Source organism: Serratia sp. 22264, from assembly GCF_052045345.1.
GTDB classification, from domain to species: Bacteria; Pseudomonadota; Gammaproteobacteria; order Enterobacterales; family Enterobacteriaceae; genus Serratia; species Serratia plymuthica.
On the sequence record NZ_JBQEOY010000005.1, the window covers coordinates 227133 to 283954 of the forward strand.

Sequence of the window (56822 nt, forward strand, 5' to 3'; positions counted from 1 at the left end):
TCGGCTCCGGCGGCGCAAAAAAGTCACCTTGCCCGCCAAGGATCCCGCGTTCTTTCAACGTCTGCCATTCGTTGCTCGTCCGCACGCTGGCGGCAAACACCTTGGCACGGGTGCCTTCGCAGGCGCCGGTCAGGCTCTGAACGAACAGCTGATTTTCATCACGCTTATCAATCCCCCGTACTAAACCCGGGTGGAGTTTGACGATCTCCACCGGCAAGGACTTGATATAAGAGGCACTGACCACGGTTAACCCCGCCTGAGAAACGGCAAGACGACACCCCAATCCTGAAAGCAATCTCAGCACCGGTCGCAAACGGTCGATATGTTGACACACGTCTGCCTCTGCAAGTTCAATCAGAATTCGTCGACGGTGGTTTTTTTCACACTGTAGCAGGGTATCGCGCAGCCAGCGCTGGAAACTGCGCTGCAATAATGAATCGACGCACAGCGTAAATGCCAGCGTTTCTTCCGGCCACAACGCCAGCAAGGGAAGAATGCGGCTGATATGCTGACGATCGTAACTTTCGGCCAGCCCCAACTGCTGCACCAGCGGCATATATTCCGAGGGTAGCAACTCTTGGGTTCCATCATAAATCCGGCTCATGATCTCGCGGTGATGAACGTCCCCTTCCACCGTTACCGCCGGTTTCTGATACAGGCGTGGGCCGCCCCGTACCAATACCTGTTCCAACAGGGTGCGCCATTTAACGCTGCCGCGCCCTTTTTCGGGCACCTGGCTGTCGTAAACGTACCAGCCGTTTTCCCCCTGTAACGTGGCGTGACGCGTTGCCTGCTCCGCGTAATCAATCACCTGTTCCGGGGTTTGCCCACTGCGATACGCCACTATGCCGATATGCAAGAACGCTTCGCGATCGATAAGCGCCGTTGAAGGCAATGAGTCAATGGCATTCACCAACTGCGCGGCGATGCCGTCCGCCTCTTTCAACGTGCGGTGCGGCAACAGCACGGTGAAATCACTGTGGAAATAGCGCGCCAACAGCGCCGCCGGATAGCGCATCACGAAGGTCGACAGCAAATTGACCAGCGAGTACATCAGTTCCTGCACCGCCGTGTTGCCGTGGGTTTCCCGCAGCGTATCGAAATCGGGTAACCGCACCATCATGACAATGCCGTGCGAGCCTTGCTCCTCCAATTGAGTGGCCAGTTGGTTATCAAAAAACAATCGGTTGTTCAGCCCGGTTTTTGCGTCCTGTGCGGCAAAGGCGCGGATCAGCGTATCGACCCGGCTGCGTTCTTCACGCGCTTCCGCCAAATCCGCCAGCAGGCGATCAAGCGCACCGCTGACGTTGGCCGGCCATTCGCGCACATCGCCCTGCATCACGTTTTCTCGTTCACCGTTAAGGATGCGGCGCGCACGGCGCTCCAGCAGATCCTCTCCCTCGGCCTGCTCACGCAGCCAGCGCAGGCTGAACAACAAAATCACCACCATCGCGACAATCGACAAGGTCACAGCCCCGGTGGATTGCAGCGAGCGCACATCGCTGACGAACGGATCGATATAGGTAATGTGGAGCGAACTGCCTGGGTGTTGCAGCAGCGGCCGGGAAACCTGCCGGTAGCCGTTCAGCGAATCCCAGGGCAACTTCAAAGCCGGCAGTTTATAAGTGAAGAGATTGGTACGGTCGCTATCGACGCTGACGGCCACGATACCAAGCGGGCGCATCACCAGCGGCAACCATTGTTGCTGTTCATCGGGAGAACCATGCAGCATTGACTGATCGAGCGACGTCACCAGCGAATCGAAGCGGCGCTCCAGACGATCCTGAGTCACGTAGAAGAAACTGTATGAGCACCCCATCAGCATCAAAAACATCGCCAGAGCAACAAGCAGGGTGATCAGCGCTGACAGTTTGGTGGTAAATCGCATCCCTGTGCCTTGTCCGTTATGGTTACGTGAATTTTCACCTTTGGAGATATAAAGGCCCCGAATCCGCTCAAATGAATGCAACTTAATACCCTGATTTCTTAATTAATCACTGACTATGCACTTCATTCGTTCCGCCAACGTCGGGCAGTAAATCGTGCCGCTCAACCTATCAAGCCAAGCCTGAGAAGGAAACCTTAAAACGTCATTTTTGCCCTTTATCAAGACATAAGCGTCTTAGTAAGCATATAGTCAAATAAGTCTGATTCAGCCATATATGGCAAAAAATGATAACGAGAGGAAGAGTGACATGCGTGCACTGTTATTGGAACAACAAGACGGGCAAACTTTGGCGCACATCAAAGACATCAACAGCGATCAACTGCCCGATGGCGATGTGACGATCGACGTCAACTGGTCCAGCCTTAACTATAAAGATGCGCTGGCGATCACCGGCAAAGGCAAGATCATCCGCCAATTTCCTATGGTGCCGGGCATCGACTTCGCCGGCACGGTGCGTGACAGCCGAGACCCGCGCTTTAAAGAGGGCCAGAGCGTGGTGCTCACCGGCTGGGGCGTCGGCGAGAATCACTGGGGCGGCCTGGCAGAACAGGCGCGGGTATCCGGCGAATGGCTGGTGCCGCTGCCGCACGGGTTGGATGAGCGTAAAGCGATGATCCTCGGCACCGCCGGCTTTACCGCCATGCTATGCGTGATGGCGCTGGAGGAAGGCGGCGTACGGCCGGATGACGGCAACATTCTGGTGACCGGCGCCAGCGGCGGCGTTGGCAGCGCGGCAATCGCCATTCTGACGGCCCTGGGCTATCACGTCACCGCGATCAGCGGCCGCGAAAGCAACGTCGACTACCTGAAAGCGCTGGGCGCCAAAGAGGTTCTGTCGCGTAGCGGCTACCTGGAAGCGCCGCGTCCGCTGGAGAAACAGTTGTGGGCCGGTGCGATAGATACCGTCGGCGACACCCTGTTGGCACGGGTGCTGGCGCAGATGAACTACAACGGCGTCGTCGCCGCTTGCGGGCTGGCCGGCGGTTATCACCTGCCCACCACGGTGATGCCGTTTATTCTGCGCAACGTACGCCTGCAGGGTGTGGACTCGGTACACGCCCCGCTGCACCGCCGCCAAACCGCCTGGGAACGCCTGGCCGGTATCCTGCCGGACAGCTTCTACCAGCAGGCCACGCAGGAAATTACGCTGGAACAGGCGCCGGCCACCGCCGCAGCGTTGCTGGATAACCAAGTCACCGGCCGCACGCTGGTGAAAATCCGCTAAATCTTCTCGCCCCCCGGCGACGGGGGGAAACCGCTCTGCGAAATTTCATATTTTCCTGCCACCTCTCGCATAAGCCCTGCTTTCACGCCATGCTTACCTTTATATACCCCAGCGTATTGCAGGAGCGCGGCTACTGCGCCCGCGTTCATCGGGGCGAATATACGCGGTCCCTACAGTCAGTCTGACCGGCGCAGCTTTGAACGCCCCATTTTGCAAGGCGACGGGTAAAAATGCGGAGAAAAACACCATGAGCAAATCCCCAAAATTGACCGAGGCCGACGTCACGCCCGAGAGCGTGTTTTATCAGCGGCGCAAAGTGCTGCAGGCGTTAGGTATCACCGCCGCGTCCTTGGCGCTGCCGCTTAATGCGCAGGCCGATGTGTTGTCATGGTTCAAAGGTAACGATCGGCCCAAAGCCCCGGCGGGCAAGCCGCTGGCGTTCAGCAAGCCGCCCGCCTGGCAGGCGCAACTGGCCATGACGCCCGAAGACAAGGTTTCCGGTTACAACAATTTCTACGAATTCGGTCTCGATAAGGCCGATCCCGCCGCCAATGCCGGCGGATTGAAAACCGAAGGCTGGAAGGTGCGAATCGACGGTGAAGTCGGTAAACCCATCACGCTGGATATCGATGATTTAATCAAACGCTTCCCACTGGAACAGCGCATCTACCGCGTGCGCTGCGTGGAGGCCTGGTCGATGGTCGTCCCCTGGATTGGCTTTGAGCTGGGTAAACTCATCAAACTGGCGGAACCGAACAGCAATGCGCGCTATGTCGCCTTCCAGACGCTGTACGATCCGGAACAGATGCCGGGCCAGAAGGATCGTTTTATCGGCGGCGGCCTGAAGTACCCGTATGTCGAAGGGCTGCGTCTGGATGAGGCCATGAACCCGCTGGCGCTGCTGACCGTTGGCGTGTACGGCAAAACGCTGCCGCCGCAAAATGGCGCGCCGCTGCGGCTGATCACCCCATGGAAATACGGTTTTAAAGGCATTAAATCGATTGTTCATATTCGCCTGGTGCGCGATCAACCGCCGACGACCTGGAATGAGTCCGCACCCAATGAATACGGTTTCTACGCCAACGTGAACCCGCACGTCGATCATCCGCGCTGGTCGCAAGCGACCGAACGTTTTATCGGCTCCGGCGGCATTCTGGATGTCAAACGTCAGCCGACGCTGCTGTTCAACGGCTATGCCGATCAGGTGGCGTCGCTGTATCGCGGAATGGACCTGCGGGAGAATTTCTAAGTGCGTTTAACTCCGACTCACATCAAAGGGATCAAGGTCGCTATTTATCTGGCGGCATTCCTGCCTTTTCTCTGGCTGGTGCTGGCGGTGGATCAGGGCTGGTTCAGCGCCGATCCGGCCAAGGATATTCAGCATTTTACCGGCCGGATGACGCTGAAACTGCTGCTGGCGACCCTGATGATAGCCCCGCTGGCGCGCTATGCCCGCCAACCGCTGCTGATCCGCTGCCGCCGCCTGGTGGGGTTGTGGTGTTTTGCCTGGGGCACGCTGCATCTGATAAGCTATTCAACGCTTGAGTTGGGGCTGAGCAATATCGGTCTTCTGGGACGCGAACTGGTGACTCGTCCTTATCTGACACTCGGCATTATCAGTTGGCTGATTCTGCTGGCGCTGGCTGCCACCTCTACGCTGTGGGCCATGCGCAAACTGGGCGCCAAATGGCAGACATTGCATAACTTCGTCTATCTGGCGGCGATACTGGCACCGATTCACTACCTGTGGTCGGTAAAAACTTTTTCGCCGCAGCCTTTCATTTACGCCCTGTTGGCTATACTGCTGCTGGCGCTGCGATACAAGAAATTCCGCAATTGGTGGCGTTAAAGGGCGGAACTTTTCTGTGTTCTATCCCTCATAATGCGATAGCGCCATCGTCAGTTTGCTGATTTAGGGTTGAATATCTTCGCTGATAAGACCAGTATTTAGCTGCGAATTGCTACGATATCGTTATAATGCCCGGCCTTGCTCCTGTTCACAGGGTGAATTTCCCCCTTAACAGGTGACAAATCGGTGACATCGGGTTATTTTCTACGATGATGGTTTTATTGCCGGAGATACCAGCACAATGGCAGACAAGTCTCACATTTTGCTTCTGAACGGCCCCAATCTGAATCTGCTGGGGACGCGTGAGCCGGAGAAGTACGGCAGCACGACGCTGACAGAGATCGTTAACGGATTGGAAAACCAGGCATCCGCGCTGGATATCACCCTGAGCCATCTGCAATCCAACGCCGAGTATCAGCTGATCGATCGCATACATCAGGCACGCGGCAACACGGATTTTATTCTGATTAACCCTGCCGCGTTCACGCATACCAGCGTGGCGCTGCGCGATGCATTGCTGGCGGTGCAGATCCCGTTTATCGAGATCCACCTCTCCAATGTGCACGCCCGCGAGCCTTTCCGCCATCATTCCTACCTCTCCGATGTTGCGGTAGGCGTGATTTGCGGCCTCGGCGCGGATGGCTACACATTTGCTTTACAGGCAGCGGTTAACCGTCTGTCAAAAACCCACTAATTGCTACGCAAAAAGAGTACGGAATCACACTCATGGATATTCGTAAAATCAAGAAACTGATCGAACTGGTTGAAGAATCAGGCATTTCTGAACTGGAAATCTCTGAAGGCGAAGAGTCGGTTCGCATCAGCCGTGCCGCTCCGGTGCAGACTTACCCAATGATGCCACAGGCCTATGCCATGCAGCCTCAGCAGCAGCCAGCTCTGGCTAGCGCCGTTGCCAGCGCGCCTGCCGCAGAAACCCCGGCAGCACCGGCGGCCATGAGTGGCCACATCGTTCGTTCCCCAATGGTCGGCACTTTCTACCGCACGCCAAGCCCGGATGCGAAAGCCTTCATCGAAGTCGGCCAGAAAGTGAACGCTGGCGACACTCTGTGCATCGTTGAAGCCATGAAAATGATGAACCAGATCGAAGCGGACAAATCCGGCGTTGTTAAAGCTATTCTGGTAGAAAACGGCCAACCGGTTGAATTTGACGAGCCACTGGTCGTCATCGAATAACGAGGCGAACATGCTTGATAAAATTGTTATCGCCAACCGCGGCGAGATCGCGCTTCGTATCCTGCGTGCTTGTAAAGAGCTGGGCATCAAAACCGTTGCCGTGCACTCCACAGCCGATCGCGATCTGAAACACGTACTGCTGGCTGACGAGACCGTCTGTATTGGTCCTGCGCCCTCGGTAAAAAGCTATTTGAACATCCCGGCTATCATCTCTGCAGCGGAAATCACCGGCGCAGTGGCGATCCACCCGGGCTACGGCTTCCTGTCCGAAAACGCCGATTTCGCCGAGCAGATCGAACGCTCCGGCTTTATCTTCATCGGCCCGAAAGCCGAAACCATCCGCCTGATGGGCGACAAGGTTTCTGCGATCAACGCCATGAAGAAAGCCGGCGTACCTTGCGTTCCTGGCTCCGATGGCCCGCTGACCGACGACATGGATAAAAACCGTGCCTTCGCCAAGCGCATCGGCTACCCGGTGATCATCAAGGCGTCCGGCGGCGGCGGCGGCCGTGGCATGCGCGTAGTGCGCAGCGACAAAGATCTCGAGCAATCCATTGCCATGACCAAAGCTGAAGCCAAAGCGGCGTTCAACAATGACATGGTTTACATGGAGAAATACCTGGAAAACCCACGTCATATCGAAATTCAGGTTTTGGCGGACGGCCAGGGCAACGCCATCTATCTGGCCGAGCGCGACTGCTCCATGCAGCGCCGCCACCAGAAAGTGGTTGAAGAGGCTCCAGCACCGGGCATCACCAGCGAAATGCGCCGTTACATCGGCGAGCGCTGCTCGAAGGCCTGTGTGGAAATCGGTTATCGCGGTGCAGGCACCTTCGAGTTCCTGTATGAAAACGGCGAGTTCTATTTCATCGAAATGAACACCCGTATTCAGGTTGAACATCCGGTGACCGAAATGATCACCGGCGTGGATCTGATCAAAGAGCAGCTGCGCATCGCTGCCGGTCAGCCGCTGTCGATCAAACAAGACGAAGTGAAGGTTCACGGCCACGCGGTGGAATGCCGTATCAATGCCGAAGACGCGAACACCTTCCTGCCAAGCCCGGGCAAGATCACCCGTTTCCATGCGCCAGGCGGTTTCGGCGTGCGTTGGGAATCTCATATTTACGCCGGTTATACCGTACCGCCGTACTATGACTCCATGATCGGCAAACTGATCACTTACGGTGAAAACCGTGACGTGGCCATTGCCCGCATGAAGAACGCCCTGGCTGAGCTGATCATCGATGGCATCAAAACCAACGTTGAACTGCAGCAAAAGATCATGAGCGACGAAAACTTCCAGCACGGTGGCACCAACATCCACTACCTGGAGAAAAAGCTGGGTCTGCAGGAAACCTAAGGCAGGCTACTCGCATTGCCTGACAGAAGGCCGGTTAATCACCGGCCTTTTTCTTTTTCGTTTCAGGCAAGTAACGGCTTGGCAAAACGCCGACATGCCGTAAAATTCCCTACCTTTGATACATCCCTCACCCTAAACCTGTGGGAGACACTGATGGACAAACGCTTTATTCAAGCACACCGCGAAGCGCGCTGGGCGCTGGTGCTGACGCTGCTCTATCTGCTGGCCTGGTCTCTGGCGGCCTATCTGCCGGGCAGCGAGGCCGGCATCACCGGCCTGCCGCACTGGTTCGAAATGGCGTGCCTGCTGGTGCCTCTGCTGTTTATCGGCCTGTGCTGGCTGATGGTACGCGGCGTGTTCCGCGATATTTCGCTGGAGGATAGCGATGCAAACTGAAGTGATCCTGCCGTTGATCGCTTATCTGCTGCTGGTGTTCGGCCTGTCGGTATATGCTTACAGCCGGCGTCAGAGCGGTAACTTCCTCAGCGAATATTTCCTCGGTAACCGGTCAATGGGCGGCTTTGTGCTGGCCATGACGCTGACCGCCACCTATATCAGCGCCAGCTCGTTTATCGGTGGCCCCGGTGCTGCCTACAAATACGGCCTGGGCTGGGTGCTGCTGGCAATGATCCAACTGCCCGCGGTGTGGTTGTCGCTCGGCGTGCTGGGCAAAAAGTTCGCCATTCTGGCACGCCGCTATAACGCCATCACCCTGAACGACATGCTGTACGGCCGCTATCAAAGCCGTCTGTTGGTATGGTTGGCCAGCCTCAGCCTGCTGGTGGCCTTCCTCGGTGCCATGACGGTGCAATTTATCGGTGGTGCGCGCCTGCTGGAAACCGCTGCCGGTATCCCTTACGACACCGGCTTGCTGATTTTCGGCATCAGCATCGCGCTGTATACCGCCTTTGGCGGCTTCCGCGCCAGCGTGCTCAATGACGCCATGCAAGGGCTGGTGATGCTGCTTGGCACCGTGCTGCTGCTGGTTGCGGTGATCCACGCTGCCGGCGGTCTGCACAGCGCGGTGGACAAACTGCAGCAGATCGACCCGGCGCTGGTATCGCCGCAGGGCGGCGAGCAGATCCTCAGCCTGCCCTTTATGGCATCGTTCTGGATCCTGGTGTGCTTTGGCGTGATTGGCCTGCCGCACACTGCGGTGCGCTGCATCTCATACAAAGACAGCAAAGCGGTGCATCGCGGCATTATCCTCGGCACCATGGTGGTGGCGGTGCTGATGTTCGGCATGCATCTGGCCGGCGCGCTGGGCCGCGCGGTGTTGCCGGATCTGAAGATCCCCGATCAGGTGATCCCGACGCTGATGATCACCGTGCTGCCGCCGTACGCCGCCGGCATTTTCCTGGCCGCACCGATGGCGGCAATCATGTCGACGATTAACGCCCAACTGCTGCAATCTTCCGCCACTATCGTCAAAGATCTCTATCTTGGCGTGCGCCCGCAGCAAATGCAGAACGAAAGGTTGATCAAGCGTTTCTCCAGCCTGACCACGTTGATCCTTGGTCTGCTGGTGCTACTGGCGGCCTGGCGGCCACCGGAAATGATCATCTGGCTGAACCTGCTGGCGTTTGGTGGCCTGGAAGCAGTCTTCCTGTGGCCGCTGGTGCTTGGCCTGTACTGGGAACGCGCCAACGCGCAGGGAGCGCTTAGCTCAATGGTGACGGGTGCGGTATGCTATACGCTATTGGCCAGCTTCAAACTGCAGTTGGCGGGGTTGCACCCTATCGTGCCTTCGTTGTTACTCAGCCTGCTGGCGTTTTATATCGGTAACGTCGTCGGCGAAAAACGCCGGGTGACGTCATCATTACCCTCTTAAAGAGAATTGCTATGCCTTGGATCCAACTAAAACTGAACACCACCGGCAGCCAGGCGGAAGACCTGAGCGACGCGCTGGTTGAAAGCGGCGCGGTATCGGTAACCTTCCAGGACACCCACGACAACCCGGTGTTCGAGCCGCTGCCGGGTGAAACCCTGCTGTGGGGCGATACCGACGTGATCGGGCTGTACGACGCGGAAACCGACATGGCCGAAGTGGTGGCGATACTGGAACAGCATCCGCTGCTGGGCGCCGGTTTCCGCCACAAGATTGAACAGCTGGAAGACAAGGACTGGGAACGCGAGTGGATGGATAACTTCCACCCGATGCGCTTTGGCGAGCGTCTGTGGATCTGCCCGAGCTGGCGCGACGTGCCCGATCCGGACGCGGTCAACGTGATGCTCGACCCGGGCCTGGCGTTCGGTACCGGCACCCATCCGACTACCGCGCTGTGCCTGCAGTGGCTGGACGGCCTCGATCTGACCGGAAAAACCATTATCGACTTCGGTTGCGGTTCCGGCATTCTGGCGATTGCCGCACTGAAGCTCGGTGCAGAGCGCGCTATCGGCATCGATATCGATCCCCAAGCCATTCAGGCCAGCCGCGACAATGCGCAGCGTAACGGCGTTTCAGAGCGTCTGGAGTTGTATCTGCCGAAAGACCAACCGGCCGACCTGCTGGCAGACGTCGTGGTCGCCAACATCCTGGCCGGCCCCTTGCGCGAGCTGGCGCCGCTGATCGGCTGCCTGCCGAAGTCCGGCGGCTATCTGGGCCTGTCCGGCGTGCTGGCCACCCAGGCGGCAAGCGTAGCGGAAGCCTACGAAGATAAATTCACGCTCGATCCGGTCGCAGAGCGCGAAGAATGGTGCCGCATCACCGGCCAGCGTAACTAATCACACCGCCCTTTCATGCAAAAATCCATCGGAAGTTACTCCCTTCCGGTGGATTTTTTATTTCCCTCAAGCCAGACCGATTTATACATACAGTTAGTAGGTGTATTCTCTCCCCCCTGGCGCCAACGCCCCCTGAGGTGACGGCGACAATTCAGGCAAATCTCACACTGTCGTTTTTAAAGGGAGTTAACATGAAAGGTCACTTATTGATTGCCGCGCTTTTAGCCGGCAGTTTTGCGGCCACTGCGGCTGAACAGGCGCATTGGGGCTATGACGGCCAGGAAGATCCGGCGCACTGGGGCAAACTTTCCCCAGACTTTTCGCTGTGCGAAACCGGTAAGAATCAGTCGCCGATCAATATCAAAGGCGCCCTGGAAACCCATCACGCCCAATTGCAGTTGGCATTCCAGCCAGGCAAGCAGCAGATCGTCAACAACGGTCACACCGTGCAGGTCAACGTCAGCGGCGGCAATACATTGGTGCTGGATAGCAGTACCTTCACGCTGCAGCAGTTCCACTTCCACGCCCCAAGCGAAAACGAAATTGACGGCAAACAGTTCCCGTTGGAAGCCCACTTTGTTTACAAAGGCAAAGACGGCGAACTGGCGGTGCTGGCGTTGATGTTCCAGCCAGGCAAGGCAAACGCGCAATTGGCGAAGGCCTGGCAACAGATACCGACTGCCGTCAATCAAACCGCGGTGCTGAGCGCTCCGCTGGATATCCAGGCCCTGCTGCCGAAGCAGTTCAACTTCTATCGCTTCAGCGGTTCGCTGACCACGCCACCCTGCTCCGAAGGCGTTAGCTGGATGGTACTGGATAAACCGGTCAGCGCGTCGGCCGAACAGATTGCTCAATTCAAGAACGTAGTCCGGCATGCGAACAACCGCCCGATACAGCCGCTGAATGGCCGGGTCATCATCGACTAAGGGCATCCGCAGGGCTTCACCGCCGGTTTTGACCACCGGCGGCGAATAAACACCTGTTCAGTCGGTTAAGCGTAATTCAGCCTATTCTCAACGGAATACCCTGATAAACACCCTATATTGATACCGTTCTCCAGTGGAATCCGCGCTGATTACAGATAAAATTCTGTTGTGTCGGGAATATTTTATTGTGCGAAAAACAATCAATCAAAGTCAACTCATTGTAAAATATATACAATATTTTTATGAAACCTGACACAGCCCCTTTTCTCTGCCCGATAACGGCAAATTGGTCAAAGTTTGGCCTTTCATCTCAACGCAAAAATGCGTAATATACGCGCCCTTGCGGACACAGTATGGTTACTCTTTGTCTATGCGCATTGGACACCACCAGCTTACAAATTGCTTGATTGCGGCCCCTATGGCCGGCATTACAGATCGCCCGTTTAGAACCCTATGTCATGCAATGGGTGCTGGGATGGCTGTATCCGAAATGCTCTCCTCCAATCCGGAGGTATGGCGGACGGATAAGTCGCGTCTGCGTATGGTACATAGCGATGAACCTGGGATCCGTTCCGTGCAGATTGCCGGATGCGATCCCGATGATATGGCTGCCGCGGCGCGGATTAACGTGGCCGGCGGCGCACAGATCATCGACATCAATATGGGATGCCCGGCCAAAAAAGTGAACCGGAAGCTTGCAGGGTCTGCGTTGCTGCAGTACCCGGATCTGGTTAAACAGATCCTCCACGCGGTGGTTAACGCAGTGGATGTGCCGGTAACGCTTAAGATTCGCACCGGCTGGGCGCCAGAACACCGTAACTGTGTAGAGATTGCCCAACTGGCCGAAGACTGTGGTATACAGGCCCTGACTATTCATGGCCGAACCCGTGCCTGCCTGTTCAACGGCAACGCGGAGTACGACAGCATTCGGGCAGTTAAGCAGAGTGTTTCCATTCCGATTATCGCGAATGGGGACATTACTGACCCGCATAAAGCCAGAGCAGTGCTCGACTACACCGGGGCCGATGCCCTGATGATAGGCCGCGCTGCTCAGGGGAGACCCTGGATCTTCCGGGAAATCCAGCATTATCTGGACACTGGGGAGTTGCTGCCGCCTTTGCCGCTTGGCGAGGTTAAGCGCTTGTTGATAGGGCATATTCGGGAATTGCACGGCTTTTATGGCCAAGGCAAGGGATTCCGGATTGCTCGTAAGCACGTGTCCTGGTATCTACAGGAACACGCCCCGAATGACCAGTTTCGGCGCACATTCAACGCCATAGAGGATGCCAGCGAACAGCTGGAGGCGTTGGAGGCATATTTCGAAAATCTTGCGTAACAAAAAAGAGCTGACAGAACTATGTTCGAACAACGCGTAAATTCTGACGTACTGACCGTTTCTACCGTGAACTCACAGGATCAAGTGACTCAAAAGCCTCTGCGTGACTCGGTTAAACAAGCACTGAAGAACTATTTTGCTCAACTGAATGGTCAGGACGTTAATGACTTGTATGAGCTGGTTTTGGCTGAAGTTGAACAGCCACTGTTGGACATGGTGATGCAATACACCCGTGGCAACCAAACCCGTGCTGCTCTGATGATGGGCATCAACCGTGGTACGCTGCGTAAGAAATTGAAAAAATACGGCATGAACTGATACTAGTCAGTCAGGTTGTTGAAAAAAGGCGCTTTATCTCATTTGATAAGCGCCTTTTTCTTTGTCTTTACACCGCATCAGCGCCGGCGTAATGCGAATGAGAATATTCGTCTACTCCTCTTCCTTCGTAACCCGTATTGTGTGATACAATAAACATTCCTAGAGCCGCCTTCGCTGGCCTACAGCCATCCTTCCGAAGCCTGATAGCAGCGCGAATCGCCCCTTCGAGTGTAAAGATTTAGTCAATTATGGAATCTGGCTAAACCATAATGATGTCTGGGTGTCTTAGTAGTCGTATCGCAATCGAGTGGATCCTTTATGCGTTACAGGTTGCTGCCCCCTACTGCATAAATGAGTTGATATGAAGCGTCCACAAGAATTCCGTTCGGCCCTGCTGCACCCGCGCTACTGGTTTACCTGGTTCGGCCTGGCCATTTTGTTCCTACTGGTTCAACTGCCTTACCCGCTGCTGCACAAGCTCGGCGTATGGATGGGCCGCACCTCGATGCGTTTCCTGAAACGCCGCGTCGCCATTACCCGCCGTAACCTGGAGCTGTGCTTCCCGGATATGGACGAGGCGCAACGCGAGCGCAAAGTGATCGGCAATTTCGAATCCCTCGGCATGGGCCTGCTGGAAACCGGTATGGCCTGGTTCTGGTCAGATAAACGCGTCAAACGCTGGTTCAACGTCTCCGGCATCAATCACCTGAAAATGGCGCAGCAGAATGAACGCGGCGTGCTGGTGATTGGCGTGCACTTTATGTCGTTGGAGCTGGGCGGCCGTGCTATGGGGCTGTGCCAACCCATGATGGCGATGTACCGCCCGCACAACAATAAAGCGATGGAATGGGCGCAGACCAAAGGTCGCATGCGTTCCAACAAGGCCATGCTCGATCGCAAAGACCTGCGCGGCATGGTGCATGCACTGAAGCGCGGTGAAGCCGTGTGGTTCGCTCCGGATCAAGACTACGGCCCACGAGGCAGCGTATTCGCGCCGTTATTCGCCGTCGATCAGGCCGCCACCACCAGCGGCACCTTTATGCTGGCGCGTATGGCCAAGCCGGCACTGGTTCCGGTGGTATTAATACGCCGCGAGAAAGGCCGCGGCTATGACCTGTTGATCCAGCCTGCCCTGGAAGATTATCCGATAGGCGATGAGCTCGCGGCGGCGGCCTATATGAACAAAGTGGTCGAGAAAGAGATCATGCGTGCGCCGGAGCAGTACATGTGGCTGCATCGCCGTTTCAAAACCCGCCCGATCGGCGCTCCCTCGCTGTACTGAGCCCAGATTCTGTTTCCCAGCCCGGCCAAAACGCCGGGCTTTTTTGTGCGTTGCGTTTAAAAAACCTGCTGTCGGCCCTTCGGCTTTACTGTAACCTCTTTTTTTACCCGCACAGGAAAAGGAAACGATGAAAACCCACGTCCGCATTGCTCTGGTCGGTGATTACAAACCCCAGGCCGTATCTCACCAGGCCATCCCCGTCGCTCTCCAACTCACCGCCGCACACCTTAACGTCGATATTCAATCCCACTGGCTGCCCACAGAAACCCTCACCGACACCTCGGTATTGCAGGATTATGATGCTATCTGGGTGGTACCCGGCAGCCCGTACAACCATGACGATGGCGTTTTTATGACCATTCGCCATGCTCGCGAACAGAATATCCCCTTCCTCGGCTCCTGCGGTGGCTTCCAGTATGCGATTGTGGAATACGCTCGCAACGTCATGGGGTGGCACGATGCCGGACATGCGGAAACCGATACCGGCGGCCGGCTGGTTATCGCTCCGTTGAGCTGTTCGCTGGTGGAAAAAAGCGGGGACATTATTTTCCAGCCAGACACGCTGGTCGCCCGCGCTTACGGCAAGCTGGAAACGCGTGAAGGCTACCACTGCAATTTCGGCGTTAACCCGGAGTTCGTTGCCGATCTGCAGCAACACCCGCTGATTATCAGTAGCCATGACCACGAAGGTGACGTACGTTCGATAGAGCTGCCGGGGCACCGTTTTTACGCCGCTACGCTGTTCCAGTCCGAACGTGCCGCGTTGCGCGATGAGCTGTCGCCTCTGGTGGTCGAACTGATTAAAACCGCGGCTAACAGCTGAAAAAAAGCCCTCGTACGAGGGCTTGTAGTATTGTTCAATATCTTTACCACATCAGTTGGCCAATCAGCGGGGCGGCGATCACCGTGATAACCCCCGCCAGCATCATCACCAGGCTGGAAACCACGCCTTCTTCCTGTCCCATTTCATAGGCTTTCGCCGTGCCGGCACCGTGCGACGACGCCCCCAACCCGGCGCCCTTGGCCAGGCTGCTGCGCACCGCCAGCCGCAGGAACAGAATGTCCCCCACCGCCATGCCGAATACTCCGGTAATCACCACGAACAACGCCACTAAATCCGGCTGACCGCCCATCTGTTTGGCGGCCTCCAGCGCAAACGGCGTGGTGATGGACCGCACCGCCAGGCTGCGCTGTACCTCTTCAGGCAGCGTTAGCAGCCGCGCCAGCCACACCGAGCTGTAGACCGCCACCAGCACCGCCGTCAACACCCCGGCGGTGAGCGACAGCCAGTGGCGGCGGATAATATGCAGGTTTTCATAGACCGGCACCGCAAACGCGATAGTCGCCGGCCCCAACAACCACAGCAGCCAGTGCGTTTCACCGATGTAATCCTGATACGAGATATGCGTCACCACCAGCAGCAGCACCAGGATCATGGGGGTCAGCACCAACGGCATCAGCAGCAGAGTACGATGGCGGCGATAGAGCTTCTTATTGGCGAAGTACAACGCCAGCGTCGCCAGAAAGCAGGCCAGACTAAGGATAAAATCATTCATCGCGCTGTTTCCGCCGCTGCAGCCAAACCTCTAGACGGTATACCCGATCGACCACCAGCCCGGTTACGCCGAGCGTCAACATGGTACTGATCGCTATCACCAGAAAAATCTTCCAGCCTTCCACCATCAGCAACTGGGCATAGTTGACCACCGCCACCACCGCCGGGACAAAAAACAGCAGCATCTCTGCCAGCAGCCAACGTGAACCGGCCCTGACCCAGCTCAACGGTAAAACCCTCAGCAAGATCAGCGCCAGCAGCATCAGCATGCCGACAATGTTGGCGGGCAACGGCAGATGAAATTGCTTTACCAACCGGTCGGCAATCAGAAACAGCACCGCATACAAAACAACCTGAACCGGCACCTGCAGGCGGGTCAACAAAGAGGGGGCTGCACGGCGTAACGCCAATGACATGGAAGATAACCTCAAAATAATTCAAGGTTTGCAGTATACGCGGCCAGGAAACCTTGCCTGAAATGAATTAAAATCATCAATATCATGCCATCAGGGAATAGTTTCCCGCCGGTATTGCCCTGAGGAGAGCCCAACGTGGATGTCCGCACCCTGCGTTACTTCGTGGAAGTCGTGCGCCAGCAAAGCTTCACCCGCGCGGCGGAGAAACTGTTCGTCACCCAGCCGACCATCAGCAAGATGTTGCGGCATCTGGAAGAAGAGTTGGAGTGTACGCTGCTGATCCGCGAAGGACGCAAGCTGCACCTGACCGACAGCGGCCAGGCAGTGTACCAGCGTGGGCTGGCGATCCTGGATGAGTTCCGCCAACTGGAGGCCGAACTGGAAGACATCAGTTCGGTGAAAAAAGGCGTGTTGCGGCTGGGTATCCCGCCAATGGTCGGCCGGCAGATCGCCGATTTGATCCGCCGGTTTCGCCAAACCTATCCTGGCATCGAGCTGAAAATTTCCGAGCTGGGCGGATTGTCGGTCGAGCAGGCGGTGATGTCCGGCGAACTGGACCTGGCGATGACGGTATTGCCCGTCGACCTGGATCAACCGCTGACTTTCTTGCCGCTGCTGAACCATCCGATGTGCGTGGTCGTGCCGCGTACGCCGCACTGGCTTAACCGCACCAGCATCGATATCGCCGAGTTGGCCAACTGGCCGATCCTGATTTATAACGAGGATTTCTCGCTGTACAAAATGCTGATGAAGGCGTTCCGCCTGGCCGGTTTTGAACCGCAGATTGCCGTGCGTAGCGGGCAGTGGGATTTTCTGGCATCGATGGTACAGGCCGGGGTCGGTATCGCTACCCTGCCGGAGCCGGTTTGCCAGTGGCTGGATAAAGAAAGCCTGATCTGGCTGCCGCTTGAGCCGCGGATGGAATGGCGAGTGGGGCTCATCTGGCGCCAGGGCAGCTACCTGTCGCACGGCGCCCAAGCCTGGATCGCCTGCTGCCGCGACTACTGGCCACCGGTCAAATAGCCGCAAGAACAAGGGCCGCATCTGCGGCCCTGTTGGCATTACCCTTCGCGCTCTATCAGCAGCGCTTCCAGCAGGTCGAGATCGTGCAACAGCTTTTGCAGCGTCTCGTTGCTGATTTTCTGCGTGGCGCGCAGGTGATACAGCTCCCCACGCTCGGCGCGCAGTGCGGTCAGGCGGAAGCGTCGCTCGAGGTTCTCCAGCATCAGCGCATTTTCGATATCGTCTTTGGTGGTGATGCGCCGCCGCAACGTGCCCACTACACGTGAACTGATCTCTTTCAGCACCTGCGGGTCGATGTTTTCCTCGACGTCGACGGCCAGGCGTTCTTCCATCTTGTTGATGCTTTCGATCGCCACTTCCGCCGCCATGGCAATCGCCATACGCTCCTCGCTCTTGCTGGCGCTCTTGTCCGCCACCACTACGCCGCGCAGCAGCAACGGCAATGCCAGCACGCCGACGATCAGTGAAAGCAGGATCACGCCGGCGGCGATAAATACCAACTGATAGCGCGCCGGGAAGGCGGTACCGTCACTTAACAGCAGCGGAATCGACAGCACACCGGCCAACGTGATCGCTCCACGCACCCCAGCGAACGACGCTATCCACAGCTCACGCGTACTGTAATCGCCAAACTGCAGCGGCCGTTTTTTCATAAAACGCCGGCTGGCGTTTTTCATCAGCCACAGCCAGGTAAAGCGCAGCAACAACAACGCTGCGTAGATAATCGCCACATCGGCGAACAGGTACCAGGTCTGAATGGTCGGATCCAGCTCCGCCTGCAGGATTGAGGTTTCCAGGATCCCCGGCAGTTGCAGGCCCAACATGATGAACACCATGCCGTTAAACACGAACTCCAGCATCGCCCAGACGCTGTTGGCGCGCAGGCGCATCGCCAGTGGCGCATTGCGGATCACGCCGGACTGGCTGATGGTCATCCCCGCGGCAACCGCGGCCAGAATGCCGGAGACGCCGATATGTTCGGCAATCAGATAAGAAGCGAACGGCAACAGCAGCAGGAACACGATCTGCGTGGCCGGATCATCGCCGCTCCAGCGGCTCATCATCCGCAGCGATTTGCTGTAGCACCAGGTAACCGCCACGCCGGCCAGTAGGCCGCCGATAGCGACCTTCAAGAACTCCAGAGTGGCGCCGCCCACGGTAAACACCATGGTGCCCATCGCCACCGCGATGGCGAACTTGAGCGAAACCAGGCCGGACGCGTCGTTCATCAGCGCCTCGCCTTCCAGCACGCCCATGATCGGTTTCGGAATACGCCCTTTACCGACGATGCCGCCCAGCGCCACGGCGTCCGTTGGCGACAGCACTGCCGCCAGCGCAAACGCCGCCACCAGCGGGATACCCGGCACCATGGCGTAAATCAGGTAACCGACACCGACCACGGTAAGCAACACCAGCACCAGCGCCAGCCCCAGGATTTCACGGCCGTGATGCAGAAATTCGCGCGTTGGGGTTTTCCAACCGTCGGCAAACAGCAGCGGCGGGATAAACAGCACCAGGAACAGTTCGGGGTCAAAGTCGACATGCAGCCCGAAATGCGGCCAGGCCAGCAGAGCCCCGATGGCAATTTGCATTAACGGCAGCGGTATCTGGAACGGCAACATACGTGTCACCACCCCGGACAGGGAAACCACCAGGATCAAAATGAGGATTGTAAAAAATATTTCCATGCTTTCCTTAGACTCTCGGGTTCAGATTACATCTCTGATGTATACCCCGATAGTAGATCACTTTTTTTACAGCGATTAAAGCTTGTTGTGCTTTTCAAAACGCAGCACAGAAAGAAGAAGACTTTTCTGAAGGGGAAGAAGGTCAGATTTTCCCCCACCCAACGGGTGGGGGAAACACAGCGGATTAAATCGCCCAACCGCCGGCATAGAACACCACCAGCGCCACCGCGATCAGCACGGTGCCGATATTCAGCTTGCGCCATTCACCGGAGCAAATGCGGCCAATCACCAGCGAGCTGAAGCCCAGCATGATACCGGTGACGATATTGCAGGTCAGCACGATAAACACCGCGCACAGCAGGCCGGACATGGCGTCGACAAAGTCGTTGAAGTCCAGCTTGGTGACGTTGCTCAACATCAGCAGGCCGACGTACATCAGCGCCGGCGCAGTAGCGTAAATCGGCACCAGATAAGACAGCGGCGACAAGAACAGGATCAGCAGGAACAACAGGCCGACTACGGTTGCGGTCAGGCCGGTTTTACCGCCCGCCGCGGTGCCCGCTGCGGATTCGATATAGACCGCCGCCGGGGCCGCGCCCACCAGGCCGGAGAAAATGCTGCTCAGGGAATCCGAGGTCAGCGCCTTGCCGCCGTTGATGATCTGCCCGTCCTTATCCAGCAGGTTGGCCTGCCCGGCCACCGCGCGAATGGTGCCGGTAGCGTCAAACACTGCGGTCATCACCAGTGCCAGCACGCTCGGCAACACCACCGGTTGCAACGCACCCATGATATCCAGGCTGAAGATCAACGAATTGCCATTGGCGTCCGCCAGGCTTGGCATGGCGAACAGCCCCTGATATTTCACCGCGGGGTCAAACAGCAGGCCAATCACCGAAATGGCGATGATCACCAGCAGAATACCGCCGGGTACACGCAGTTTTTCCAACCCGAAAATCACCGCCAGACCGAGCAACGTCATCACCACCGGGAAAGAGGTGAATGCGCCCAGCGCCACCGGCAGGCCATCCAGCGGATTCTTCACTACCAGACCCACGCCGTTGGCGGCGATCAGCAGCAGGAAAAGACCGATGCCGATACCAGTACCGTGCGCCACGCCCATCGGCAAATTGCGCAAGATCCAGGAACGGATGCCGGTTATCGAGATAATGGTGAACAGCACGCCCATCAGGAAGACCGCGCCCAGCGCCACCGGAATGCTGATGTGCTGGCCCAGCACCAGGCTGAAAGCGGTAAAGGCGGTCAGGGAAATCGCACAACCGATGGCCATCGGCAGGTTAGCCCATAGCCCCATCAGCAATGAGCCGAGGCCGGCGACCAGGCAGGTGGCAACAAATACCGCCGTTGGCGGGAAGCCCGCTTTGCCCAACATGCTCGGCACCACGATCACCGAGTAAACCATCGCCAGGAAAGTGGTTAATCCCGCCACCACTTCCTGACGCACGGAGCTGCCGCGTGCGGAAATATTAAAATAGCCATCAAGCCCGCCTTTTGGTTTTACGGCGTTGTTCGCTTGAGAATTCGACATGTTGCTGTCCCCTGTATTTCATTGCCAGCCCGTTTCACAAGGCTTGTTGCTTGTTATTCCGCCCACGCATGTTCATTACGGAATCGTTTCCATCACGTCAGCTTCCCTGCCCTTCGGCCGCACCGCCCATCGGCGTGGCGTTAAAAGGCAAACGTTTAACTCTCATCGCGTGATACGGGTGATTTATGGTGGTTTATTCAAGGCAAACGATTATCCGGCCTTCCATACCCTCTGATCAACCAAGATCGCGGCAATTCATGCAGAAAAGCGCCGGGATCAATCATTATCGAAAAGGCGAGATTTGTCACATAGGTAAATCCGATGGGGCGCCCCCGGCTCAGGGGGCAAAAACCGGCTACTGAGCCTGTGCGGCTTTTTCATCCATGTACATCAGTTCCCAGATATGGCCGTCCAAATCCTGGAAACCGTGGCCGTACATAGAACCGTAATCCTGCGGCTGATTATAGGTATTGCCGCCGGCGGCAATCGCCTTGCGCACCAGGCTGTCCACCGCCGCCCGGCTGGGCTGCGACAGGCAAAGCAGCACTTCGGTCGCCCTCCTGGCATCGCCAATCGGGTTCGGGGTGAACATTTTGAATTTATCGTGAGTCAGCAACATTACATAAATGCTCTCGCTGACCACCATGCAGGCGGCGGTATCATCGGTAAACTGCTGATTAAAGCTGAAACCCAACTGGGTGAAAAACTCGATGGATGCGGGCAAATTGTCCACCGGCAGGTTAACAAAAATTTGCGTAGGCATAGGCTATCTCCGAACAGAGGTTAACCCGTCAAGTATAGTTCATGCCCTCAGCTCAGCAGTTCGTAAGGGCCGCCCTGCTCCAACGCCCGCTGGTAAGCCGGCCGGGTATGGATACGCTGCAGATAGCCGCGCAGCTTCGGGCAATTGTCCAGCGAACCGCGCGCCGCCATCGCTTCCAGCGGAAAGCTCATCTGGATATCCGCCGCGCTGAATTCGTTGCCGACAAACCAGGTGCTTTTGCTCAGGTGCTGCTCAAGATAATCGCGATGCGTGGCGATCTGTTTGTCCAGATATTCCCGCTGAACCCCTTTGCCAATCGCCCCCGCTAGCGGCCGCAACAACCAGGGGACCGGCGATTGACCCAGGCGGCTGAACACCAGCTTCATGACCTGCAGCGGCATCAGCGATCCTTCCGCATAATGCAGCCAGTAACGGTATTGTTGGCGAGCATGATGGTCGGTCGGGATAAACAGCCCCTGGGCATCGTAGGCTTCTTGCAAATATTCGATAATGGCGCCGGACTCCGCCAGGGTCAGATCGCCGTCGACAATCACCGGGGATTTGCCCAACGGGTGGATCTTTTTCAGCTCCGGCGGCGCCAGCAGGGTTTGCGGATCGCGTTGGTAACGCTGTACCTGATAAGGCACACCCAATTCTTCCAGAAACCACAGGATACGCTGCGAGCGTGAATTATTCAGATGGTGCACGATAACCATGAAGTTTCTCCAATCCGTTGCCAACCCAGTTCGCCAGTCTGCACGCCGTTACCGATTTGCAGCGGCACGGTGCGCAACGTCAGTCGATCGTCAGTGAAGCGGTAAAAGCGGATCTGATGCCATTGCGCTCCCCTTTAAGAATCACCTTTAAAGGGTAGTGGCGATTATTCCAGCACGCCAGCGCTCAAAATTAAGTCAATTTATTTGAATAAAATACTCAAAACTCTCCGATTTTCTCTGTGGGCATGTCGGTCTATTATCCAACACATCGAGAGGAAACAACCTCTCACCTGACAAATACTCTGAGGATTGAATCATGAAAAACATCAAAATTTTTGCTGCCGCTCTACTGCTGACTACCGCTTCTTTCGCTTCCGTTGCCGCTGACCAGCCTTCCAGCCAACCTGCCGCCGACGCTCAGAAAATCGGTGTCGTCTCCGTTGCCGGCGCTTCTAACCTCAGCGCACTGGAAACCGAACTGGCTAACAAGGCCGCAGCATCAGGCGCCAGCTCTTACCGCATCATCTCTGCCGGTGGCCAGAACAAACTGCACGGCACCGCTGAAATCTTCAACTGATCGTCAGACAGCCCACTGACGGAAGAAAAAAAGCCCCGCGAGGGGCTTTTCTCGTTTCTAGCGCGCATCAAAACGCGTCGCCAGCTTCTGCAGGCGAAATTGCTCGGTGATGTAATCGACAAACACCCGGGTTTTGCTGGGCAGAAATTTGGTAGTGGGAAAGTAAAGATAGACGCTACCGCGATCGACATACCAGGCTGGCAACACCCGCAATAAGCGACCGCTTTCCAGATAAGGCAAGGCGCTTGGCATGGCGATCAACGCAATGCCCAGCCCCATTTCCGCCGCTCGCGCCGCCGCCTCCGGCTCATTCACCGTCATGTTAACGGTCATCAAGGGCGCCCGCTGTTCGTTATCCGCATTGCGCAGCGGCAGGTTGCGAATCCGCCCGGTTTGCGGCGAGCGGATAAAAATCCCCGCGTGGTTCGCCAACTGTTCCGGTTGGCTCAAAAGCGGATGACGCCGCAGATAATCCGCCGAAGCCACCAATACCCCGTGGGCCGGCGCCAATTCACGCGCAATCATTCCCTGCGCCAATTCAATACCTCCGCCAATTGCGGCGTCGAAGTGTTCGCCAATCATATCCACTTTGCGATTGTCAAAATGCCAGTCCGGCACTATCGACGGGTAACGAGACAAAAACGCCGGCAACAGAGGCATCACGAAATGCAGACCGAAGGCGGTGCCCATGCTGACCTTTAGCGTACCTGCCGCGACAGAGCCACTGCTGTTCACCCTTTTCAGCGCGCACTGGATCGACTGCAAACCGCCGCTCACTTCCTGAAGAAAACGTTCCCCCTCTTCGGTCAGGATCAGCTTGCGCGTGTTGCGCTGGAATAACCGTACGCCCACCAGCGTCTCCAGCTTGGTGACATTTTTCCCCACCGCCGCAGAGCTGATACCCAGCTTGCGGCCGGCTGCGGAAAAACTGCCGTTTTCCGCGCTGCTGACAAAACATTCCAGATGGCCGAGCATGGCTTTCCTCCGTTGATTTCAAACCAATGGTTTAAGCTGATTATAGCGCTTTGTGGCTAGTGGCCGCGTTGCGTTTCTCCGATACTGGTCCGGTAGATTTTTTAACCTTACCCACTCTGGAGAAACATCATGTCAGCAACCCTCTCTCTGCAAGGCAAAGTCGCATTCGTTCAGGGCGGCTCACGCGGTATCGGCGCCGCCATCGTCAAACGGCTGGCGCGCGATGGTGCCGCGGTGGCATTCACCTACGCAGCTTCCGCCGACCGGGCCGATGCCGTGGTGAGTGAAATCACCGCCGCCGGCGGCAAGGCTATCGCCATCAAAGCCGACAGCGTCGACGCCGCCGCAGTACAGCAGGCGGTACGCCAGGCGGTGAACAGCTTCGGCAATCTGGACATTCTGGTGAACAACGCCGGGGTGTTTACGTTGGGCAGCACCGAAGAACTGGCGCTGGAAGATCTGGACCGTATGCTCGCGGTGAACGTACGCAGCGTCTTTGTTGCCAGCCAGGAAGCTGCGCGCCATATGAACGACGGTGGCCGCATCATTCACATCGGCAGCACCAACGCCGAGCGCGTGCCCTTTGGCGGCGCCGCAGTTTACGCGATGAGCAAATCCGCGCTGGTCGGCCTGACCAAGGGTATGGCGCGCGATCTCGGCCCGCGCGGCATCACCGTCAACAACGTGCAGCCCGGCCCGGTGGATACCGAGATGAACCCGGACGACGGTGATTTCGCCGAGCAGTTGAAACAGCTGATGGCCATCGGCCGCTACGGTAAAGACGAAGAGATCGCCAGCTTTGTCGCCTACCTGGCCGGCCCGCAAGCGGGCTACATCACCGGCGCCAGTCTGAGCATCGACGGCGGCTTCTCGGCTTAACGGTTCTGAAATGCAAAAAGCCCCGAAAAGGGGCTTTTTTATTGGCTTCAGACAGCCCGATATCAGAAAGGAATATCGTCGTCGAAGTCCATTGGCGGTTCGTTGCTGCTGGCTGCCGGCGCGTTGTTCTGCGCTGGGCGTGCCTGCTGGCCGCCGCTGAACTGGTTGCCGCCCTGCGGTTGCTGAGGCTGGCCCCAACCGCCCTGGCCGCCTGCTGCCTGACCACCGCCTGCAGGTGCGCCGCCGCCTTGACGGCCACCCAGCATCTGCATGGTGCCGCCAACGTTCACCACAACTTCGGTGGTGTATTTTTCTACGCCAGCCTGATCGGTCCATTTACGGGTCTGCAGGGCACCTTCGATATACACCTGGGAACCTTTACGCAGATACTCGCCCGCAACTTCAGCCAGCTTGCCGAACAACACAACGCGGTGCCATTCGGTTTTTTCTTTCTGCTCGCCAGTCGCTTTGTCACGCCAGCTTTCGGAGGTCGCCAGGGTAATGTTGGCCACTGCGCCGCCATTCGGCATGTAACGGACTTCCGGGTCTTGGCCCAGATTCCCGACCAGAATTACTTTGTTTACGCCTCTGCTGGCCATGAGAACTCTCCTGATGATTGATTTTTACACAGTATAAACGAGTAAGTTTAACACGCTCAGCCTGAAACGACACCCGTGTTGATAACTGCGTATTGTATTCCAGAATTGTCCTTTCGAACGACCTTGTTGCATTCGTATACTGGATATTCATTCAGGTTTTTTTGTGTCATAATTATGCGTTTCGTACTGGCTGTGCCGGTTTTTTGCGCGGTTGATCACAAAATCACCCGCACTAAACCCAGACAGGCGCGGTGTATCATCAAGACGGGAAGTGTAAATGGACAATATCGAAGTTCGTGGTGCTCGAACCCATAATCTCAAAAACATCAACCTGATTATCCCGCGTGACAAGCTGATCGTCGTCACCGGTTTGTCCGGTTCAGGCAAGTCCTCGCTGGCTTTTGATACGCTGTATGCCGAAGGGCAGCGCCGCTACGTCGAGTCGCTCTCCGCCTATGCACGCCAGTTTCTTTCGCTGATGGAAAAACCGGACGTCGACCATATTGAAGGTCTGTCGCCGGCGATTTCCATCGAGCAGAAATCCACCTCGCATAACCCGCGATCCACGGTCGGCACCATCACCGAGATCCACGATTACCTGCGCCTGCTGTTCGCCCGCGTCGGCGAACCGCGCTGCCCGGATCACCATGTGGAACTGGCGGCGCAAACCGTCAGCCAGATGGTGGACAACGTACTCAGCCAGCCGGAAGGCAAACGCCTGATGCTGCTGGCGCCGGTGGTGAAAGACCGCAAGGGCGAGCACACCAAAACGCTGGAAAACCTGGCGACCCAGGGCTATATCCGCGCACGCATCGACGGTGAAGTCTGTGACCTCTCGGATCCGCCGAAGCTTGAGCTGCAGAAAAAGCACACCATTGAAGTGGTGGTCGATCGCTTCAAGGTGCGTGAAGATCTGGCGCAGCGCCTGGCGGAATCGTTCGAAACCGCGCTGGAGCTGTCCGGCGGCACGGCGGTAGTGGCCGACATGGACGACGAAAAAGCGGACGAGCTGCTGTTCTCCGCCAACTTCGCCTGCCCGATCTGCGGCTACAGCATGCGCGAGCTGGAACCGCGCCTGTTCTCGTTCAACAACCCGGCCGGCGCCTGCCCGACCTGTGACGGCCTGGGCGTGCAGCAGTTCTTCGATCCGGAACGCGTGGTGCAGAACCCCGAGCTTTCGTTGGCCGGCGGTGCGATCCGCGGTTGGGATCGCCGCAACTTTTATTATTTCCAGATGCTGCGTTCGCTGTCGGAACATTATGCCTTCGACGTCGAAGCGCCGTTCAACTCTCTGGACGCCAACGTGCAGAAAGCGGTGCTCAGCGGTTCCGGCAAAGAGTCGATCGAGTTCAAATACATTAACGATCGCGGTGACACCACCGTGCGCCGCCACCCGTTCGAAGGCGTGCTGCACAACATGGAACGCCGCTATAAAGAGACGGAATCCAGCGCGGTGCGCGAAGAGCTGGCGAAGTTTATCAGCAACCGCCCTTGCGCCTCCTGTCACGGCACCCGCCTGCGCGAAGAAGCACGCAACGTGTTTGTCGAAGACACCACGCTGCCGGAAATCTCCGATCTGAGCATCGGCCACGCCATGACCTTCTTCCAGAACATGAAGCTCAGCGGCCAGCGCGCCCAGATCGCCGAAAAAGTCCTGAAAGAGATTGGCGACCGCCTGAAATTCCTGGTGAACGTCGGGCTTAACTACCTGTCGCTGTCGCGCTCGGCGGAAACCCTGTCCGGCGGCGAGGCGCAGCGTATTCGTCTGGCCAGCCAGATCGGCGCCGGCCTGGTGGGCGTAATGTACGTTCTTGATGAGCCGTCGATCGGCCTGCACCAGCGTGACAACGAACGCCTGCTGGAAACCCTGATCCACCTGCGTAACCTGGGCAACACGGTGATCGTGGTGGAGCATGACGAAGACGCCATCCGCGCCGCCGATCATGTCATCGATATCGGCCCCGGCGCTGGCGTACATGGCGGCCAGGTGGTGGCAGAAGGCACCGTCGAAGACATCATGGCGCAGCCCGAATCGCTGACCGGCCAGTTCCTCAGCGGCAAACGCGAGATTGCCATCCCTGAGCAGCGCGTACCGGCCGATCCGACCAAGGTACTGAAGCTGAGCGGCGCGCGCGGCAACAACCTGAAAGACGTGACGCTGACGCTGCCGGTGGGGCTGTTTACCTGCATCACCGGGGTCTCCGGCTCAGGCAAATCCACGCTGATCAACGACACGCTGTTCCCGATAGCCCAACGCCAGCTCAACGGCGCCACCATTGCCGAACCGGCGCCGTTCCGCGAAGTGACCGGCCTCGAACATTTCGACAAAGTGATCGACATCGATCAAAGCCCGATCGGCCGCACCCCGCGCTCCAACCCGGCCACCTACACCGGCATCTTCACCCCGGTGCGCGAGCTGTTCGCCGGCGTACCGGAGTCGCGCAGCCGCGGCTATAACCCGGGCCGCTTCAGCTTCAACGTCAAGGGCGGGCGCTGCGAGGCCTGTCAGGGCGATGGCGTGATCAAGGTAGAAATGCACTTCCTGCCGGATATCTACGTGCCCTGCGACCAGTGCAAAGGCAAGCGCTATAACCGTGAGACGCTGGAAGTGAAGTACAAAGGCAAGAGCATCCACGAAGTGCTGGAGATGACCATCGAAGAAGCGCGCGATTTCTTCGACGTGGTGCCGGCGCTGGCACGCAAGCTGCAAACGCTGATGGACGTCGGCCTGTCCTACATTCGCCTCGGCCAGTCGGCGACCACGCTGTCCGGCGGTGAGGCGCAACGCGTCAAGCTGGCGCGCGAGCTGTCTAAACGCGGTACCGGCCAGACGCTGTATATCCTTGATGAGCCGACCACCGGTCTGCACTTCGCCGATATCCAGCAACTGCTGGCGGTGCTGCATCAGTTGCGCGATCAGGGCAATACCATCGTGGTGATTGAGCACAACCTGGACGTGATTAAAACGGCGGACTGGATTGTCGACCTGGGGCCGGAAGGCGGCAGTGGCGGCGGTGAAATCCTGGTCTCCGGCACGCCGGAAACCGTGGCCAACTGCGAAGCTTCGCATACCGCGCGCTTCCTCAAGCCGTTACTGAAAATGAAGAAATAACCTTTCTTGCCGGCGGGCCGTTTGCGGCCCGCCATTTTATCCACCCGCCAAAATTAAAGAGAAACAGGCAAGATTTAGACATTTTCAGGCATTTCCCTCCCTGCTCGCCCCTTTTATCATCAATGTTCCCTCTGCGCCGCCCGTATGACCTGGGCCGCGTCTCACCGGCACTCTGCCGCCGGAAAGCATTCCCCCCCATTCACTGATGACTGGAGTTACCATGAACATTACGCATGCCTATGCCGCGCATGACGCGAAGTCAGCGCTCGTACCTTTCGATTACACACCGCGCGCCCTGCGCGACCACGATGTGCAAATCGAAGTTCTGTTCTGTGGCGTTTGCCATTCGGATCTGCACCAGGCCCGCAACGAATGGAACAACTCGATTTTCCCGGTGGTGCCCGGCCATGAAATTGTTGGCCGCGTGACCGCCGTCGGCAACCACGTATCCCGCCATCAGGTTGGCGATCTGGTCGGTGTCGGCTGCATGGTCGATTCCTGTCGCAGCTGTCCTAGCTGTGACGAAGGGCTGGAGCAATACTGTGAAAGCGGCTTTACCGGCACCTATAACGGCCAGGATCGGCAAACCGGCGCCATCACCTACGGCGGCTACTCGACCGCTATGGTGGTGGATCAGGACTTTGTGCTGCGGGTGCCGGCAAACCTCGATCCGGCCGGCGTCGCGCCGCTGCTTTGCGCCGGTATCACCACCTATTCGCCGCTGCGCCAATGGGGTGCAGGGCCGGGCAAGAAGGTCGGTATCGTCGGCCTCGGCGGCCTGGGGCATATGGGGGTCAAGCTGGCGCGGGCAATGGGCGCTCATGTGGTGCTGTTCACCACGTCGGCCTCCAAAGTTGAAGACGCCAAACGCCTCGGCGCTCATGAGGTAGTGATCTCGCGCAACCCGGAAGAAATGGCGCAGCACGTCAACAGCTTCGATTTTATTCTCAACACGGTGGCGGCTCAGCACGATCTGAACCCGTTCCTCAACCTGCTGCGGCGTGATGGCACCTTGACGCTGGTCGGCGCGCCGGAACATGACCACCCGTCGCCGCAGGTGTTTAACCTGATCATGAAACGCCGCCGCCTCGCCGGCTCGCTGATCGGCGGTATTGCAGAAACCCAGGAGATGCTGGATTTCTGCGGCCAGCACGGCATTACTTCGGATATCGAACTGATCCCGATGCAGCAAATCAACGAAGCCTATGAGCGCATGCTGAAAAGCGACGTGAAATACCGTTTCGTGGTGGATATCAACTCTCTGCGAGCATAATGCTACGGGCGCCCACTGCGGCGCCCGTTTTTTGTTATAGCTGTTTAATCACCCGCGCCGGATTGCCGCCGACCACGCAGTTGGCCGGTACGTCTTTGGTGACGACCGCCCCGGACGCCACCACCACGTTATCTCCCAGAGTAACGCCGGGGTTAATGACCGCCCTGCCGCCGATCCAAACATTGTTGCCAATGTTTACCGGTTTGCCGAACTCCGCACCGCCGACGCGGGTTTGCGCATCCAGCGGATGGGTAGCGGTATAAATATGCACTCCCGGCGCCAACAGGCAGTTATCGCCGATATGCACTTCGCACACATCCAGGATTACGCAGTCAAAATTGGCGTAAAAATTCTTCCCCAGATAGATGTTATAACCGTAATCGCAGCGGAACGTCGGTTCGATGGTTCCCCCCTGATACTGGCCCAACAGCGCCGCCAGCCACTGTTTACGCAGATCGCCCTCGTCCGGGGATGAATGGTTGTAATGGTGCACCAGTTGGCGCGCGCGCTTGCGTTCGCTGCGCAGCAACTCGTCACCGGCATCGTACAGTTCGCCGGCAATCATCTTGCGTTTTTCTTCACTCATGGCCATCTCACGGCATCCTTTGGTCTCGCGGCTCATCGATTAAAAAGCCTAGTCCTTCCTGGTGCGCAATGAAACGGGAACGTTCCCATTCTCGAATCGCGATCACAATTTAAAGAGAAAAAAGGAGACAACGGAACGGAAAAGGCAGGCGGCCACGCCTGCCCTGCCGGTTAAGCGCGAAGTTCCTGCCGCACGTGGTCGGGTAACCCTTCCAGCACCAGCTGATATGAACTGTCGATCAAAGTGTAAAATTGCGAGTTCGGCAGGTTGCCGTCGAGAAACACCGTATTCCAGTGCGCCTTGTTCAGGCCAGCGCAGGCGACGATCTCCGGGTGATGCTCGCGCAGACTTTCCGCCAACTCCGGGCTTGATTTCACCGCCAGGGCCGGCCGGCCCTGTACCTCGCACACCATGGCGAACATCACGTCGCCGACCTTGATCTGGCTGGCCTGCCACTGGTTCTGGTCGCTTTGCTCCGCGCCCGGCTTCGCCATGCAGTATTCCAGCAGTGCTGTGTTATTCATTGGGTTACTCCCCCTGTAAAGTGGCCACAATACGGCGTGAACCGCCGTGGATGCGGTGCTCCCCCAGCCAAATTCCCTGCCATGTGCCCAACATCAGCCGCCCATGGCCGACGGGCAGCATCAAAGATGCGCCCAGCAGCGAGGATTTGATGTGTGCCGGCATGTCGTCCAGCCCTTCGTAGTCGTGCTGATAGGGTGCGTTCTCGGGTACCTGACGCAGGAAATGCTGTTCCATATCGGCTCGCACCGTGGGATCGCAGTTCTCGTTGAGCGTCAGCGAGGCCGAGGTATGCTGCAACAACAGATGCAGCAGGCCGGTTTGCAGGCGGTGTAAGTGGGTTAACTGGTCGGTAATCTCTTCGGTAACCAGATGAAAACCACGCGCTTTTGCGCTGAGGATAAGCGTTTGCTGATGCCACATGAGTGAGCGCCCCTCAATCAGTATATTCTCTATCCGGTTTGCGGCAACTTTGGCGGCAAACCGACAACAAAAAAGGAGCGATATCGCTATCGCTCCTTTGCGAACGTCAGTTCACCCTAACAACATTACTGCACTGCGGCAAACGCCTCGGCCACCTGATGCACGTTGTTGTGGTTCAGGCCGGCCATGCAAACGCGCCCGCTGTGGATCAGGTAGACGCCGAACTCTTCACGCAGGCGATTAACCTGCGCCGCGCTGAAACCGGTGTAGCTGAACATGCCGCGCTGCTGCAGCAGGTAATCGAAGTTACGCTGCGGCAACGCGATTTTCAGTGCCTCGACCAGCGTTTTGCGCATCTCAAGGATACGGGTGCGCATGCTTTCCACTTCCGCCAACCACTGGGCCTTCAACTGCGTATCGTTCAGCACCTTCGCCACCACCTGCGCACCGAAGTTCGGCGGGCTGGAGTAGTTGCGGCGTACGGTGGCCTTCAATTGCCCCAGCACGCGCCCGGCGGCTTCTTCGCTTTCGCACACTACCGACAGGCCGCCGACGCGTTCGCCATACAGCGAGAAGATTTTCGAGAACGAGTTACTCACCAGGCACGGCAGGCCGGCGGCGGCGATAGTGCGGATAGCGTAAGCATCTTCGGTGATACCGCCGCCAAAACCCTGATAGGCGATATCGAGGAACGGGATCAGCTCACGCTCGGCGATCACCTTGACCACCTCGTCCCACTGGGCATTGGTCAGGTCAGAGCCGGTCGGGTTGTGGCAGCACGGATGCAGCAGCGCGATGCTGTGTTTCGGCAGCTGTTTCAACGCGCTCAACATGGCGTCGAACTTCACGCCCAGGCTTTCGCCATCAAAGTACGGATAGGTGTTCACTTTGAAACCGGCCCCGCCGAAGATGGCGATATGGTTTTCCCAGGTAGGATCGCTGACCCATACCTGCGAATCCGGGAAGTAGCTTTTCAGGAAGTCGGCACCCACTTTCAGCGCGCCGGAACCGCCTACGGTCTGAATGGTGGCGATGCGCCCCTGCTGCAGCATCGGGTGCTCGGCACCGAACAGCAGATGCTGAATGGCGGTACGGTAAGGCAGCAGGCCTTCCATCGGCAGGTACACCGACGCGCCCTGATCCACGCTGTTCAACTGAGCTTCCGCTGCGGCAACCGCTTTCATCTGCGGGATAATACCCCGCTCGTCGTAGTAAAGGCCGATACTCAGGTTAACCTTGTGCGCACGTGTGTCTTTTTTGAATTTTTCCATCAGCGACAGGATAGGATCGCCTGCATAGGCATCAACGTTCTGGAACACGGGGTCGTTCTCCTAGATTGGGTTATTCAGAGGGTACAAATTCAAACGCTGTAACGACCAGGGCGATGGTTCATCGCGATAATCAGATTCAGCACCATTGCACCTAATATAGACGCAATTAGCAGGGAAATATTCACCACAAACAGTGAGGCTAACACGATAGAAATATCGACCGCCATTTGCAATTTGCCGGCGCGCAAACCGTATTTATCCTGCAGATACAGCGCGAGAATATTGACGCCGCCCAGGCTGGCCTTATGGCGAAATAACACAATAAACCCTAACCCCATGATCATGCTACCGAACACCGTTGCATAAAAAGGCTGCAGGCGGTCGAAATGGATGAAATAGGGGTGCAAATCGGAAAATATCGACACCAGCGCCACCGAGCAGAAGGTTTTGACGGTGAACGCCCACCCCATACGGCGGATCGCCAGATAATAAAACGGCAGGTTAAGCAAAAAGAACGCTACGCCGAACGACAGCGGTGTCAGGTAATTGATTAAGAAAGCCAATCCGGCGGTGCCGCCGGTCAGCGCGCCGGCCTGCCGCAGCAGGATCACGCCGAACGACACCATCAGCGTGCCGATCAGGATCGCCAGCACGTCTTCCAGCAGAGTATGGGAAATATTGTCTTCAGGGCTGATGCAGTTATCCATGGTGTTATTACTCAAAGTAGGTTGCCATCACCGCCCGGTGAACCGGGTTTGTACGCTGAATAATGCAAAAGCCACACCATAAGATAAGCAAAACAGCCGTCATCATGCGATTTCGCAAAATGTTCGACGTTTATCCACAATAAGCCGCTGTTTTTATTTAAAATAAAAAATGCACAAAATACGCATAAAAAACAAAATAACCGCTAACATCATGCATCAAAAGCGAACTTGTCGGCCACTCGTCGCATTAAATGCCCATTAATGGTGCAGGTCGCCCCTAAATGGTTCATTAAAATGGAGGCGACAATGTCCGATCAGCGCGCTACCGGCAGCAGCCCGTTTTCTTTCAGCCGATTCAGTACCACCGCGGTTTTCACGTGCGCTACGCTCTTGTGCATCGACAGAGTCTTGCTGATAAAGTCGCTCAGCGCTGCCAGATCGGCCACGGCCACCTTTAACAGATAGTCAGCGTCGCCGGTGGTTTTATAGGCGTCGAGAATAGCGTCAACCTCTTCCAGCATGCGATGAAAGCTGTCCACATGCTCCTGGGCATGGTTGGTCAGGCTCACTTCGATTAACCCCACCATCCCCAACCCAACGGCCTCCGGCGCCAGCCGCGCATGGTAGCCGCGAATCAACTGAGCCTGTTCCAGGCTGATGCGCCGCCGTGAGCACTGGGAAGCGGACAACCCCACCAACTCGCTCAGTTCCTGATTGGTCAGACGGCCATTGGCCTGTAACAGCGTCAGGATTTTCATATCAAAATCGTCAATGTTGTACATAGCCACCTGTAAACCCGTTAAGAAATGTTGACGTTACAGACTATCAGTTTTTTTGCCCCTGTAATCCCCCCGTTTTGATTCCCCGGCGACGCCTCACAGTTTCGTTGCACCACCCTGGCCCATTTCCGGTCATCACAGGCACCCAATACGGGCATTGCGTGCGAAAAATAAGGTTAAAACGCCTTGAATCCCGCAATAAATACAGTTTAATGCACGGTTTGTGAGCCAAAGTGAAAAATAATTAAATAACGTTTTCAGCAGGTTATTAGTGATACGCCCCCATCGCCCTTACTCGCTGGCCCGATAGTTGCTAAATCCCCAGCGACACGCATTTACCTTTTTGGGGAACACAGATGGACAATCATCAGTCAGAAAACCAGTTGAAAAGAGGGTTAAAAAACCGTCACATCCAACTGATCGCCCTCGGCGGCGCCATCGGCACCGGCCTGTTTCTCGGCATTGCCCAGACCATAAAAATGGCCGGCCCTTCGGTGCTGCTCGGTTACGCCATCGCCGGGGTTATCGCCTTCTTTATCATGCGCCAACTGGGTGAAATGGTGGTGGAAGAGCCGGTGGCCGGCTCCTTCAGCCACTTTGCCAATAAATACTGGAGCGGTTTTGCCGGCTTTATGTCCGGCTGGAACTATTGGGTGCTGTACGTGCTGGTGAGCATGGCGGAACTGACCGCAGTGGGCATTTACGTGCAGTACTGGTGGCCGGAAATTCCGACCTGGGTCTCCGCAGCGGTATTCTTTGTGGCGATCAACGCCATCAACCTGACCAGCGTCAAAGTGTACGGCGAGATGGAATTCTGGTTTTCCATCATCAAAGTGGCGGCGATCATCAGCATGATCGCATTTGGCGCCTGGCTGTTGGCCAGCGGGCACGGCGGGCCGGACGCCAGCGTGGCCAACCTGTGGCAATACGGCGGTTTCTTCCCTAACGGCATCAGCGGCCTGGTGATGGCAATGGCGGTGATCATGTTCTCGTTCGGTGGTCTGGAGCTGGTCGGCATTACCGCCGCCGAAGCGGATAACCCGGAGAAAAGTATCCCGCGGGCCACCAATCAGGTGATTTACCGTATTCTGCTGTTTTATGTCGGCGCACTGGCGGTGCTGCTGTCACTGTATCCGTGGCAGAAGGTGGTGGAAGGCGGCAGCCCGTTCGTCCTGATCTTCCATGCGCTGGACAGCAATCTGGTGGCGACGCTGCTGAACATGGTGGTGCTGTCCGCCGCCCTGTCGGTGTACAACAGCTGCGTGTATTGCAACAGCCGCATGCTGTTTGGGCTGGCGAAACAGGGCAACGCACCGCGCGCACTGCTGAAGACCAACCGGCGCGGCATTCCGCTGGCGGCGCTGAGCGTGTCGGCGCTGGTGACCGCACTGTGCGTGCTGCTCAATTACCTGATGCCGGGCAAGGCGTTTGAATTGCTGATGGCGTTGGTGGTGTCCGCATTGGTGATCAACTGGGCAATGATCTGCATTACTCACCTGAAGTTTCGGCGCGCCAAGCGGCTGGCCGGGCAGCAAACGCGTTTCCAAAGTTGGGGTTACCCGTTCACCAATCTGATTTGTCTGCTGTTTTTAGCCGGGATTTTGGTCATTATGTTTATGACGCCAGGCATCCGGATTTCGGTATGGTTGATTCCGATTTGGCTGTTGGTGCTGGCGGCAAGCTATCTGCTGAAGAAAAAGAACGCCGCCGCGCCGGGCGCCATTGCTGAATCCAATAACGTATAAGCAAGGGAAACAGATGAAAAAGCTATTACCTCTCGCACTGCTGGTCGCCGCAGGGAGCGCCAGCGCCCAATCCCATCTGGATAAGGTGACACAACAGGGCACGCTGGAAGTGTGCACCACCGGCGATTACAAGCCCTACACCTTTTTGAAGGAAGACGGCAGCTACGAAGGCATTGATATCGCCATGGCGGAATCGCTGGCCAAGAGCCTGGGCGCCAAAGTTAAATGGGTGAAAACCAGTTGGAAAACCCTGACGCCGGACTTTGTCGCCGGCAAGTGCGACATCGCCATGGGCGGCATTTCCGTCACGCTACAGCGGCAAAAACAGGTGTTCTTCGCCGATAAGCTGGATACCGACGGCAAAATCCCGCTGGTGCGCTGCACCGACGTGAAGAAATACCGGACGGTCGAGCAGATCAACAAAGCGTCCGTGCGCCTGCTGGAGCCGGCGGGCGGCACCAACGAAGCGTTCGTACATGCTTACCTGCCCGACGCCAAGCTGACGTTGACCCATGATAACGTGGGTATTTTTCAGCAGTTAGTGGACAAGAAAGCCGATGTGATGATTACCGACGCTTCCGAGGCGCTGTATCAGCAAAAACACTATCCGAAACTGTGCGCGGTAAATCCGGACAAACCGCTGCAATACGGCGAGAAGGCCTATATGTTGCCGCGTGATGATCTGAGCTGGAAGCAGTATGTGGATCAGTGGCTGCACCTGGCCAAAGCGACCGGCGAGTATCAAAGCATTATCGATCAGTGGCTGGCGGTAAAGAAGTAACGCGTTGAAGATTAGGGCCGACACCTTGCCGGCCCACGACAGGTTATTCGCCGATATATTCCATCGCCACGCGCTGCGTCAGCTTGGTAATCAGCTCATAGGCGCTGATGCCGGTACAGGCGGCAATGCGCTCGACCGGCAACGCCTTGCCCCATAGCACCACTTCATCGCCGACCTTATCGGTCGCGTTTGGCCCGAGATCGACCGAAATCATGTCCATAGATACCCGGCCGACCACCGGCACTTCGCGGCCATTAAGCCATACCGGGGTACCGGAGGGCGCACTGCGCGGGTAACCATCACCATAACCCATCGCCACCACGCCCAGCCGGGTGTCGCCTTCGCTCACCCAGGTGCCGCCGTAACCCACCGCCTCGCCGGCCTTGTGGTCGCGCACCGCAATCAGGTTGGATTTCAGCGTCATCGCCGGCTGCAGATCAAACTGGCTGCCGCAGGCATCCTCCATCGGAGAAACGCCGTACAGGATAATGCCCGGCCGCACCCAGTCATTGTGCGCATCCGGCCACAGCAAGGTGCCGCCAGAAGCGGCGATCGAGCGCTGGCCCGGCTTGCCACGGACAAAACTTTCGAAACACTGCATTTGCTTGAGCGTAGCGTCAGAGTCCGGTTCATCGGCACGGCTGAAGTGGCTCATGATATTGACCGGCTGCGCCACGTTACGGCAGGCGCTCAGACGCTGATAAAACGCCTCGGCCTGTTCCGGACGCACGCCCAGGCGGTGCATGCCGGTATCGAGCTTCATCCATACCGGCACCGGGCGCGCCAGCTCGGTCTGCTCCAGCGCTTCAAGCTGTTCGATGCTGTGCACTGCGGTTTCGATGTTATTCGCCACCAGCACCGGCAGATCTTCAGCGCAGAAAAAACCTTCCAGCAGCAGGATCGGTTTCACGATGCCGCCGGAGCGCAGCATCAGCGCCTCGCCAATGCGCGCCACGCCGTAGCAGTCGGCGTCTTGCAAAGTGTGAGCTGTTTCCAGCAGGCCATGTCCATAAGCGTTTGCTTTCACAACGGCAATCAGGCGGCTTTGCGGCGCCTGGCGGCGCACCTGTTGCAGATTATGTCGCAGAGCGCGGCGGTCGATTACAGCGGTTGCCGCTTTCATTTCAGTTCCTTAGCTGATTATTCATCATCATATTGTGGCCCCGCGTAGTTATCGAAACGCGACCACTGGCCGTTAAAGGTCAGGCGCACGGTACCGATCGGGCCGTTACGCTGCTTACCCAGAATAATTTCGGCAATCCCTTTCATGTCGCTGTTCTCGTGATAAACCTCATCACGGTAGATGAACATGATCAGGTCGGCATCCTGCTCGATGGAACCGGACTCACGCAGGTCTGAGTTGACCGGGCGTTTGTCGGCGCGCTGCTCCAGGCTTCGGTTCAGCTGCGACAGCGCCACCACCGGCACCTGCAGCTCTTTCGCCAGCGCCTTCAGCGAGCGGGAGATTTCGGCGATTTCCAGCGTACGGTTGTCGGACAGGGCCGGCACACGCATCAGCTGCAGGTAGTCGATCATGATCAGGCTGAGGCCGTCATGTTCGCGGAAAATACGGCGCGCGCGGGAGCGCACTTCGGTTGGCGTCAGGCCGGAGGAGTCGTCAATGTACATATTGCGCTTCTCCAGCAGGATGCCCATGGTGCTGGAAATGCGCGCCCAGTCCTCGTCGTCGAGCTGGCCGGTACGGATACGCGTCTGGTCGACGCGCGACAGCGACGCCAGCATACGCATCATGATCTGGTTGCCGGGCATCTCCAGGCTGAAGATCAGCACCGGCTTTTCCTGCGTCATGGCGGCGTGTTCGCACAGGTTCATGGCGAAAGTGGTTTTACCCATCGAAGGACGGGCGGCGACGATGATCAGGTCCGATTTTTGCAAACCGGCAGTTTTCTTATTGAGATCCTGATAGCCGGTGTCTACCCCGGTAACGCCGTCATGCGGCTGCTGATACAGCTGTTCGATACGCGAAACGGTGTCTTCCAGAATACGCTCGATACCTTTCGGGCCTTCATCTTTACTGGCGCGATTTTCCGCGATCTGGAATACCCGCGACTCGGCCAGATCGAGCAGATCTTCGCTGCTGCGGCCCTGCGGATCGTAACCGGCGTCGGCGATCTCATTGGCTACCGAGATCATTTCGCGTACGACCGCACGTTCACGCACGATGTCGGCATAAGCGCCGATGTTGGCGGCGCTTGGGGTGTTTTTCGACAGCTCGGCCAGATAGGCGAAACCGCCCACCGAATCCAGTTCGCCGCGCTGCTCGAGCGATTCGGACAGGGTGATCAGATCGATAGGCCGGCTCATTTCCAACAGCCGCTGCATCTCGGTAAAGATCAGGCGGTGCGGGCGGCTGAAGAAATCGTTGGAGACCACGCGTTCCGATACGTTATCCCAGCGTTCGTTATCCAGCATCAAACCGCCCAACACGGACTGTTCCGCCTCCAGCGAATGTGGCGGCATCTTCAGCCCTTCCATCTGGCGATCTCGAGGGCGATCTCTGGCTTCGTCCGCGTAAGTTTTGTTGGTTGGTTTTTTTCCTGCCATGAAGCGTATTCTTTATCCGGTTGCGAATGGAGAATCCTGACGCGAGAGTATACGTGATTTTTATCTGTGATTCCCGCGGCATAACCGATGCAAAAAAGGTATCAATCCGCACCCGGCTAAACTGGATCGTCGATACTAAAACGCGTAGGGTGAAATCAAACACCCCAACGAGGTAATGAAATGGCAAAGCGCATTCAATTCTCCGCCACCGGCGGCCCGGAAGTGTTGCAATACGTTGATTTTACACCTATCGATCCGGCAGCCGGTGAGGTACAGGTTGAGAATAAGGCGATCGGCATCAACTACATCGATACCTATATTCGCAGCGGCCTCTATGCACCCGCCAGCCTGTCAAGCGGGTTGGGCACCGAAGCGGCCGGCGTGGTGATCAAGGTAGGCGCCGGCGTCAGCGCGGTGAAACCGGGCGACCGCGTGGTTTACGCCCAATCGTCACTCGGCGCCTACAGCGACGTTCACAATGTTTCGGTAGAGAAAGTGGCGATCCTGCCGCACAACCTGAGCTTTGAGCAGGGTGCCGCCTCGTTTCTGAAAGGGCTGACGGTACATTATCTGCTGCGCCAAACCCATGAAGTGCAGCCGGGCGAAGTGTTCCTGTTCCATGCCGCCGCAGGCGGCGTCGGGTTGATTGCCTGCCAGTGGGCCAAGGCGCTCGGCGCAAAGCTTATCGGCAGCGTCGGTTCTGACGAAAAAGCTGAACTGGCTAAACGCGCCGGCGCCTGGGCGACCATCAATTACCATCAAGAAGATATCGCCCAGCGCGTGTCTGAACTGACGCAGGGCGAAAAAGTCGGCGTAGTGTACGATTCGGTGGGCCAAAGCACCTGGCAGGCCTCACTCAATAGCCTGAAGCGCCGTGGGCTGATGGTCAGCTTCGGCAACGCCTCTGGCCCGGTAACCGGCGTCGATCTGGCATTGCTGAACCAGAAAGGTTCGCTGTACGTCACCCGCCCTTCGCTCAACGGTTACGTCACTAACCGCGCGGAGTTGCAGTTCGCCAGCAATGAACTGTTCTCGTTGATCGGCAGTGGCGCCATCAAGGTCGACGTAAAAGAAGAGCAAAAATTTGCGCTGGCCGATGCGCAACGTGCGCATGAGGTGCTGGAAAGCCGCAATACCAGCGGTTCAAGCCTGCTGATCCCTTGATCCCCAGGCAAAAGAAAAGGGCTCCGTAAGGAGCCCTTTCTATTTACTGCATTTGTAGGGGTAGAGCAGAGTCCGCCAGAGACAGGGGGTTGCTTCAGCAACGCTCGTATTGGGTATTATTGTCTCTTGCGGTGATGAAATAGGTCGCATCGCTGCATCGACAAATATCCTACCAGCCCCTAAACGCAAAAAACACGCTTAATGTGCCGCATTCGCATTTAAAACACCAAGGTGTGATCGTCGCCGCATTCACGATGCATTCGTTACGCAAATTTCAGCGTGACTGCCTGATTACTCGACAAAAAATCAGTAACGACGTATTTGCGGCTTCTGCATCGAACGGTATATCCAAACGCCCACCACCGCCAAAATCAACCAGGGCAGCAGCTTGATCACTATCGCCAGCAGGCCGCCCAGCAGCATAAACGCCGCCGCGACCAGTAACGCGGCGAAGACGCCCAGCAGCGAAATTCCGGTCACCATCAGCATCACTACAAAGCCAATGAGAAAGAAGAGTTCTAACATGATTGCTCCTTCGCAAAACAAAGTCTCTGCAGGAGTATTACAAGATGCGTGCCAGAACGGCGGAAAAGATAAGTAGTTGAAATATAAAAACAGGCAAACAGCAGAGCGCTGAATGCCTGATGAAAAAGACTAACTGTTAGTCAAATTCTTTGCGTATTACGCCACTTCGGTACGCGGCAGACGAACCAGATCCAGCGCAGCTTCCACCACGCGCGCATCGGCGCCCGGTTTGTGGGCGTTCTCGCTCAGATGGCGACGCCACTGGCGCGCCCCCGGCACGCCCTGGAACAGGCCGAGGATATGGCGGGTGATGTGCCCCAAATAGGTACCGTTCGACAGCTCACGTTCGATATAGGGATACAGCGATTCGATAATCGCCACGCTGTCCATGACCTCGGTCTGGCGACCAAACAGCTCGCTGTCGACCCGCGCCAAAATGCCCGGATTCTGATAAGCCTCGCGCCCCATCATCACGCCATCCAGATGCTCCAGATGCTGCTTTGCTTCTTCCAGCGTTTTCACACCGCCGTTGATGGCGAGAGTCAACTGCGGGAAATCCCGTTTCAGTTGGTACACGCGCGGATAGTCCAGCGGCGGCACTTCACGGTTTTCTTTCGGGCTGAGGCCGGACAACCAGGCCTTGCGCGCATGGATAGTAAACATATCGCACTCGCCGCGCCCGGCGACGGTGGCGATAAAATCGCACAGAAACTCGTAGCTGTCCTGGTCGTCGATGCCGATGCGGGTCTTGACCGTCACCGGGATCGACACCACGTCGCGCATCGCCTTGATACAGTCGGCAACCAGCGTTGCCTGCCCCATCAGACAGGCGCCGAACATGCCGTTTTGTACGCGATCGGACGGGCAACCGACGTTGAGGTTAATCTCGTCGTAACCGCGCTGTTCGGCCAGTTTGGCGCAGTGCGCCAGCGCAGCCGGATCGCTGCCGCCCAGTTGCAACGCCACCGGGTGCTCTTCTTCGCTGTAGGCCAGATAGTCGCCCTTGCCGTGAATAATCGCGCCGGTGGTCACCATTTCGGTGTACAGCAGCGTTTCTTTGGTCAGCAGGCGGTGGAAGTATCGGCAATGACGATCGGTCCAGTCGAGCATCGGCGCAATGGAGAAACGATTGGCGGCATATTTTGAGGCGTGGTTGTCTGTCGTCATGCTGAGTTACTGGCTACCTGATCTGTCTGGGATTCAACGAACGGCATGCTGCCGCAAACGGCTATTATAACGACAATCGACGGCATTGGGAAAACCGCCGTGCCATCAGGCCAAAAAGAAAAAGAAAAAACGAATAAAAACGCGCCTTCAGGTGTTCTCTCACCAAGGGGGCAACTCGCCTCCCTTCCAATGAGGAAAAAACCATGAACAGTTTCGTTAAACGCCTGTTGCTGCCCGTGATTGCCGGCTCTGTGCTGTTTTCCGGTGCGGCCCTGGCGATGGGGGGTGACGGCAGCGGCCAAACCACGCCAACCTGCCCGAAAGGCCAAATATACGACACAAAAACCAAGACCTGCATGGTGGATAAAAGCAGCATGATCGGCGACAACGATCGGGCGAACTACGCCTATGCGCTGGCGAAAAGCGGCCGCTATCAGGATGCCCTCGACGTGCTGAACACTCTGAAAAACCCCAACACCGCCGTGGCATTGAACTACCGGGGTTACGCCACCCGCAAGCTCGGGCGCACGGATGAAGGCATCGGCTACTATTTAAAATCAGTAGCGCTCGATCCCAACTACCCAAAAGTCCGCGAATACTTGGGTGAAGCCTATATGGTGAAAGGCCGCCCGGACCTGGCGAAAGAGCAGCTCAAGGTGATCCAGTCGCTGTGCGGCACCGGTTGCGAAGAGTACCGCGACCTGGCGGCAGCCATAGATCACCATCCCGAATCGTAAGGTAGCCAGGCCCGGAGGCGAGCATCAGCAACGACGCAATCCGCAACGAAATCGGCCAGTATCTTTCCCGCCTGTGGCGCTATGGTTTAGTGCTCTCTCACCGGCGGGATATCGCCGACGATCTGGTACAAGCCACCTGTGTGCGGGCGCTGGAGCGCGCCGCACAGTTTACTTTGGGCTCGCGCATGGATCGCTGGCTGTTTTCGATTCTGCATTCCATTTGGCTGAACGAAGTCCGTGCCCGGCATATCCGTCAGGGGCAGGGTTTTGTCGATGCCGACGATCTGGCCGGCGAGGAAAACGGTGAAGATACGATATGGGCCAATGAAGTGATGCAGCGGGTCAATCGCCTGCCGGAAGCACAGCGCAATACGCTGTTCCTGGTGTACGTGGAGGAGCTTTCTTACCGGGAAGCGGCCGAGGTGCTGGGCGTCCCTATCGGCACCATCATGAGCCGCCTGGCAGCGGCACGTCTACAGCTTGCGAACGACAGTGTGCTGCAACCCCATATCCCGCAGTCAAAAGGAGAACGATCATGAGCTCATACTATACTGCGGATGAACTGCTGGTCGCCTATCTGGACAATCAACTGGATCCCCAGCAGCGCCGCAGCCTGGAACAGCGCCTGGTCGACGAACCGGCATTGGCCGACCGTTTGTCGCTGCTGGAACGCAGCAATCTGCCGTTCAAACAGGCGTTCGCCCCTTTGCTGGATGAAGCACCGGTGCAACAACTGCAGGACAGGTGGCCACTTGCCATGCCGGCCCCACAACGCGGCGTCAGCCGCCGTGCCCTGATTGCCGCTGCCGTCGGTTTTCTGGCGCTGGGTGTCGCAGGCGATCGCGCCTGGCTGCAAGCGAGTCAGCCAGAAGAAAACTGGCGCGGCCTGGTGGCCCAATATATGGCGCTTTACACCCCGGAAACGCTGGCGGGCTTCGATAGCGCCCCTGCGTTACTCGCCAGTCAATTGCAGCACACTGGCGAACGGCTCGGCATTGCTCTCCCCGCTCCCAAACTGGCATTGAACGGCGCTGAGCTGAAAAATGCCCGCGTGTTGGCTTACGACGATCGCCGCATTGCTCAGTTGACCTGGCTGGACGCGCAGTTTGGCCCGCTGGCGCTGTGCATCATTCAGCAACCGGGCAAGCCGGAGTCCGCACAAAGCGAACGCCGCCAGGGGATGAACGTGGTGTATTGGGCCGATGACAGCCACAGCTTTATGCTGATTGGCCATAATCCTGCGGCGGAGATGACCAGGCTGGCGGAGCGCTTGCAGCGTTCACTGTCCACCTGAGAAGAAATCACGGCGCTTGCCCACCGCTCAGATGCCGGCATAGCGCGTGAAGGGTCACTCATTTTTCATCGCACCAGCCGTATCTCCGCATCAGGTTGCTCCTTCTCAGCGGAAAAGGGGGCGACTCTCGGCGATTGCGCTTAATCATGATAAAATCGGTTTTTTTACGTACCGGGATATTTGCCATGAACTCAAGCACCCAGGAAAAACTGCTGGCGCAGGCTGAACAACTCTGCCTGCAACGCAATGTGCGGCTGACACCGCAGCGGCTGGAAGTGTTACGCCTGATGGCACAACAACCCGGTGCCATCAGCGCTTATGACCTGCTGGATCTGCTGCGCGTGGCTGAACCGCAGGCGAAACCGCCAACGGTCTATCGCGCGCTGGATTTCTTGTTGGAACAAGGGTTTATTCATCGTGTGGAGTCGGCCAACAGCTACGTGCTGTGCCATCATTTCGAACAACCGATGCATACCTCCGCGCTGTTTATCTGCGATCGCTGTGCTCAGGTGACTGAACGCACCACCGAAGGGGTGGAGGAAACGCTGCAAAAACTGGCGAAAGAGTCGGGTTTTGTGCTGCGCCACAGCGTGGTGGAAGCACATGGCCTGTGTTCGGGCTGTGTTGAAGTGGAAGCCTGCGACAGCAAGCATGATTGCGGTGAGCACGATCACAGCATTGCCATCAAGAAGAAATAAATTAAGCGGGATTGGTCAGGCACTTCCCTGTACCTGTGGCCGTGGCGTTAAGGGGATCAAAACACCCGGCCGGCTACAGTCGATTACGGCCACCGTATGCTGTGGCCCTGCTCGCTACCAGCGATACTTGCTGTGGTCTTCCCAGGATTTCACTTCTTTCTCGGCCGCCTCTTTCTGGTAGCCATAGCGTTCCTGGATTTTACCGACAAGCTGTTCGCGTTTCCCTTCAATGACCGCCAAATCGTCATCGGTCAGCTTGCCCCATTGTTCCTTCACTTTCCCTTTAAACTGTTTCCAGTTACCGTCGGCTTGATCTTTGTTCATAGTCTCTCCGTTAACCTGTCGTAAATCAGTTTGATACTGTGCTGACCGGGCGTATAACCAAGCAATTTTTATGGTCTATTACCGCCAACCAAAGGGTTGCCACTCCTCCATTCATTTCGCCAGCCACATGATTAATTGTAGACGCAGATAACGACAACCAAACAAAAACCAGAATAAAAAGCCATAAAAAAACAATTAAACAGAAAAAGACACTAACAAACAAGGTACTACCCGACTGGAATGGCTCTTGGGAACATGTAAGCAAATATAAACAAAAAACATAAGAAAAATTACTCAATTATCTATAAAGCTCCCTGTCTTATTGCACCCTAAACCAGGTACCGCGCAGCCGGTGACGGTGCCAGAACCAGCCCAGCGCAATGCCCCTCAGCGACAGAAACACCGCCAGCGCCAGCCATAATCCGTGGTTGCCTAATACAGGTACGGTAAACAACGTCAGGCCGAAGCCGACGGCCGCCACCGCCATGCTGTTGCGCATTTCGGCACCGCGGGTCGCACCAATAAACATGCCGTCCAGCAGATAACACCACACACCGACCAACGGCAGCACCACCTGCCACGGCAGATAATGGCTCGCCAGCGTACGCAACTCGGGTAAAGAGGTTAATGCCGAGATGATTTGCTGCCCGGCAACGGCATACACCACCCCAAAAGCCAGTGCCACCAAACAAGCCTGGCGACAGGCGGCGCGCCATACCTTGCGCAGTTGGCTGTCGTCGCGAGCGCCATAGGCATGGCCGGAATGCGCCTCTACCGCGTAAGCAAAGCCGTCGAGCGCGTAGGCCGTGAAGGTCAGCAAATTCATCAGTACCGCGTTTACCGCCACCACGTCGCCGCCAAGCCGGGCACCGAAAATGGTCAGTGAGGCAAAACACGCTTGCAGCAGCAGTGAACGCAACATGATGTCGCGATTCAGCGCCAGCAGGCGCCGCAGATTACCGCGCCAGGCCTGGCGCAGCATCGGCGCGGAAATGCCTCGTATGCGCATCACCCGCCAGGCAAGCCATAGCCCCAGCAGCAGGGTGGCATATTCAGAGATGACGGTCGCCGTCGCCGCCCCTTGCACGTTCCAACCCAGCCCCATCACTAACCAGATATCCAGTACGATATTCAGCAGGTTGCCGATAATCAGCAAGATCACCGGTGCACGCACGTATTGCACGCCAAGCAGCCAGCCCAGGATCACCATGTTGGCCAACGCCGCCGGCGCACTTAGCCAGCGGATTTCGAGGAATAGCCGCGCTTGCTCCAGCACCGCGCCATCGCCACCCACGATCTGCAACGCCATATCGATCAACGGGTAACGCAGCAGCACAATCGCCACACCGGCCAACACCGCCAGCCACAACGGCTGCATAAAAGCGCGCGCCAACCCCTGAGGATCCTGTGCACCGAGCGCCTGTGCCGCCAGCCCGGTAGTGCTCATGCGAAGGAAGAGCAGCAACATAAACAGGAAGCTGGTAGCCATGGCACCAATAGCAACGCCACCCAGATAGGCGGGGCTATCCAGGTGGCCAATCACCGCAGTATCCACCAGCCCGAGCAGCGGAACGGTAATATTGGAAAAGATCATGGGTAACGCAAGGCGCCATAGGGCTTTATCAGTATCGCTGGTGAAGGCAGAAAGCAGGCGCATAGTGAAATGTTCCCGTGGCGGTAGGGTTTGAATGAATCAGAAATGACATCGCCCCAGAGCTGGGGCGATTTAAATCAGAGGACAACGTTCAGGCGCAGCGATTAAATCCAGTCGCCGTTGCGGATCACGCCGACCGCCAGACCTTCAATGGTGAAATTTTGCTGACGCAGGTCGACCACGATAGGCTGGAACTCGCTGTTTTCTGGCAGCAGTTCAACCACATTACCGTGTTTTTTCAGGCGTTTGACCGTAACTTCATCTTCAATACGCGCTACCACTACCTGGCCGTTCCGCACGTCCTGGGTTTTATGCACCGCCAGCAGATCGCCGTCGAGGATGCCGATATCACGCATCGACATACCGTTGACCCGCAGCAGGAAATCCGCGCTCGGTTTGAACAAAGAAGGATCCACCTTATAGTGCCCTTCGATATGCTGCTGCGCCAGCAGCGGTTCACCGGCGGCCACGCGGCCAATCAGCGGTAAACCTTCTTCATCTTCCATCAGCAGGCGAATGCCGCGTGAAGCGCCGGAGACGATCTCGATCACGCCCTTGCGCGCCAGCGCTTTCAGATGTTCTTCTGCAGCATTTGGCGAACGGAACCCCAGACGCATGGCGATCTCGGCGCGCGTTGGCGGCATGCCAGTTGACGAAATATGATCGCGAATCAGATCATAGACTTCTTGTTGTCTGGTAGTTAATGCTTTCATTCCGCCCCCTGTTTGTTTATACAGTCTTGCTGTGAGTATATACAGGTAAGCGCGGCTTGGGAACCGAAGAATGAATAAAAATCAGGGATTAGCGCCCCGCCGCAACGGAGCGTTCTACTCAGGCAAAGTGCTGCCACAGTACCGAACCCCAGACAAACAGCGCCAGTATGATCGTCAGCGTTACCGCCGCCGACCCCATATCTTTCGCCCGCCCGGAAAGCTCGTGGTGTTCCGTACCCACCCTATCGACAATGGCTTCAATCGCGCTGTTCAGCATCTCGACGATCACGACCAACAGCACCGATCCGATCAGTAAAATGCGCGCTATCGCACCCACATCCAGCCAGATCGCCAGTATGATAGCCAGCACGGTCGCCACCAGCTCCTGGCGGAATGCGGCTTCGTGCTGCCAGGCAGCAGAAAAGCCTTTATATGAGTAGCCGGCGGCTTTAATAATACGGGTCAGGCCGGTTGCTTGGTTTGCCATGTTTTTTAGTGCCTTTCACAGAGGTAAGTCATAATTATAGAGCTTGGGTCAGGAAACTCTCCCGGCTCACGGTTTTCCAACACCACAGATCTGCTACCCGGTTTCTGGTATGCTTGCGGCGCATTGCTAACAAGAGGCTTCACGTTGTTATGTCAGGTTGGCGTAAAATTTATTATAAATTATTGAATTTACCACTTAAATTGTTGGTAAGAAGTAAGGTTATCCCTTCAGATCCGGTCACGGAGTTAGGGTTGGATCCCTCACGGCCGATTTTGTATGTTTTACCTTATAATTCCAAGGCAGATTTACTGACGCTGCGCACCCAGTGCCTGGCGCAGGATTTGCCCGACCCCCTCAATCCGCTGGAGATAGACGGCACCGTACTGCCAAGCCACGTGTTTATTCACGACGGCCCGCGCGTGTTCCGCTACTACACACCGAAAGAAGAGTCGGTAAAACTGTTTCACGACTATCTGGATCTGCACCGCAGCAACCCGGATCTCGATATTCAGATGCTGCCGGTGTCGGTGATGTTTGGCCGTTCCCCAGGCCGCGAAGGCCACGGCACGCCGCATCTGCGCTTGCTGAACGGCGTCCAGAAATTCTTCGCCGTCCTGTGGCTGGGCCGCGACAGCTTCGTGCGTTTCTCCAACACCGTTTCGCTGCGCCGAATGGCAACCGAACACGGCACGGACAAAACTATCGCACAAAAACTGGCGCGCGTGGCGCGCATGCATTTCTCGCGTCAACGTCTGGCCGCCGTCGGCCCAAGCCTGCCGGCTCGTCAGGATCTGTTCAATAAGCTGCTGGCGTCCAAAGCGATCGAAAAAGCGGTCGAGGACGAAGCGCGCAGCAAGAAAATTTCCCATGAAAAGGCCCAGCAGAACGCCATTGCGCTGATGGAAGAGATCGCCGCCGACTTCTCGTACGAGACGGTGCGCCTTTCCGATCGCGTGCTGAGCTGGACCTGGAACCGGCTGTATCAGGGCATCAACGTCACCAATGCCGAGCGCGTGCGCCAGTTGGCGCAGGACGGCCACGAGATCGTTTATGTGCCGTGCCACCGCAGCCATATGGACTACCTGCTGCTGTCCTACGTGCTGTATCACCAGGGCCTGGTGCCGCCGCACATCGCCGCCGGCATCAACCTCAACTTCTGGCCGGCCGGGCCTATCTTCCGTCGCCTGGGCGCGTTCTTTATCCGCCGCACCTTCAAAGGCAACAAGCTGTATTCAACGGTGTTCCGCGAATACCTCGGCGAGCTGTTTACCCGCGGTTACTCGGTGGAATACTTCGTCGAAGGCGGCCGTTCCCGTACCGGGCGCCTGCTGGAACCGAAGACCGGCACCCTGTCGATGACCATCCAGGCAATGTTGCGCGGTGGCACTCGTCCTATCACGCTGGTCCCGATCTACATCGGTTACGAACACGTGATGGAAGTAGGTACTTACGCCAAAGAGCTGCGCGGTGCGACCAAGGAAAAAGAGAGCCTGTTGCAGATGCTGCGCGGCCTGCGCAAACTGCGTAATCTCGGCCAGGGTTACGTCAACTTCGGCGATCCGCTGCCGTTGACCGCCTACCTGAACCAGAACGTGCCGCAGTGGCGCGAATCGATTGACCCGATCGAAGCCCAACGTCCAAGCTGGCTGACGCCAACGGTCAACGACCTCGCGGCCAAGATCATGGTCCGCATCAACAACGCCGCCGCCGCCAATGCCATGAACCTGTGTTCCACGGCGCTGCTGGCCTCACGCCAGCGCTCGCTGACCCGCGAGCAGCTCCTTGAGCAGTTGGAGTGTTATCTGCAACTGATGCGCAACGTGCCTTACGCCAGCGACGTCACAGTGCCGACCCAAACGCCGGACGAGCTGCTGGATCACGCGCTGAACATGAACAAGTTCGAGGTGGAGAAGGATAACATCGGCGATATCATCATCCTGCCGCGCGAGCAGGCGGTGCTGATGACCTATTACCGCAACAATATCCACCATCTGTTGGTGCTGCCTTCGTTGATCGCCACCATAGTGATGCATCACCGCCGGGTGTCCCGCGCTGAACTGCTGCGGCAGATCGGCCTGATTTACCCGATGCTGAAGGCCGAACTGTTCCTGCACAACGACAAGGAACAACTGCCGGAAGTGCTGCGGCCGCTGATCGAGGAAATGATCCGCCAGCAGCTCATCTGCGACAAAGGCGAGGATCTGGTGCTTAACCCGGCGCGCATTCGCCCTCTGCAGTTGCTGGCAGCCGGCGTGCGCGAAACGTTGCAGCGCTATGCCATCACCATGTCTATCCTCAGCGCCAACCCGAGCATCAACCGCGGCGCGCTGGAGAAAGAGAGCCGCATCATGGCTCAGCGTCTTTCGGTACTGCATGGTATCAATGCGCCAGAGTTCTTCGACAAGGCGGTGTTCTCTACCCTGGTGGCGACGCTGCGTGAAGAAGGCTACATCAACGATGTCGGCGATGCCGTTCGTGAGCACACACTGGAGGTGTACAGCATGCTGAGCGATTTGATTACCCCGGAAATCAAGCTGACTATCGAGAGCGTCAGCATGCCGGCGGAAACCAGCGTGCAGCCGGAAACGGCGGCGACGGAAGAAAAAGCTGAATAATTGATTGATAATCAAAAACAAAAAGGCACCGTAGGGTGCCTTTTTTATTGCCGGAATACCGCTAGCCCTGCCAATAACTCAATGCGATACCGATAAACAACACCAGCCCGACATAGTTATTATCCAGAAACGCCTTGAAGCAGGCGTCGCGATCGCGGGTAGCGATTTGCTTTTGCTGATGAATAAACAAGGCACCCGCCAATAGCAACGACCAATAAAACGCCCCGCTCAGTTTGGCCAGATAGCCCACCCACAGCAGCAGCAGCAGCGTCGCGAACTGCAGCAGACCGACGATCAGTTTGTCGTAACGGCCAAACAGAATGGCGGTGGATTTGACGCCAATCTTCAGGTCATCGTCACGGTCCACCATCGCATACAGCGTATCGTAAGCCACCGTCCAGCAGATATTGGCCAGCAGCAGCAACCAGCAGCTCAACGGCAGTGCCTCGCTGACGGCGGCGTAGCCCATTGGGATGCCCCAACCGAACGCCGCTCCCAGCACGAACTGCGGCAGATTGGTGACCCGCTTCATAAACGGATAGATCCACGCCAGCGCCAGCGCCGCCAGCGACAGCCAGATGGTCATGGCGTTCAGCGTCAGCACCAGCCCAAACGAGACCAGCACCAGCACCACGAACAGGATCTTGGCCTCTTTCTCGCTCACCCGGCCGCTCGGCATTGGGCGCCCCGCGGTTCGCTTCACGTGGCCGTCAACGGCGCGATCGGCATAGTCATTCACCACGCAGCCGGCAGCACGCATCAGGAACACCCCAATCACGAACACCAGCAGGATAGACAGTGGCGGCACACCCTGCCCCGCAATCCACAGCGCCCACAGCGTTGGCCACAGCAGCAGCAGGCTGCCGATCGGTTTATCGAGGCGCATCAGATGGCCGTAAGCCCGCCATTTGCTTTGAGTCACGCTTCCCTCCAAGGTATTTCCTCTCCTCATCATGCGATTTCCGCGCTGCCCGCCGCGTACAACGGCGATGCCGGTAAAAACAGTTCTGTCAGCAATAAGGGCTTGCCCGCCAGCCGTAAACGGGAGCGGCGCGCCCATAACGCATCCTGCCGCCCCATATGAATGTAATCGCGAGTCAATTCACCGCTGCTGAACAGGTAGCGCCCCAGCGGGAGCGTGCCCAAATCCACCAGCGCCTGATCCGGGCCGGTCAAGGTCTCTTGCGGGATCACCGTGCGCCCCAGCAGCCAAGGCTGGTTATCGCCCAGCAGTATTATCTCTCGCAGCCAGTAACGCGGGCTATCCGGCAGGTGTTCGGCTTCTTCACCCAACTGGTCGCGGGTGACGAAACATTCGCGCTGCGGTTCAACGTGCACGCGCCCACAGTGGCGTTCAAAACGGCGGGTCATGGATCCTGGCTCCATCAGCCAGTCGCTGACGGCGGCGGGTACCGGGGGGTGTTGCGCAGATAACCACTCAAGCGGCGGCAGGATGGAATCCCTATTGCCAGACATTGTTCTACTCCAGGCCTGACGCCGCACCCTGCGGCCGCACCAGACCATACAAACTGTTAACAGAAATTCATTGTAACGCAGAAATCCAAAAGCGGCAGGCTGATTCGTGGCGCGGCGGGCAGCAAAATCGCCGCGGTAAAAACGCCGCAATGTCATCTTTCTGCCATCTGTTTTCTTTACCTTCACTCCCCGGAGCGGTGGAGATTCTGTGATCGCCTGCAAACTTTCACCTCTGCAGCATTGTTTTGTCTACGCGCGTAGATACCTTTGTCATGCAGCGTTGAATCGCCACCAGCTCGACACTTTTGTCAGCAAACCTTATTGCCGACATAAGGCTGTGCCCCGCAATAGGTCGTGGTGCCGTCGCAGTTCCAAAAGCCCGTAATCAAGGCGGAGGGTGCAGAACATAGTGGGCTACGTTCAAGCCCGACAACGCAGAGTACGGGCTTTTGGGGCGCGACCCGAAGGGCTGGGGCCATTTGAGCGCGCACCTGTGTTACGAGCCGCTTATTTGGCCCACCAAACCTCACGGCCCGCGCCTTGCTGCGCGCTCAAATGACCGCCAGCGGCGCTCACGAACTATTGCGGGACGCAGCCTCTGGAAACCATCTTTAACGGCGCCACTCATGGCGCATGACGAAAAGAGGACATCAATGCCATGAGCGAAACAACGCTTGCCCCCCCACAGGCCACCGGCGATACGCTGGCAGCCGATGAACGCCTGGCCACCAAAGAAGGACGCAGTCAATTCTGGCGCGCCACCTTCTCATGCTGGCTCGGGACCGCCATGGAGTATGTCGATTTCGCCCTGTATGGCCTGGCGGCCGGCATGGTGTTCGGCGACGTGTTTTTCCCCGAAGCCACCCCAATGGTGGCGCTGCTGGCCAGTTTCGCCACCTACTCGGTCGGTTTTATCGCCCGCCCTATCGGCGCTTTGGTTTTCGGCTGGATTGGCGATCGCAAAGGCCGCCGCGTAGTGCTGATCACCACCGTGGCGCTGATGGGCGTCTCCACCACGCTGATCGGGCTGATCCCCTCCTACGCGCAAATCGGCATCTGGGCGCCAACCTGCCTGGTGATCCTGCGTTTTGCCCAAGGGTTCGGCGCCGGGGCGGAGCTTTCCGGCGGAGCGGTGATGCTGGCGGAATACGCACCGGCCAAACGGCGCGGGCTGGTCGCCTCGATCATCGCTATCGGCTCCAACAGCGGTACCTTACTGGCCTCGCTGGTCTGGTTGCTGGTTTTGCAGTTGGATAAAGCCGATCTGATCGCCTGGGGCTGGCGCATTCCGTTCCTTGCCAGCATTCTGATCGCCGGGGGCGCGCTCTACCTGCGCCGACACGTGCGCGAAACGCCGGTATTTGAACGCGAGCTACAGCAAAACCACCAACGCATCCTGGACGCTTCCACCGCCGCGCCGGATGACCGCAGCTATCTGCAGCGCACCAAAGCCTTCTGGGTGATGCTCGGCCTGCGCATCGGCGAAAACGGCCCCTCTTACCTGTGCCAGGGCTTTATCGTGGGTTATGTCGCCAAGGTGCTGATGGTGGATAAGTCGGTGCCGGCATTGGCGGTGATGATCGCCTCACTGTGCGGCTTCCTGGTAATCCCGCTGGCCGGTTGGCTTTCCGATCGCTTCGGCCGCCGCATCACCTACCGCTGCTTCTGCCTGCTGCTGGTGCTGTACGCCTTCCCGGCTTTCTGGCTGCTCGACAGCCGCGATCCGGCGACGGTGATTTCGGTGATTGTCGTCGGCATGTGCATTGCGTCGCTGGGGATTTTTGGCGTGCAGGCCGCTTACGGGGTGGAGCTGTTCGGCGTCAAAAATCGCTACTCAAAAATGGCGTTCGCCAAGGAGCTTGGCTCGATCCTCTCCGGCGGCACCGCGCCGCTGATCGCCACCGCGCTGCTGTCCGGCTTCGGTCACTGGTGGCCTGTCGCCTGCTATTTTGTTGTAATGGCGGCCATTGGCTTAATCACTACCTTCTTTGCACCGGAAACCCGCGGCCGCGATCTCAACCTGCCGCAGGATGCGGTGTAACCAGGGGCACAGGAACCCAACTTGGATAATCAACCCGCGCGGCGCATCACCCGCGCCGACGTTGCCCGCGTGGCGGGCACGTCGGTCGCCGTAGTCAGCTACGTGATCAACAAGGGTCCGCGCCCGGTCGCAGAAGCCACTCGCTTGCGGGTGCTGGCGGCAATCGAGCAGACCGGTTATCGGCCAAACGACATCGCCCGGGCGCTGGCCTCGGGCAGTACGCAGACCTACGGTTTGGTCGTGCCCGACATCTCCAACCCGTTTTTTGCCATGTTGGCGCGGGCGCTGCAGCGTGAGGCATTCAGCCACGGCCGCGTGTTGCTGTTGGGCGACGCCGGTGATGACCGCCAGCGCGAGTACGAATTAATTAACCATCTGCTAAACCGTCAGGTCGACGGCCTGCTGTACACCAGCGTCGACCGCCACCCGTGGTTCGAGCTGATCCGCTCTTCCCGCACGCCGTGCGTGATGATCGACACCATCGACAACCATGCCGGTATCTGCGCCATTCGCGTCGACGAACGTGATGCCGCCCGCCAGGCAACCCGCCACCTGCTACAGCACGGCTACCTGGAGATCGGCATTTTTGTTGGCCCGCTGACCATGCTTAACGCACAAGATCGCCTGAACGGCTGGCGCGATGCTCTGTGCGAAGCGGGCATTACACCGCGCGAAGAGTGGATTTTTGAAGCGCCCTATACCCGCCAGGGTGGGTTCCAGGCCACGCAGAAAATGGTTCAAGGTCCCCGCCCTCGGGCGATATTTACCTCCAACGAACAGCAGGCGCTCGGCTGCCTCTCCGCGCTGGCGGAACATCGCCTGCATGTGCCGGACGATCTGGCTATCATTTGTTTTAACGGCACGCAGCAATCCGAGTTCAGCGTACCGCCGCTCAGCGCAGTCGAACAGCCGATTGACGCCATGGCCAGGCAGGCCATCGCCATGCTGGCCGCCGGTGCCGCGCAGCCGGAGCTGCACGAGTTCGCCTTCCAGTTGCATATCCGCCGTTCATGCGGCTGTTAGTTTTTTTATTCAGGTAACCGTTATGCGTTTGATTATTGATTGCGATCCCGGCAACGGCGTTCCCGGCGCCAACGTGGACGACGGGCTGGCGCTGGCATTGGCGCTGGCGGCCAGACCGCAAATCTCGCTGGAGTTGATCAGCATCGTAGCGGGCAATACGCCGCGCGACGTCGGCTTTGCCGTGGCCAACCACCTGCTGCTGCAAACCGGCTACCAGGTGCCGGTCGTGGCCGGAGCCGCCTGCGCATTGATCGAACCGCCGGAACCCTGGCGCGCCCACCTTGACCGGGCGATTACCCGGCAGGATTTGGCCGCCCTGTGGCATAACGTCCCTTACCCGCACACGGCGGCGATCGTCACGCCAAACGCCGCCGTGGCCCTCGGCGAACTGATCTGCAATAACCCGGGTGAAATCACGCTGGCGGCGATAGGCCCGCTGACCAATGTCGCCCATGCTCTGCAGCTCTACCCGCAGATGGCGCAGGCGGTGAAGGAAATCGTGATTATGGGCGGGGTATTCAACGTGGAGGGTTACCTCAAGGACACCAATTTCGGTCTCGATCCTGAAGCCGCCCGACAGGTGCTGACCAGCGGCGCCAACATCACGCTTGCGCCTCTGGACGTCACTACGCAAACCATGCTCACCCAGGCGAGTCTGGCGCGCATGACGCAGCCGGATACGCCGCTGTGCCGCTATCTGCGGGCCACTACCCAACCCTGGATCCATTACTCGCGCCAGACCCGCCACCTGCCGGGTTGCTGGATCCACGATGCGTTGGTGATTGCCTGGCTGCTTGAGCCGCAGTTGGTGACCACCGCGGAGTATTATGTGGATGTAGCATTGGAAGGCGCCATGACGCGCGGCAGCTCTCGCCGCTGGCGACCGGACGGCCTGCGGTTGACGGTCGGCATGCCGGAGCCGCAGGGCAAACCGATACGGGTGATGGAGCAGGTAGATAACGCCCGTCTGCTGGCGCTGATTGGCGAAACGCTGGCCCGCGCATGAAAAAAGGTGCGCCGAGGCGCACCAATCATCGAGCCAGCATCGGCAGCGTCGGGTACTACCCCTTGCCTTTCACGCTGCCAATAAACGTTTCACGCGCTGTGGTGGAACCCAGTCTTTCAGCCTCATTCATCAGTTTCAGCGCTTTATCGATATCGCCCGCCTTCACCGCCTGCCTGATGCTGTTATTGAAGTAGCTTTCGGTGTCGTTCAGCATCGGCTCCGAAGGCTTGGCCGGCGCCGCGGCAGGTGCCACCGTGGCCGGCGCGGTTGACCCCACCACCACCGGTGCAGCGGCCGGCGCCGGTTGCAGCATACCGATCATCACGTTGCCGGAACCCTGTTCAGCGGTCACCTTCAGCTTGAGCGTCCCGCCGGTGCTGTGGCTGGCGATCGGGTCCGGGATATCCGGCACCGCGTTACCCACGCCGGCGGCATAGGCCTTGGCCGGGTTGGTCAACTGGGTGGTTTTGGCCAGATCCTGGCGGGTGGTGTACACCAACATGTAAATCTGTTTTTGACCGAGCGCCGGGGTCAGCTTCAGCGTGCCCTCGAGGCGATCGGAGGACATCGCCCCCGGCGGCTGATACGGGAAGTAGCTGCTCGGGTAATAAGCCGCCGGGCGCAGATGCTCATCCAGCACCAACACGCTTGGCGCGTAAATCGAATTATTCTTGCTGATGCTGCTCAGCGTAACTTCCAGCGAACCGCGATCGGCCGGCAGCGTATAGGCGGCAATGGCGCCCTGAATATCGCCCTGATTGAGTTGCGGGCTGACGTTATCCAGTTTCACTTCCTGGCTGACCGGCGGCACCAGCGGTTGCCATGGCAGGCTTTGCAGCGTGGCGGCGCTGATGGCCGGGGCAACAGAAACATTGGCCGGCGTATCGGCATTGGCCGCCAATGGCGCACCAAGGCTCAGCGCCAGTGACAAGCAGAGTGACAGCAGATTCTTTTTCATTGTTATACCCTCTATCAGCGCCGATGCAGGTCAGGCAAGAGAGCCGGCGTCGGCGAATACATGTTGGGGAGAGCACAAGGCTCTCCCCGTCCTGTCATTACCACCAGATTTCCATCTGGGCGCCGAAGGTGACTTCATCGTCATTGCCGCGGCTGAAGGTGTGTACGCTGGTGTCGTTATAAGCGGTACCCGAGGTGTAACCGGCGCCGGAATCGCTGTTGGCGTAGCCCCATTTCTCATCCCACTTGGCGTAGGTGGCGAATACGCGGATAGCCGG

The 56822-nt window shown here is 57.6% G+C and carries 57 protein-coding genes (2 of these 57 cut by a window edge); 30 read left to right on the forward strand and 27 right to left on the reverse strand.

Annotated features, from left to right (window positions below):
• A protein-coding gene (gene csrD / locus ACTJJ1_RS18390; RefSeq protein WP_004948657.1) for an RNase E specificity factor CsrD crosses the window boundary here: on the reverse strand, positions 1-1888 show its 5' portion. The gene continues 44 nt to the left of window position 1, outside the view; the window shows 1888 of its 1932 coding nt (coding positions 1-1888); its start codon is at positions 1886-1888; the stop codon falls past the left edge of the window.
• A gap of 307 nt (positions 1889-2195) precedes the next feature.
• Between csrD and acuI the strand changes: the two genes are divergently transcribed.
• From acuI to ACTJJ1_RS18460, 14 genes are all read left to right on the forward strand, one after another.
• Positions 2196-3173, forward strand: coding sequence for an acrylyl-CoA reductase (NADPH) (acuI, locus tag ACTJJ1_RS18395; RefSeq protein ID WP_004948659.1), 978 nt, complete (start codon positions 2196-2198; stop codon positions 3171-3173).
• Between the two features lie 247 nt (positions 3174-3420).
• The gene (gene msrP / locus ACTJJ1_RS18400; protein ID WP_440834770.1) at positions 3421-4422 is read left to right on the forward strand and encodes a protein-methionine-sulfoxide reductase catalytic subunit MsrP; all 1002 of its coding nucleotides are present in this window, start codon (positions 3421-3423) and stop codon (positions 4420-4422) included.
• The gene (gene msrQ / locus ACTJJ1_RS18405) at positions 4423-5022 is read left to right on the forward strand and encodes a protein-methionine-sulfoxide reductase heme-binding subunit MsrQ (protein ID WP_004948663.1); all 600 of its coding nucleotides are present in this window, start codon (positions 4423-4425) and stop codon (positions 5020-5022) included.
• 241 nt (positions 5023-5263) lie between these two features.
• Positions 5264-5716: a type II 3-dehydroquinate dehydratase gene (gene aroQ, locus ACTJJ1_RS18410; RefSeq protein ID WP_004948665.1), complete on the forward strand. Its 453-nt coding sequence runs from the start codon at positions 5264-5266 to the stop codon at positions 5714-5716.
• A 32-nt stretch (positions 5717-5748) separates the two neighbouring features.
• Positions 5749-6216 carry an acetyl-CoA carboxylase biotin carboxyl carrier protein gene (gene accB / locus ACTJJ1_RS18415; RefSeq protein WP_004948669.1) on the forward strand — a complete coding sequence of 156 codons (468 nt, stop codon included), beginning with the start codon at positions 5749-5751 and terminating at the stop codon, positions 6214-6216.
• A gap of 10 nt (positions 6217-6226) precedes the next feature.
• Positions 6227-7576: an acetyl-CoA carboxylase biotin carboxylase subunit gene (gene accC, locus ACTJJ1_RS18420; protein ID WP_004948672.1), complete on the forward strand. Its 1350-nt coding sequence runs from the start codon at positions 6227-6229 to the stop codon at positions 7574-7576.
• A 153-nt stretch (positions 7577-7729) separates the two neighbouring features.
• Positions 7730-7972 (forward strand): YhdT family protein, encoded by a 243-nt coding sequence (locus ACTJJ1_RS18425; protein ID WP_004948675.1) that lies wholly within the window; start codon positions 7730-7732, stop codon positions 7970-7972.
• Positions 7962-9407: a sodium/pantothenate symporter gene (gene panF / locus ACTJJ1_RS18430; RefSeq protein WP_004948678.1), complete on the forward strand. Its 1446-nt coding sequence runs from the start codon at positions 7962-7964 to the stop codon at positions 9405-9407. Before ACTJJ1_RS18425 ends, panF begins: the two co-directional genes overlap by 11 nt.
• Before the next feature lie 11 nt (positions 9408-9418).
• A complete protein-coding gene (gene prmA / locus ACTJJ1_RS18435; RefSeq protein ID WP_004948683.1) occupies positions 9419-10300 on the forward strand; it encodes a 50S ribosomal protein L11 methyltransferase in 882 nt (293 codons plus the stop codon).
• 191 nt (positions 10301-10491) lie between these two features.
• Positions 10492-11226, forward strand: a complete 735-nt coding sequence (locus ACTJJ1_RS18440; RefSeq protein ID WP_004948687.1) for a carbonic anhydrase — start codon at positions 10492-10494, stop codon at positions 11224-11226.
• A 370-nt stretch (positions 11227-11596) separates the two neighbouring features.
• On the forward strand, positions 11597-12562 hold the full coding sequence (gene dusB, locus ACTJJ1_RS18445; RefSeq protein ID WP_004948691.1) for a tRNA dihydrouridine synthase DusB: 966 nt from the start codon (positions 11597-11599) through the stop codon (positions 12560-12562).
• A 21-nt stretch (positions 12563-12583) separates the two neighbouring features.
• A complete protein-coding gene (fis, locus tag ACTJJ1_RS18450; protein ID WP_000462905.1) occupies positions 12584-12880 on the forward strand; it encodes a DNA-binding transcriptional regulator Fis in 297 nt (98 codons plus the stop codon).
• A 361-nt stretch (positions 12881-13241) separates the two neighbouring features.
• Positions 13242-14162, forward strand: a complete 921-nt coding sequence (gene lpxP / locus ACTJJ1_RS18455) for a kdo(2)-lipid IV(A) palmitoleoyltransferase (RefSeq protein WP_004948702.1) — start codon at positions 13242-13244, stop codon at positions 14160-14162.
• A gap of 127 nt (positions 14163-14289) precedes the next feature.
• Entirely contained in the window at positions 14290-14985 is a 696-nt protein-coding gene (locus ACTJJ1_RS18460; protein WP_004948703.1) for a CTP synthase C-terminal region-related (seleno)protein, read from the forward strand.
• Positions 14986-15028: 43 nt separating this feature from the next.
• Here the strand turns inward: ACTJJ1_RS18460 and ACTJJ1_RS18465 are convergent, their stop codons facing one another.
• Together ACTJJ1_RS18465 and ACTJJ1_RS18470 are read right to left on the reverse strand one after the other, a co-directional pair.
• Positions 15029-15718: an LrgB family protein gene (locus ACTJJ1_RS18465; protein WP_004948704.1), complete on the reverse strand. Its 690-nt coding sequence runs from the start codon at positions 15716-15718 to the stop codon at positions 15029-15031.
• Positions 15711-16133: a CidA/LrgA family protein gene (locus ACTJJ1_RS18470; protein ID WP_004948705.1), complete on the reverse strand. Its 423-nt coding sequence runs from the start codon at positions 16131-16133 to the stop codon at positions 15711-15713. The genes ACTJJ1_RS18465 and ACTJJ1_RS18470 overlap by 8 nt, the downstream gene beginning before the upstream one ends.
• A gap of 135 nt (positions 16134-16268) precedes the next feature.
• On the opposite strand from ACTJJ1_RS18470, the gene ACTJJ1_RS18475 reads away from it, so the two are divergent.
• On the forward strand, positions 16269-17156 hold the full coding sequence (locus ACTJJ1_RS18475; protein WP_004948706.1) for a LysR family transcriptional regulator: 888 nt from the start codon (positions 16269-16271) through the stop codon (positions 17154-17156).
• Between the two features lie 38 nt (positions 17157-17194).
• Here ACTJJ1_RS18475 and ACTJJ1_RS18480 read toward each other — a convergent pair whose 3' ends face one another.
• The 4 genes from ACTJJ1_RS18480 to ACTJJ1_RS18495 form a co-directional block, all read right to left on the reverse strand.
• Complete coding sequence (locus ACTJJ1_RS18480; protein WP_006328333.1) at positions 17195-18844, reverse strand: Na+/H+ antiporter; 1650 nt, start codon at positions 18842-18844, stop codon at positions 17195-17197.
• 184 nt (positions 18845-19028) lie between these two features.
• Positions 19029-20390: an NCS2 family permease gene (locus ACTJJ1_RS18485; protein ID WP_004948711.1), complete on the reverse strand. Its 1362-nt coding sequence runs from the start codon at positions 20388-20390 to the stop codon at positions 19029-19031.
• Between the two features lie 355 nt (positions 20391-20745).
• Positions 20746-21153, reverse strand: a complete 408-nt coding sequence (locus tag ACTJJ1_RS18490) for a VOC family protein (protein WP_004948713.1) — start codon at positions 21151-21153, stop codon at positions 20746-20748.
• 47 nt (positions 21154-21200) lie between these two features.
• Positions 21201-21869: a glutathione S-transferase family protein gene (locus ACTJJ1_RS18495; protein WP_004948715.1), complete on the reverse strand. Its 669-nt coding sequence runs from the start codon at positions 21867-21869 to the stop codon at positions 21201-21203.
• A 316-nt stretch (positions 21870-22185) separates the two neighbouring features.
• On the opposite strand from ACTJJ1_RS18495, the gene bhsA reads away from it, so the two are divergent.
• Positions 22186-22446: a multiple stress resistance protein BhsA gene (gene bhsA / locus ACTJJ1_RS18500; protein ID WP_006328335.1), complete on the forward strand. Its 261-nt coding sequence runs from the start codon at positions 22186-22188 to the stop codon at positions 22444-22446.
• 57 nt (positions 22447-22503) lie between these two features.
• On the opposite strand, the gene ACTJJ1_RS18505 is transcribed toward bhsA, so the two are convergent.
• Positions 22504-23421 (reverse strand): LysR family transcriptional regulator, encoded by a 918-nt coding sequence (locus ACTJJ1_RS18505; RefSeq protein ID WP_004948719.1) that lies wholly within the window; start codon positions 23419-23421, stop codon positions 22504-22506.
• Between the two features lie 129 nt (positions 23422-23550).
• Between ACTJJ1_RS18505 and ACTJJ1_RS18510 the strand changes: the two genes are divergently transcribed.
• Positions 23551-24300, forward strand: coding sequence for a 3-oxoacyl-ACP reductase family protein (locus ACTJJ1_RS18510; RefSeq protein WP_004948722.1), 750 nt, complete (start codon positions 23551-23553; stop codon positions 24298-24300).
• Between the two features lie 62 nt (positions 24301-24362).
• Here the strand turns inward: ACTJJ1_RS18510 and ssb1 are convergent, their stop codons facing one another.
• Entirely contained in the window at positions 24363-24899 is a 537-nt protein-coding gene (gene ssb1 / locus ACTJJ1_RS18515; RefSeq protein ID WP_006317814.1) for a single-stranded DNA-binding protein SSB1, read from the reverse strand.
• A 277-nt stretch (positions 24900-25176) separates the two neighbouring features.
• On the opposite strand from ssb1, the gene uvrA reads away from it, so the two are divergent.
• Together uvrA and ACTJJ1_RS18525 are read left to right on the forward strand one after the other, a co-directional pair.
• Positions 25177-28011: an excinuclease ABC subunit UvrA gene (gene uvrA, locus ACTJJ1_RS18520; RefSeq protein WP_006328337.1), complete on the forward strand. Its 2835-nt coding sequence runs from the start codon at positions 25177-25179 to the stop codon at positions 28009-28011.
• Positions 28012-28231: 220 nt separating this feature from the next.
• Positions 28232-29284 (forward strand): NAD(P)-dependent alcohol dehydrogenase, encoded by a 1053-nt coding sequence (locus ACTJJ1_RS18525; protein WP_004948729.1) that lies wholly within the window; start codon positions 28232-28234, stop codon positions 29282-29284.
• A gap of 34 nt (positions 29285-29318) precedes the next feature.
• Here ACTJJ1_RS18525 and maa read toward each other — a convergent pair whose 3' ends face one another.
• From maa to ACTJJ1_RS18555, 6 genes are all read right to left on the reverse strand, one after another.
• The gene (maa, locus tag ACTJJ1_RS18530; protein ID WP_004948733.1) at positions 29319-29876 is read right to left on the reverse strand and encodes a maltose O-acetyltransferase; all 558 of its coding nucleotides are present in this window, start codon (positions 29874-29876) and stop codon (positions 29319-29321) included.
• 164 nt (positions 29877-30040) lie between these two features.
• Complete coding sequence (locus tag ACTJJ1_RS18535) at positions 30041-30394, reverse strand: MmcQ/YjbR family DNA-binding protein (RefSeq protein ID WP_004948738.1); 354 nt, start codon at positions 30392-30394, stop codon at positions 30041-30043.
• Positions 30395-30398: 4 nt separating this feature from the next.
• Positions 30399-30815, reverse strand: coding sequence for a secondary thiamine-phosphate synthase enzyme YjbQ (locus ACTJJ1_RS18540; protein WP_004948741.1), 417 nt, complete (start codon positions 30813-30815; stop codon positions 30399-30401).
• A 125-nt stretch (positions 30816-30940) separates the two neighbouring features.
• Positions 30941-32134: an amino acid aminotransferase gene (locus ACTJJ1_RS18545; protein WP_440834781.1), complete on the reverse strand. Its 1194-nt coding sequence runs from the start codon at positions 32132-32134 to the stop codon at positions 30941-30943.
• Between the two features lie 41 nt (positions 32135-32175).
• Positions 32176-32793 (reverse strand): YitT family protein, encoded by a 618-nt coding sequence (locus ACTJJ1_RS18550; RefSeq protein WP_006317804.1) that lies wholly within the window; start codon positions 32791-32793, stop codon positions 32176-32178.
• 314 nt (positions 32794-33107) lie between these two features.
• Positions 33108-33575 (reverse strand): Lrp/AsnC family transcriptional regulator, encoded by a 468-nt coding sequence (locus tag ACTJJ1_RS18555; RefSeq protein WP_004948752.1) that lies wholly within the window; start codon positions 33573-33575, stop codon positions 33108-33110.
• A 353-nt stretch (positions 33576-33928) separates the two neighbouring features.
• Here ACTJJ1_RS18555 and ACTJJ1_RS18560 point away from each other — a divergent pair, with 353 nt between their 5' ends.
• Positions 33929-35317, forward strand: a complete 1389-nt coding sequence (locus ACTJJ1_RS18560; RefSeq protein WP_440834783.1) for an amino acid permease — start codon at positions 33929-33931, stop codon at positions 35315-35317.
• Between the two features lie 13 nt (positions 35318-35330).
• Positions 35331-36098 carry a transporter substrate-binding domain-containing protein gene (locus tag ACTJJ1_RS18565; RefSeq protein WP_004948758.1) on the forward strand — a complete coding sequence of 256 codons (768 nt, stop codon included), beginning with the start codon at positions 35331-35333 and terminating at the stop codon, positions 36096-36098.
• Between the two features lie 43 nt (positions 36099-36141).
• Here the strand turns inward: ACTJJ1_RS18565 and alr are convergent, their stop codons facing one another.
• Together alr and dnaB are read right to left on the reverse strand one after the other, a co-directional pair.
• Positions 36142-37221: an alanine racemase gene (gene alr, locus ACTJJ1_RS18570; RefSeq protein WP_004948761.1), complete on the reverse strand. Its 1080-nt coding sequence runs from the start codon at positions 37219-37221 to the stop codon at positions 36142-36144.
• A 17-nt stretch (positions 37222-37238) separates the two neighbouring features.
• Positions 37239-38663 (reverse strand): replicative DNA helicase, encoded by a 1425-nt coding sequence (dnaB, locus tag ACTJJ1_RS18575; RefSeq protein WP_004948763.1) that lies wholly within the window; start codon positions 38661-38663, stop codon positions 37239-37241.
• Positions 38664-38843: 180 nt separating this feature from the next.
• On the opposite strand from dnaB, the gene ACTJJ1_RS18580 reads away from it, so the two are divergent.
• A complete protein-coding gene (locus ACTJJ1_RS18580; RefSeq protein WP_440834786.1) occupies positions 38844-39827 on the forward strand; it encodes a quinone oxidoreductase in 984 nt (327 codons plus the stop codon).
• 306 nt (positions 39828-40133) lie between these two features.
• Here ACTJJ1_RS18580 and pspG read toward each other — a convergent pair whose 3' ends face one another.
• On the reverse strand, positions 40134-40352 hold the full coding sequence (pspG, locus tag ACTJJ1_RS18585; RefSeq protein WP_004948769.1) for an envelope stress response protein PspG: 219 nt from the start codon (positions 40350-40352) through the stop codon (positions 40134-40136).
• Between the two features lie 156 nt (positions 40353-40508).
• Positions 40509-41519: a tRNA dihydrouridine(20/20a) synthase DusA gene (gene dusA / locus ACTJJ1_RS18590; RefSeq protein WP_004948772.1), complete on the reverse strand. Its 1011-nt coding sequence runs from the start codon at positions 41517-41519 to the stop codon at positions 40509-40511.
• Positions 41520-41722: 203 nt separating this feature from the next.
• On the opposite strand from dusA, the gene ACTJJ1_RS18595 reads away from it, so the two are divergent.
• The 4 genes from ACTJJ1_RS18595 (at position 41723) to zur (ending at position 44248) form a co-directional block, all read left to right on the forward strand.
• Entirely contained in the window at positions 41723-42256 is a 534-nt protein-coding gene (locus tag ACTJJ1_RS18595) for a tetratricopeptide repeat protein (protein WP_004948775.1), read from the forward strand.
• A gap of 50 nt (positions 42257-42306) precedes the next feature.
• Positions 42307-42795 (forward strand): RNA polymerase sigma factor, encoded by a 489-nt coding sequence (locus ACTJJ1_RS18600; protein ID WP_440834831.1) that lies wholly within the window; start codon positions 42307-42309, stop codon positions 42793-42795.
• Positions 42792-43550, forward strand: a complete 759-nt coding sequence (locus ACTJJ1_RS18605) for an anti-sigma factor family protein (RefSeq protein ID WP_440834789.1) — start codon at positions 42792-42794, stop codon at positions 43548-43550. Before ACTJJ1_RS18600 ends, ACTJJ1_RS18605 begins: the two co-directional genes overlap by 4 nt.
• A gap of 185 nt (positions 43551-43735) precedes the next feature.
• Complete coding sequence (gene zur, locus ACTJJ1_RS18610) at positions 43736-44248, forward strand: zinc uptake transcriptional repressor Zur (RefSeq protein WP_004948787.1); 513 nt, start codon at positions 43736-43738, stop codon at positions 44246-44248.
• Positions 44249-44362: 114 nt separating this feature from the next.
• Here zur and ACTJJ1_RS18615 read toward each other — a convergent pair whose 3' ends face one another.
• The 4 genes from ACTJJ1_RS18615 to ACTJJ1_RS18630 all read right to left on the reverse strand — a co-directional run bounded on the left by ACTJJ1_RS18615 (position 44363) and on the right by ACTJJ1_RS18630 (position 47426).
• Entirely contained in the window at positions 44363-44572 is a 210-nt protein-coding gene (locus tag ACTJJ1_RS18615; RefSeq protein WP_004948789.1) for a CsbD family protein, read from the reverse strand.
• 319 nt (positions 44573-44891) lie between these two features.
• Complete coding sequence (gene dinF, locus ACTJJ1_RS18620) at positions 44892-46229, reverse strand: MATE family efflux transporter DinF (RefSeq protein ID WP_440834792.1); 1338 nt, start codon at positions 46227-46229, stop codon at positions 44892-44894.
• Positions 46230-46330: 101 nt separating this feature from the next.
• Positions 46331-46939 (reverse strand): transcriptional repressor LexA, encoded by a 609-nt coding sequence (gene lexA, locus ACTJJ1_RS18625; protein ID WP_004948794.1) that lies wholly within the window; start codon positions 46937-46939, stop codon positions 46331-46333.
• A gap of 118 nt (positions 46940-47057) precedes the next feature.
• Positions 47058-47426: a diacylglycerol kinase gene (locus ACTJJ1_RS18630; protein ID WP_004948796.1), complete on the reverse strand. Its 369-nt coding sequence runs from the start codon at positions 47424-47426 to the stop codon at positions 47058-47060.
• A 149-nt stretch (positions 47427-47575) separates the two neighbouring features.
• Here ACTJJ1_RS18630 and plsB point away from each other — a divergent pair, with 149 nt between their 5' ends.
• Positions 47576-50041, forward strand: a complete 2466-nt coding sequence (gene plsB, locus ACTJJ1_RS18635; RefSeq protein WP_440834795.1) for a glycerol-3-phosphate 1-O-acyltransferase PlsB — start codon at positions 47576-47578, stop codon at positions 50039-50041.
• Between the two features lie 61 nt (positions 50042-50102).
• Here the strand turns inward: plsB and ubiA are convergent, their stop codons facing one another.
• Both ubiA and ubiC read right to left on the reverse strand, forming a co-directional pair.
• Positions 50103-50975, reverse strand: coding sequence for a 4-hydroxybenzoate octaprenyltransferase (ubiA, locus tag ACTJJ1_RS18640; RefSeq protein WP_006328357.1), 873 nt, complete (start codon positions 50973-50975; stop codon positions 50103-50105).
• Positions 50976-50992: 17 nt separating this feature from the next.
• Positions 50993-51517 carry a chorismate lyase gene (gene ubiC / locus ACTJJ1_RS18645; RefSeq protein ID WP_006328360.1) on the reverse strand — a complete coding sequence of 175 codons (525 nt, stop codon included), beginning with the start codon at positions 51515-51517 and terminating at the stop codon, positions 50993-50995.
• 658 nt (positions 51518-52175) lie between these two features.
• Between ubiC and ACTJJ1_RS18650 the strand changes: the two genes are divergently transcribed.
• From ACTJJ1_RS18650 to ACTJJ1_RS18660, 3 genes are read left to right on the forward strand one after another with little or no spacing between them, the layout of a single operon-like run.
• On the forward strand, positions 52176-53558 hold the full coding sequence (locus ACTJJ1_RS18650) for an MFS transporter (RefSeq protein ID WP_440834797.1): 1383 nt from the start codon (positions 52176-52178) through the stop codon (positions 53556-53558).
• 21 nt (positions 53559-53579) lie between these two features.
• Positions 53580-54581, forward strand: a complete 1002-nt coding sequence (locus ACTJJ1_RS18655) for a LacI family DNA-binding transcriptional regulator (RefSeq protein WP_122289386.1) — start codon at positions 53580-53582, stop codon at positions 54579-54581.
• A 22-nt stretch (positions 54582-54603) separates the two neighbouring features.
• Positions 54604-55587, forward strand: a complete 984-nt coding sequence (locus ACTJJ1_RS18660; RefSeq protein WP_440834800.1) for a nucleoside hydrolase — start codon at positions 54604-54606, stop codon at positions 55585-55587.
• A gap of 55 nt (positions 55588-55642) precedes the next feature.
• Here the strand turns inward: ACTJJ1_RS18660 and malM are convergent, their stop codons facing one another.
• Together malM and ACTJJ1_RS18670 are read right to left on the reverse strand one after the other, a co-directional pair.
• Positions 55643-56545, reverse strand: coding sequence for a maltose operon protein MalM (malM, locus tag ACTJJ1_RS18665; protein ID WP_004948814.1), 903 nt, complete (start codon positions 56543-56545; stop codon positions 55643-55645).
• Positions 56546-56642: 97 nt separating this feature from the next.
• Positions 56643-56822, reverse strand: the 3' portion of a protein-coding gene (locus tag ACTJJ1_RS18670) for a maltoporin (RefSeq protein WP_037431838.1). 1113 nt of this gene lie beyond the right edge of the window; only the last 180 of its 1293 coding nucleotides appear in the window; its start codon lies beyond the right edge, outside the window; the stop codon is at positions 56643-56645.

Bases quoted from the DNA above. Each gene is read 5' to 3' on its own strand.
- ACTJJ1_RS18650 (WP_440834797.1), top strand. From the start codon at position 52,176: ATGAGCGAAACAACGCTTGCCCCCCCACAGGCCACCGGCGATACGCTG.
- dnaB (WP_004948763.1), bottom strand. From the start codon at position 38,663: ATGGCAGGAAAAAAACCAACCAACAAAACTTACGCGGACGAAGCCAGA.
- ssb1 (WP_006317814.1), bottom strand. From the start codon at position 24,899: ATGGCCAGCAGAGGCGTAAACAAAGTAATTCTGGTCGGGAATCTGGGC.
- ACTJJ1_RS18495 (WP_004948715.1), bottom strand. From the start codon at position 21,869: ATGGTTATCGTGCACCATCTGAATAATTCACGCTCGCAGCGTATCCTG.
- maa (WP_004948733.1), bottom strand. From the start codon at position 29,876: ATGGCCATGAGTGAAGAAAAACGCAAGATGATTGCCGGCGAACTGTAC.
- ACTJJ1_RS18540 (WP_004948741.1), bottom strand. From the start codon at position 30,815: ATGTGGCATCAGCAAACGCTTATCCTCAGCGCAAAAGCGCGTGGTTTT.
- ACTJJ1_RS18555 (WP_004948752.1), bottom strand. From the start codon at position 33,575: ATGTACAACATTGACGATTTTGATATGAAAATCCTGACGCTGTTACAG.
- ACTJJ1_RS18480 (WP_006328333.1), bottom strand. From the start codon at position 18,844: ATGGAAATATTTTTTACAATCCTCATTTTGATCCTGGTGGTTTCCCTG.
- ACTJJ1_RS18550 (WP_006317804.1), bottom strand. From the start codon at position 32,793: ATGGATAACTGCATCAGCCCTGAAGACAATATTTCCCATACTCTGCTG.
- ACTJJ1_RS18485 (WP_004948711.1), bottom strand. From the start codon at position 20,390: ATGTCGAATTCTCAAGCGAACAACGCCGTAAAACCAAAAGGCGGGCTT.
- uvrA (WP_006328337.1), top strand. From the start codon at position 25,177: ATGGACAATATCGAAGTTCGTGGTGCTCGAACCCATAATCTCAAAAAC.
- lexA (WP_004948794.1), bottom strand. From the start codon at position 46,939: ATGAAAGCATTAACTACCAGACAACAAGAAGTCTATGATCTGATTCGC.
- ACTJJ1_RS18615 (WP_004948789.1), bottom strand. From the start codon at position 44,572: ATGAACAAAGATCAAGCCGACGGTAACTGGAAACAGTTTAAAGGGAAA.
- ACTJJ1_RS18440 (WP_004948687.1), top strand. From the start codon at position 10,492: ATGAAAGGTCACTTATTGATTGCCGCGCTTTTAGCCGGCAGTTTTGCG.
- alr (WP_004948761.1), bottom strand. From the start codon at position 37,221: ATGAAAGCGGCAACCGCTGTAATCGACCGCCGCGCTCTGCGACATAAT.
- accC (WP_004948672.1), top strand. From the start codon at position 6,227: ATGCTTGATAAAATTGTTATCGCCAACCGCGGCGAGATCGCGCTTCGT.
- ACTJJ1_RS18505 (WP_004948719.1), bottom strand. From the start codon at position 23,421: ATGCTCGGCCATCTGGAATGTTTTGTCAGCAGCGCGGAAAACGGCAGT.
- fis (WP_000462905.1), top strand. From the start codon at position 12,584: ATGTTCGAACAACGCGTAAATTCTGACGTACTGACCGTTTCTACCGTG.
- dinF (WP_440834792.1), bottom strand. From the start codon at position 46,229: ATGCGCCTGCTTTCTGCCTTCACCAGCGATACTGATAAAGCCCTATGG.
- zur (WP_004948787.1), top strand. From the start codon at position 43,736: ATGAACTCAAGCACCCAGGAAAAACTGCTGGCGCAGGCTGAACAACTC.
- pspG (WP_004948769.1), bottom strand. From the start codon at position 40,352: ATGTTAGAACTCTTCTTTCTCATTGGCTTTGTAGTGATGCTGATGGTG.
- ACTJJ1_RS18470 (WP_004948705.1), bottom strand. From the start codon at position 16,133: ATGTCATTGGCGTTACGCCGTGCAGCCCCCTCTTTGTTGACCCGCCTG.
- ACTJJ1_RS18525 (WP_004948729.1), top strand. From the start codon at position 28,232: ATGAACATTACGCATGCCTATGCCGCGCATGACGCGAAGTCAGCGCTC.
- bhsA (WP_006328335.1), top strand. From the start codon at position 22,186: ATGAAAAACATCAAAATTTTTGCTGCCGCTCTACTGCTGACTACCGCT.
- acuI (WP_004948659.1), top strand. From the start codon at position 2,196: ATGCGTGCACTGTTATTGGAACAACAAGACGGGCAAACTTTGGCGCAC.
- ACTJJ1_RS18460 (WP_004948703.1), top strand. From the start codon at position 14,290: ATGAAAACCCACGTCCGCATTGCTCTGGTCGGTGATTACAAACCCCAG.
- msrP (WP_440834770.1), top strand. From the start codon at position 3,421: ATGAGCAAATCCCCAAAATTGACCGAGGCCGACGTCACGCCCGAGAGC.
- ubiC (WP_006328360.1), bottom strand. From the start codon at position 51,517: ATGTCTGGCAATAGGGATTCCATCCTGCCGCCGCTTGAGTGGTTATCT.
- malM (WP_004948814.1), bottom strand. From the start codon at position 56,545: ATGAAAAAGAATCTGCTGTCACTCTGCTTGTCACTGGCGCTGAGCCTT.
- aroQ (WP_004948665.1), top strand. From the start codon at position 5,264: ATGGCAGACAAGTCTCACATTTTGCTTCTGAACGGCCCCAATCTGAAT.
- ACTJJ1_RS18510 (WP_004948722.1), top strand. From the start codon at position 23,551: ATGTCAGCAACCCTCTCTCTGCAAGGCAAAGTCGCATTCGTTCAGGGC.
- accB (WP_004948669.1), top strand. From the start codon at position 5,749: ATGGATATTCGTAAAATCAAGAAACTGATCGAACTGGTTGAAGAATCA.
- lpxP (WP_004948702.1), top strand. From the start codon at position 13,242: ATGAAGCGTCCACAAGAATTCCGTTCGGCCCTGCTGCACCCGCGCTAC.
- ACTJJ1_RS18580 (WP_440834786.1), top strand. From the start codon at position 38,844: ATGGCAAAGCGCATTCAATTCTCCGCCACCGGCGGCCCGGAAGTGTTG.
- prmA (WP_004948683.1), top strand. From the start codon at position 9,419: ATGCCTTGGATCCAACTAAAACTGAACACCACCGGCAGCCAGGCGGAA.
- ACTJJ1_RS18605 (WP_440834789.1), top strand. From the start codon at position 42,792: ATGAGCTCATACTATACTGCGGATGAACTGCTGGTCGCCTATCTGGAC.
- ACTJJ1_RS18660 (WP_440834800.1), top strand. From the start codon at position 54,604: ATGCGTTTGATTATTGATTGCGATCCCGGCAACGGCGTTCCCGGCGCC.
- ACTJJ1_RS18490 (WP_004948713.1), bottom strand. From the start codon at position 21,153: ATGCCTACGCAAATTTTTGTTAACCTGCCGGTGGACAATTTGCCCGCA.
- dusB (WP_004948691.1), top strand. From the start codon at position 11,597: ATGCGCATTGGACACCACCAGCTTACAAATTGCTTGATTGCGGCCCCT.
- ACTJJ1_RS18565 (WP_004948758.1), top strand. From the start codon at position 35,331: ATGAAAAAGCTATTACCTCTCGCACTGCTGGTCGCCGCAGGGAGCGCC.
- ACTJJ1_RS18630 (WP_004948796.1), bottom strand. From the start codon at position 47,426: ATGGCAAACCAAGCAACCGGCCTGACCCGTATTATTAAAGCCGCCGGC.
- dusA (WP_004948772.1), bottom strand. From the start codon at position 41,519: ATGACGACAGACAACCACGCCTCAAAATATGCCGCCAATCGTTTCTCC.
- ACTJJ1_RS18465 (WP_004948704.1), bottom strand. From the start codon at position 15,718: ATGAATGATTTTATCCTTAGTCTGGCCTGCTTTCTGGCGACGCTGGCG.
- ACTJJ1_RS18560 (WP_440834783.1), top strand. From the start codon at position 33,929: ATGGACAATCATCAGTCAGAAAACCAGTTGAAAAGAGGGTTAAAAAAC.
- ACTJJ1_RS18595 (WP_004948775.1), top strand. From the start codon at position 41,723: ATGAACAGTTTCGTTAAACGCCTGTTGCTGCCCGTGATTGCCGGCTCT.
- plsB (WP_440834795.1), top strand. From the start codon at position 47,576: ATGTCAGGTTGGCGTAAAATTTATTATAAATTATTGAATTTACCACTT.
- ACTJJ1_RS18535 (WP_004948738.1), bottom strand. From the start codon at position 30,394: ATGAATAACACAGCACTGCTGGAATACTGCATGGCGAAGCCGGGCGCG.
- ACTJJ1_RS18425 (WP_004948675.1), top strand. From the start codon at position 7,730: ATGGACAAACGCTTTATTCAAGCACACCGCGAAGCGCGCTGGGCGCTG.
- panF (WP_004948678.1), top strand. From the start codon at position 7,962: ATGCAAACTGAAGTGATCCTGCCGTTGATCGCTTATCTGCTGCTGGTG.